The following is a 57,127-nucleotide window of genomic DNA, read 5'->3' as shown; positions in this document are numbered from 1 at the left end:
AATTTATCATAATATTGAGGGAAAATAGGTATATAATAAGAGGAGAAAGAGTATGATAAGGAGGTAGAATAGTGACAAAAGAGCGAATTTATCATCTCTTGCATCATTTCTATAATCTCTTAATAAATGATTTTCCACGAAATGGATTAATTACGAAAGGAATCTACGAAGTAGAGCAAGTCTACCAAACCTTAGAAGCCATTCCTCAGAGTCAGGAGTACTTGATCCGCTGTGAAATTCAACAGTTTTTAAAGGAGCTTGAACAAGTTCAAACAGGTTATCAGATCCGCTTTAATAAAGATGAAGTCTTAGTGTTAGATGATTTGAAGCAAGAAATCGCCAGTAAATAATGAAAGGTCGTTATTTTCTCAATTTATTACGAATTAATAAGTGAGGAGGAAATTATGTACGACATATCATTTATTGAACCATCTTTGCTTCCTAGGGAGCGCTTAGTTTCTGAAGGGGTGGATAAGCTAAGTCATCAGGAATTGTTATCCATTCTCTTACGGACAGGTAACAAGCAAAAAAGCGTTTATGAGATTGCACAAGGTCTTTTGAGCTCGGTAAATAGTTTAAAGGAGTTAGGGCAATTAACCCTAGAGGAGCTACAGGAAATCTCTGGCATTGGGCGAGTGAAGGCCATCGAACTTCAGGCTGTTATTGAGTTTGGACGAAGGATTCATAAAGATGAACTAATGAGTTCCGAACAAATCATGAGTAGTCAGAAATTGGCCCATAAAATTCAACAGGAAATTGGCCATAAAAAGCAGGAGCACCTGGTTGCCCTCTATTTGAATACACAGAATGAAATTATTCATCAGCAGACCATTTTTATTGGAACCGTGAATCGAAGTATTGCGGAGCCACGTGAAATCCTGCATTATGCACTGAAGCACATGGCAACCTCTATCATCTTGGCGCACAATCATCCATCTGGTGCCGTATTTCCAAGTAAAAATGATGATGAAGTAACGCATCGAGTCATAGAGGCCTGTGAAGTGATGGGCTTAACACTACTAGATCACTTGATTGTATCTGAGGAAAACTATTATAGTTACCGTGAAGAAACCGATTATTTGGTATAAAAAAGAGAGTGGGACAGAAATCGGTAATTCGTTAGAATTCGATTTCGTCGTCCCACCTCCGCACAGTTGACTAGGGCTGTAAAAGCTGTTAAAATCAGCGTAGTAGAGCCCACTCAATCACTGTGTCTTGCTCGACAATCCAAAAATAATTGAGAGGCTAGGACTTTTGTCCCAGCCTCTTTTCTTGTTAATGTATAAGTCTTTATTCTTCATTTTTACGCATGAAATAAAGGAGTGTTTGCAATTCACTAGTGAGATCGACATATTGGACAACAACGTCTTTAGGAACTGTCAGATGGACCGGAGAAAAGCTTAGAATTCCTTTGACACCGGCATCTACTAAAAGACTAGCAACTTCCTGCGCTTTAATACTTGGGACAGTTAAAATTGCTGTTTGAATGCCTTCTTTTTTGAGATTCTCTTTGATCGTAGAAATCCCATAAATGGGGATCCCATCCTTACTTTTGGTATTAATCAGTTCATGATCATCTACATCAAAAGCCATGACAATTTTCATCTTATTGCGTTCATGGAAGCGATAGTTGAGGAGCGCACTTCCCATATTTCCGATCCCCACAATAGCGACATTGGTAATGGCATTGTCATTTAAGAGATCGGCAAAGAAGTTCATCAGTTTTTTTACGTCATAACCAAATCCACGTCTTCCTAATTCACCAAAATATGAGAAATCTCGTCGAACAGTAGCAGAGTCAATCCCAATTGCATCAGCAATTTGCTTGGAATTGGCGCGCTCTATTTTTTCAGAGTTAAAGCGTTTAAAAATGCGGTAGTAGAGCGATAAGCGTTTTGCTGTTGCGCGTGGAATTGGAGTATTTTTATCATGTTTCACAATATCACAACCTTTCCCTCTTATTGTATAGGAAGATTGTGAAAAAATCAACTATCTAGAACGCTTTTTCAAAAATATTTTTGTCTAAAGAAAAAGCTGATGGCGATGGAAGAGTTCCATCAGCATCAGCTTAGTTTTCAGCTTGTTCTACCTTTTTCAGATAAGCATAGAGCCCATCGACTCGACCTGTATAGGGAAGCTTTTGTCCCTTATATTCAATGGAAACAATTGAGTAAGAGTCAGGCAAGGTTACACAGCCTGAAAAAGCAAGGATACAAGCCGCAAGGTCAGTATAAGTAGTAGTTCGTTCTACTTGATAAGCATCGATATAAGTTAGGGTTACCATATTAGACCTCTGTTTTGTTAAAAATTTCTCTTTCGACAAGACTATCCATTAGGAAATAAAATTTTTGTTGGATAATGTCATTTTCTGGATTTTTAAAGATATTAACCAGACGAAGCCCAGATTTGTCTGTAATATTGATTTTAAAACCTGTGAGGTCTTTGTTGAAGATAATTTTAAGCAAGAAGCCTTCACCGCTATTTGGAACAGCTTCAAGCAAACGATTTAATTCGTAATTTCCAACTTTTGTAACAGCAAATGTATTGTCACGTAAGGTATATTTTTTTACATTTGGGTGTAGACTATAGGTATATTTGCAGTCTTTCAATGAAACACTTGTTTCAAAAGCCATATTGTTCTCCTATGATAAAATTTCTTTTAGTGTTGCGAGGAAGTCTTGAACTTCCTCTACGGTATTGAGTTCTGAAAAACTAATTCTAAGGGATTCTTTTAGGCGTGAGCTATCTTTCCCATAGAGTGCCTTTAGGACATGGCTAGGTTGAACTGTACCAGCGGTACAAGCAGAACCTGTAGAGACAGAAATTCCAGCAAGATCGAGTCGCATCAATAATACATCATTTTGGACGCCTGGGAAGCCAAGATTCCAAACAAATGGGAGATGATCGTCATTCGCATTTACGTAGTAGTCGTAGTCTGTTAAACCATTAACTAGTTCTTGGCCAAGTTTTTGAACCTGGTTGAAATTTTCTTCTTGATGAAGTGTAGCTTGCTGAAGCGCGGTTGCCATCCCGACAATAGAAATGAGATTTTCCGTACTGGCTCTCATCTTACTTTCCTGATCCCCACCATGTAAAAGATTATCAAAATCTGGGGAGGTTGCATAAAGGAAACCGACGCCCTTTGGTCCATGGAATTTGTGGGCAGAAGCACTGAGAAAATCAATTCCCAACTCTTCAGGATAGACAGGGACCTTTCCGATTGCTTGGACAGCATCAACGTGAAAGGCAGCTGGATGATCTTTTAAGAGTTCTCCGATTTCTTTAATCGGAAGAAGATCGCCTGTCTCGTTATTGGCAAACATGGTAGAGACAAGAATGGTATCCGGTCTAAGAGCCGCCTTGATATCACTAGCCTTAATGCGTCCATCTCTTGGTTGGACGATCGTAACTTCAAATCCGAAACGTTCTACAAGATATTCGATGGGTTCAAGAACCGCATGGTGTTCCAAAGCGGTCGTAATGATGTGTTTGCCATCTGCTTGGTGTTTCAAGCAGTAGCCTTTTATAACGGTATTATTACTTTCTGATCCACCTGAAGTGAAGAAAATACGATTTGGAAGAGTATGGAGAGACTGAGCAATTTGCTCGCGAGATTCTCGGAGAAGTTTACTAGCCATCCGTCCATGAGCATGAAGGCTCGATGGATTTCCAAATGTGGTCTTCATAGTTTCAGACATTTTATCAATGACTTCAGGTAGAAGGGGAGTTGTTGCGGCATTATCAAAATATATCACATTAAGACCTTATTTCTTGTGGTAGGCAAATAGAGGACTAACAGGTTTTCTTTCTTGAATGCGAACAATAGCTTCAGCGATCAGTTCGCTAGCTGTCAGATAGTTAATATTTTTTGGAGTTGGTCCGTTTGGAGCGACAGAATCAGTTACTAAGATTTCTTTGATCGGAGCTTGGTCTAATAATTCAACAGCACCTTTTACAAATAAACCATGGCTTGATACAGCATAAATTTCAGTAGCACCTTCGCGTTCGACGATTTTCGCAGCTTCTGAGAATGTCTTACCAGTATTGAGGATATCGTCAATCAAGATCGCTTTCTTATCTTTGACATCCCCGATAATATAGCCATAATCACGGTTCGCATCATCTTGCTCGTAATCAATGATCGCAATCGGTGCATCAAGATATTCTGCTAAACTGCGAGCTCGTTTGACACCAGAGTTTTTAGGGCTGACGACTACGACATCAGGACCAGTTAGACCTTTGTTGATGTAGTGTTCTGCAAAAAGTGGAATGGTAAAGAGGTTATCCACGGCAATATCGAAGAAACCTTGGACTTGCACTGCATGGAGATCCAGTGTGACGACACGATCCACCCCAGCTTTGACCAACATATTTGCGACAAGCTTAGCAGTAATTGGTTCGCGAGGAGCAGCAGTCCGGTCTTGGCGGGCATAGCCGAAGTAAGGCATGACCACATTGACAGTATTTGCGCTGGCCCGTTGGCAAGCATCCACCATAATTAAGAGTTCCATCAAGTGATTGTTGACAGGGAAACTGGTTGATTGAATGATATAAATATCATATCCACGAACACTTTCCTCAATATTGACTTGGATTTCACCATCTGAGAATTGACGGGATGAAATTTTCCCAAGTGGAACCCTAGCATGATCCGCGATTTTTTGCGCAATCTCTGGATTTGAATTGAGAGAGAAGAGCTTCATATTTTTTTTATCTGACATGTGATTCCAACCTCATTTAGATTTTTGATCTTAGCACTATTTTAGCAAAAATTTGCGATAATTTCAGCTATTTTACAACCTTTCCGCCAATCTGGCGATTTTATTTTTTGCAGCTTTGTAGACGATTCCATGCTCTTTGATGAACTGATGGAAATTTTCTTCCTGTTCAGCAGTTTCGACCTCGATTTCCAACTCATAATCTTCAGTGTCTAGATAGAGACTGTGGTCTAGTGCTACCAAGCCTGCAGCTGTTTCTTTTTCGAAGCGTTCTGTTGTAAGGCTTCCCCAGACAGCGAGTTGCTCAACGGGGATTTCTTTAGAGATCAAGAGATTTTTGATTTCTCCGTCAGGAAACTGTTGGTGTTGAAGGATCGTCTCGGTTTCTTCTGTGCTGAGGTTTTGATTGTACTCGAAATGGCCAACTGCCTCAGGGACTTTGAGAGTCAACTCAGCTTGATCTGTGAAAGTACGCACCCGCAAGGCCATTTTTTCCTTACGGATGAGCTGGTCGGGGGTATCGATATAGTGATTGGTTTGGACAACCAATTCTGTATCATCAAAAAGTGGAAGGAGGGATTGGTATTCCTCCTTGTCTAGCAAGGTTTTGTATTCAATTTCTAAATGGTTCATTTTGTAGTCCTTTGCTTTTTTTCGAAAGCGATTCATGATATAATAAGAGATGTGTTTATTGTATACAAAAATGGTTCAGATTACAAGGTGGTAGGATGGCAATTGATTGGGAAAACTTCTTAGATCCATATATCCAAGCAGTTGGAGAATTGAAAATCAAACTGCGTGGGATTCGTAAGCAATATCGTAAGCAACAAAAGCATTCTCCAATTGAGTTTGTCACAGGACGGGTCAAACCGATTGAAAGTATCCGTGAGAAGATGATCCGAAGAAATATTTCTGAAGAAAATCTGGCTCAGGATATGCAAGATATTGCTGGTCTTCGCATCATGGTTCAGTTTGTGGACGATGTGGATGAGATCCTAGAGGTTCTGAGACAACGGCAGGATATGCGCGTGGTCCAAGAGCGAGACTATATCCGCCACAAGAAATCAAGTGGCTACCGGAGTTACCACGTCGTGGTCGAGTACCCGGTCGATACCATTGATGGAAATGAAACGATCTTAGCAGAGATTCAAATTCGGACCTTGTCCATGAATTTTTGGGCAACCATTGAACACTCGCTCAATTATAAATATAAAGGAGACTTTCCAGACGAGATCAAAAAACGCTTAGAGACGACAGCAAACCTGGCCTATCTCTTGGATGAAGAGATGGGGGCAATTCGGGATGCGATTCAGGAGGCTCAAGCCCTGTTTGATCCACTTCATCGTAAGTTAAATGATGGCGTTGGAAATAGTGATGACACAGATGAAGACTACAGGTAAAAAAGTATCCATTATTCGCAATCGCAAGCGTCAAAGCGAAGAGGTTTTTCAGCAATTGCGCTACAAACTTCGGAAAAATAATTTTATTTTGACGGAGAAGCACCCGGATATTGTGATTTCAATTGGTGGCGATGGGATGTTGCTATCGGCCTTTCACAAGTATGAACACCAGTTGGATCGGGTGCGATTTGTTGGCGTCCATACCGGACACTTAGGATTCTATACGGATTACTTAGACAGTGAAATCGATAAGCTGGTTGAGAACTTAAAATATGATACAGGCGCTAAGGTTTCCTACCCTATTTTGAATGTCAAGATTACTTTCGAAAATGGGGAAACCCGTACCATGAGAGCGTTGAACGAAGCAACGATTAAGAGAAGCGACCGGACCATGGTTGCCGATCTCACGATTAATGGAGTGGATTTTGAGCGCTTCAGAGGAGACGGGATTACCGTTTCGACTCCGACAGGAAGTACGGCATACAACAAATCCTTGGGAGGAGCAGTCCTTCACCCAACTATTGAGGCGCTGCAGATTGCTGAGATCGCCAGTCTCAACAACCGTGTTTATCGTACCTTGGGTTCTTCTGTCATTGTCCCTAAAAAGGATAAGATCGAGATTACACCGACGAGACCTGGCTTCCACATTATCTCTGTTGACAATTCAACCTATTCTTACCGTAATATTGCAAAGGTAGAATACCAGATTGACAACCATAAGATTAATTTTGTGGCAAGCTCCAGTCACACCAGCTTCTGGAATCGGGTCAAGGATGCCTTTATCGGAGATGATAGAGAATGAGATTTGAATTCATTGTCGATGAGCATGTCAAGGTCAAGACCTTCCTGAAAAAGCATGAGGTTTCTAAGGGTCTCTTAGCAAAGATTAAGTTTCGTGGTGGCCAGATCCTTGTCAATGGACGTCCGGAGAATGCGATTTATTTGTTGGATATTGGGGATCGCTTAGTCATTGATATTCCAGCAGAAGAAGGGTTCGAAACCCTAAAACCCATGGATCGGCCTTTGGATATTTTATTTGAAGATGATCATTTTTTGGTCTTAAACAAACCCTTTGGGATTGCTTCTATTCCAAGTGCGATTCATTCCAATACCTTAGCCAATTTTGTAAAAGGCTACTATGTGAAGCAGGGCTACGAGAACCAGCAGGTTCACATTGTCACTCGCCTGGACAAGGATACAAGTGGCGTTATGCTCTTTGCCAAACATGGCTATGCCCATGCCCGCTTGGATAAGCAATTGCAGTCTAAAACGATTCAGAAACGTTATTACGCCTTGGTCAAGGGATCTGGGGAGCTTGATCCTGTCGGAGAAATTATTGCTCCGATTGCGCGTGATGAAGATTCAATTATCACCCGAAAAGTAGCTAAAGGTGGCAAGTATGCTCATACTAGCTACCAGGTCGTTCAATCTTTTGGTGATATTCACCTAGTGGATATTCAGTTACACACAGGTCGGACTCATCAGATCCGCGTTCATTTTTCCCATATTGGTTTTCCGCTCTTGGGAGATGATCTTTATGGCGGGAGTTTAGAAGACGGCATTGAGCGTCAGGCCCTTCATTGTCATCGTCTATCCTATTATCATCCATTTCTAGAGGAAGAGTTGGTCATAGAAAGTCCACTACCTCCAGATTTCCAAGCTGTATTAACACAGCTTCAAACTAGTTATTAATTATTAAAAGGAGTAAAACTCATGGAAGTTTTCGAAAATCTCAAAGCCAACCTCGTTGGTAAGAATGCACGTATTGTATTACCAGAAGGTGAAGAACCTCGTATCCTCCAAGCGACAAAACGCATTGTGAACGAGACAGAAGTAACCCCTGTCTTGCTTGGTAATCCAGATAAAATTCGGATTTATCTTGAAATCGAAGGGGTTTTGGATGGATATGAAGTCATCGATCCTCATTCTTATCCAGGTTTTGAAGAAATGGTAGCTTCCTTGGTAGAACGTCGTAAGGGCAAAATGACTGAAGAAGAAGCGCGTCAAGTCTTGAAAGACGACGTTAACTATTTTGGTGTCATGTTGGTACACATGGGAATCGTTGATGGAATGGTATCTGGTGCGATTCACTCAACAGCTGCAACTGTTCGTCCAGCTCTTCAAATTATCAAAACTCGTCCAAATGTAAAACGGACTTCAGGAGCTTTCCTTATGGTTCGTGGATCTGAACGCTACTTGTTCGGGGACTGTGCCATCAACATTAATCCAGATGCTGAAGGATTAGCTGAAATTGCCATCAACTCAGCTATTACAGCCAAGATGTTTGGTATTGATCCAAAAATTGCTATGTTGAGCTATTCAACAAAAGGTTCTGGTTTCGGTGAAAGTGTTGATAAGGTTGTCGAAGCGACTAAGCTTGCCCATGAACTTCGTCCAGACCTTGAAATTGACGGGGAATTGCAATTTGACGCAGCCTTTGTCCCTGAAACTGCAGCCTTGAAGGCTCCAGGAAGTAAGGTGGCAGGACAAGCTAATGTCTTTATCTTCCCTGGTATTGAAGCAGGTAACATTGGATACAAGATGGCAGAACGTCTTGGTGGCTTTGCAGCAGTAGGTCCTGTCTTGCAAGGGTTGAATAAACCAGTCAACGACCTTTCTCGTGGATGTAATGCAGATGACGTGTACAAATTGACCTTGATCACAGCAGCTCAAGCTGTCGAACAATAAGAAATATATATAGGCTCAGGAAAATCCTGAGCCTTTTTCTTTATAAAATCAGAATTTCTAAACTCTAACTCATTCTATGGTATACTAGGAATATGTTAGATTTAAAAGATTACGGGATTACCATGTGGGAGGAGGAGAAAATTGCTTCCTTCCGAAAAAAGTTATTAGTCTGGTATGATGCCCATAAACGGGATCTTCCCTGGAGAAGGACCCAGGATCCTTATAAAATTTGGATCTCAGAAATTATGCTCCAGCAGACACGTGTCGATACGGTGATTCCTTATTATGAGCGTTTTTTAGACTGGTTTCCGACGGTCGCTGATTTGGCTCAAGCTCCTGAAGAAAAACTCTTAAAAGCTTGGGAAGGCTTGGGGTATTACTCACGTGTCCGCAATATGCAGAAAGCTGCCCAGCAGATAATGGAAAATCACGGAGGAGTGTTTCCATCAAGCTATGAGGAAATATCTAAACTCAAGGGAATTGGGCCTTATACAGCTGGTGCTATCGCTAGTATTGCCTTTGGATTACCAGAGCCAGCAGTAGATGGCAATGTCATGCGTGTTCTAGCCCGCTTGTTTGAGGTGGACTACGATATCGGAGTTCCAACTAATCGCAAGATTTTTCAAGCCATGATGGAAATCTTGATCGATCCGGCCCGTCCGGGTGATTTCAATCAGGCTTTGATGGATTTGGGGTCCGATATTGAATCGCCAGTCAATCCACGGCCGGAAGAGAGTCCTGTTAAGGAATTTAGCGCGGCCTACCAACATGGGACCATGGATCGTTATCCCATTAAGGCTCCTAAAAAGAAACCGGTACCTGTCTATCTAACAGCCTTTATTATCAAGGATAGTCAAGGACGCTACTTGCTGGAGAAAAATGAGCGAGAAGGACTCTTGTCAGGCTTCTGGCATTTCCCCTTGATCGAAGTGGATAGCCTATCTGAGAACCTAGGTCAATTATCTCTACTGGATGGGAAGGGGGATGCAGAGAGTAACCCAGAAATTCTTTCTTTTGAACAGGATTATGACTTGGCCATTGAATGGCAGGACAGATCGTATCCTATCGTCCAGCATATCTTTTCGCATCGCAAGTGGCAGGTTCAACTTCGTTACGGCCTAGTAAAAGAAGGAGAGCAACCAGCAAGTGAATCGACTGTTTGGTTAACACCAGAAGAATTTTCCAATTATCCTTTTGCTAAACCTCAGCAGAAGATCTGGACGACTTTTTCGGAAAATGAAAAATAGCTAGAGACTGATCTCTAGCTATTTTTTTTATAAATGAGCGAATGCTTTGATTTCTTCTTCAGACATAGATGAGTCGCAACGAACAGTGACTTCACCGGATTCGACATGTAAAAATCCTGGGACAGTTGGGATGCCGTAAGTTGAGCGGAAGGCTTGTAATGCGTCTAGCTGACTTGGTTCTTCACTATTGATAAAATAGATATGAGCTTTTGTTTCAGCTACGACAGTTGCTAATTTAGCAGCGAACTTCCGGCAGTAAGGGCAAGTCTTGCGTCCGATAAAGAAGGTCGCTGTTTCTTTTTGATTGATCGCTTCTTGCGCACGCTCGGCAGTTGTGACTTCAAGATCTTTAACATCTTCTAAAAATTGTTCCATGAGATTACCTCGCTTTCTTCTATGTCTAGTATGCCATATTTTCTATAAAATCGCTGGTATTTGCTACGAAAGAAAGAGAGAGTGGGACAGAAATCGGTTATTCGTTAGAATTCGATTTCGTCGTCTCACCTCCGCACAGTTGAGTAGGGCTGTAAAAGCTGATAAAATCAGCGTAGTAGAGTCCACTCAACCACTGCGTCTTGCTCGACAATCCAAAAATAATTGAGAGGCTAGGACTTTTGTCCCAGCCTCGTGTTTTAGCCTACAAAAGCATTGATTTCTGCTTCGATATTTGCAATTTTTTCTTTAGCATCTGCTTCAGATTCACCAACTGTAGCGATGTAGAATTTGATTTTTGGTTCTGTACCTGAAGGACGAACGGCAAACCATGAATCATCAGCCAAGATGTATTTAAGAACGTTGCTTGGAGGAGTTGTCAATTTTTCAACGCCGTCAGCAGTAGTTGCTGTTTGTTCCAAGAAGTCTTCTGTCTTAGCAATGTCTGTGTTGTTAAATTGTTTAGGAGCATTGCCACGGAATTTATCCATAATTTTCTTGATTTCAGCAGCCCCGTCCACACCTGAAAGGGTAACAGAGATGGTTTTTTCTGCGAAGTAACCGTATTGTTTGTAGATTTCTTCGATACCATCTGCCAAAGTCATACCACGTGAGCGGTAGTAAGCTGCGATTTCAGCAACGATAAGAACGGCTTGGATAGCGTCTTTGTCACGTACGAATGGTTTGATCAGGTAACCGAAGCTTTCTTCGAAACCAAGCATGTAAGTGTGGTTGTGTTGTGTTTCAAATTCATGGATTTTTTCACCGATAAATTTGAAACCAGTCAAGACGTTAAACATAGTTGCGCCGTAGCTTTCTGCAATCTTAGTCACCAACTCAGTTGATACGATTGATTTACAGAGGGCAGCATTGGCAGGAAGGGTACCAGCTGTTTTGTGAGCTTCAAGAATGTATTTAGCAATGATCGCTCCGATTTGGTTACCAGAAAGGTTGAGGTAAGAACCATCTGGTTGGCGGATTTCAACACCAAGGCGGTCAGCATCTGGGTCAGTTGCAACCAATACATCAGCGTCTACTTTGCGGCCAAGTTCTTCAGCAAGAGCAAAGGCAGCTTGGTTTTCAGGGTTTGGAGATTTAACAGTTGAGAAGTCAGCATCTGGAACGGCTTGAGCCTCAACAACTTGAACAGCTTCAAATCCAGCTTGGGCAAGAGCACGACGAGCCAACATTTCACCAGTACCATGAAGTGGAGTGTAGACAATCTTCATGTCGCGTCCGTATTCATTGATCAAGTCTTGGTTGATGTTAACGCCTTTCACTTCTTTCAAGTATTCAGCGTCGACGTTTTCACCGATAACTTCAATCAAGCCGTTAGCTTTGCTTTCTTCAAGGTCAGCCAATTTCACAGCGAATGGATTTTCGATAGCACGGATGTAATCTGTCAATGCATCAGCATCTGCAGGTGGCATTTGTCCACCGTCTTCACCATATACCTTGTATCCATTAAATGGAGCAGGGTTGTGGCTGGCTGTTACCATGATCCCAGCAAATGTGTGGAGGTGACGAACGGCAAATGACAATTCCGGTGTTGGACGTAGGCTTTCAAATACATAAGATTTGATACCGTGAGCAGCCAAAACTTGAGCAGATTCAAAAGCAAACTCAGGAGAGAAGTGACGGCTGTCGTAGGCGATCGCAACACCGCGTTTCTTCGCTTCCTCACCTTTTGAGTCGATCAATTGGGCCAACCCTTCAGTTGCTTGGCGAACAACATAGATATTAATACGGTTAGTACCAGCACCGATTAAGCCACGCATACCAGCTGTACCGAATTCAAGGTTGGTATAGAAGGCATCTTCTTTTGTTTTTTCATCCATTGCGACCAACTCATCACGAAGGTAAGCTGGTAATTCAGCAAAGTCGAGCCATTTTTGGTAGTTTTCTTGATAGGTCATGCAAGCGTCTCCTTTTTGCTTATAATTTAATCGCTTACATTATAGCAAATTTTTTCAGAAAATTCTAGCGATAATTGTAAATCTTTTCAAAAAAATAGAGCTAATTCACCATCAAAAAAAGCCAAGATAAATTGGTCTTGGCTTGAAAGGTTATTTTAATTTTTCAAGGGATGGAACAACTGCACTAGTAATGAGTACTGTCGCAATGACTTCGATGAGTGAGTTAGTAGAGACAATCAAGCCAAGGAAATTTTGAATTCCCCCTCCAAAACTGTTACCAAAGAAGAAGTAAATCCCGCTTAAAACGAAAACAGTATTGGTCATAGAACCGACAATTCCAGCGATCATAAGTCCTGTACGATTGCGAATCCAGCGATAGACGAAGTAAGGGGTTACCCCGATGAGAATCCGAGGGACTATGGCAATGATAAGGGAGTAGAGATTCCCGTGAGGGACAAAGGGACTAAAGAGATAGCTGGCTGGTGTTATAACCAGGGTATTCATGGTGAGGCTAAAGAGTCCCATGAGGAGTCCTAGAATTGCTCCAGTTCGAGGTCCGTAGATGATAGAAGCGATCACGACAGGAATATGAACCAAGGTTGGTTGAATTCCTGATGGAATAAATTGCAAAATGAAGGACGTCACAAAGTGAATGGTGATCATCACGGCAAAAAAGATGGCAATTCGTGAAATAGAGGCTGATTTTCTCATAAACAATTCTCCTTAACAGCTTGGATGATAGTGTCAACAGTGGCTAGAGCTCCAGAACCTTGATCTCCACAAGCGAGAGTGGCCTCACGAGGTTGAATTATCCGATAACCAAAATCTTTTAAAATCTCCAGATTTCGTTGGGTAGCAGGATGATCTAGCATTTTTGTATTCATAGCAGGGGCCAGTAATTTTTTTGAGGTCTGAGGCAAGGCTAGAGCTGTGCTAGTGACCATATTATCTGCAAGTCCCATAGCCAATTTAGCAATGGTATTGGCACTGGCTGGCGCGACAAGAAAGAGGTCAGTTTCTTTCCCAATGTCGATGTGCTCGATCCGCTGTGGATCGACTTCCATCATAACATCTAGCCCTACTTGGTTTTTTGAAAGAACTTGCAAGGTTAAAGGGGTGATGAATTTTCTGGCTGAAGGGGTCATGAGGACTTTCACTTCAAAGCCCAATTTGGTTAGTTGGCTGGTAATATCAGCCGCTTTATAGGCGGAAATACTACCGGTAACCGCTAAAGTAATGTGTGTCATATGTTCCTTTTTATTTGATATAATGTAGGATAGCCTCTGCGATTTCTGTTTTCGTAGAAGCTTCTAGGACCTGATCGTCTGTCACTAGATAGGCTTGATGCTGACCGTTCTGAATCTTGGTCAGATCATTGGCAACGATCATGATGGCATGATTTTTAACGAGGCTTTCACGCGCTACCTGGATCAACTCTTCAGAAGAAACATCGACTAATAGCTTAAAGCCGATCAGTTGAATAGCAGGGTTCCATTCTTTGACGAGCGAGATAATCTTGGGATTTTTCTTTAGAAAGAGCACTTGGTATTCTTCTTTGGAAGAGATTTTAGCTTCCTGATTTTCGCGATGGATAAAGGTATGAAGGTCTTGAGCCTTCTCAACTTCCTCAAGGCCTGTCATGTAAACAGGTGTGTAGTCTGAAACAGCCATAGCGTGAATCAAAACCTGATGATGAGGGACTTCCGCTTTCATTTGTGCGACTAGTTCTTCGACATTCTGGATCAATAGGAGACGAAGGTGTGGGTGAGGATCGGGTTTAAGCGCGGTAGGCGTTGTGATCAAGGTTACCTGATGTCCCTTTGCAAGAGCCATTTCTGCAAGGATTTTCCCTAGGCTCCCGGTGGAATGATTGGTGATCGCACGAACCCTATCAATGGCTTCGCTCGTCCCGCCTGATGTAATTAAAATATGCATATGCTTATTTTACAAAAAAAAGATACGTAAGTAAAGTTCTGAAGCTATTAGGATTAGCTATGTGTAGCCATAAAATTTAGATAAAAAACGAACGTTCGATTCAAAAGGTGGAAAAACCATGTTATTTTCGCGAATTTTAGGTATAATAGATCTATCAAATATAAAGGAGTCCCTTATGAAAACAGATATCGAAATTGCTCAAAGCATTGAACTCCAACCGATTGTGGACGTTGTTAAGAAGATTGGTTTGGTAGACGATGATCTTGAATTGTATGGAAAATACAAGGCGAAATTGAGCTTTGATAAGATTCGTGAAGTTGAGAAAAATCCAGTAGGAAAACTTATCTTAGTCACTGCGATCAACCCAACTCCAGCTGGAGAAGGGAAATCAACCATCACCATTGGTCTAGCAGATGCTTTGAATAAAATCGGTAAAAAAACCATGATTGCCATTCGCGAACCTTCTTTAGGTCCAGTTATGGGGATTAAAGGTGGTGCTGCTGGTGGTGGTTATGCCCAAGTTCTACCGATGGAAGACATCAACCTTCATTTCACAGGGGATATGCATGCGATCACAACGGCTAATAACGCTCTCTCAGCATTGATTGATAATCATTTGCACCAAGGAAATGAGCTAGGAATTGACCAACGTCGGATTATCTGGAAACGGGTAGTGGACTTGAATGACCGCGCTCTTCGTCATGTTTCTGTCGGTCTTGGCGGTCCTTTAAATGGGATTCCGCGTGAAGACGGTTTTGATATTACGGTTGCTTCTGAGATCATGGCCATCCTTTGCTTGGCGACAGATATTGAAGATTTGAAACGTCGTTTGGCCAACATTGTAATTGGTTACCGCTATGATCGTAGTCCAGTTTATGTCCGTGATTTGGAAGTAGAAGGGGCTCTTGCCTTGATCCTTAAAGATGCGATTAAGCCAAACTTGGTTCAAACCATCTATGGAACGCCTGCCTTTGTTCACGGTGGTCCATTTGCCAATATCGCCCATGGATGTAACTCTGTATTAGCAACGACGACAGCTCTTCATTTAGCAGATTATACGATTACAGAAGCAGGTTTTGGTGCTGACCTTGGCGCTGAAAAATTCCTCGATATTAAAACGCCGAACTTGCCTACTTCACCAGATGCAGTCGTGATCGTTGCGACTCTCCGTGCTCTTAAGATGAACGGTGGAGTGACCAAGGATGCTTTGACTGAAGAAAATGTAGAGGCTGTTCGTGCTGGTTTTGCCAACTTGAAACGTCACGTTGAAAATATCCGTAAGTTTGGCATTCCTGCAGTGGTTGCCATCAATGAATTTATCACCGATACAGAAGCAGAAATTGCTGCTTTGAAAGAATTGTGTGCTGAAATTGATGTGCCAGTTGAACTTGCGAGTGTATGGGCGAATGGTGCTGACGGTGGAGTTGAACTTGCTGAAACGCTGGTCAAGACTATTGAAACAAGTCCAGCTAACTACACACGCTTGTATGATAACAACCTTTCTGTTGAAGAAAAAATTGAAAAGATTGTTACAGAGATTTACCGCGGTACGAAGGTGAATTTTGAGAAGAAAGCCAAGACACAAATTGCCCAAATCGTGAAAAATGGATGGGATAAGTTGCCAATCTGTATGGCCAAAACACAATATAGTTTCTCTGATAATCCAAATGCCTTGGGAGCTCCTGAAAACTTTGAAATCACTATTCGTGAAGTTGTTCCAAAATTGGGTGCAGGCTTTATTGTCGCTTTGACTGGGGATGTGATGACCATGCCTGGTTTACCAAAACGTCCAGCTGCTTTGAATATGGATGTGGCCGCTGATGGAACAGCCATCGGTTTGTTCTAATAGCTAGATATCTAAAAACAACTTCTATTCAAATGAGCAGAAGTTGTTTTGGTCTTGTTAATCAATCATTATTCAGTAAGGAGTTGGTACCTGATTTTTCGATAGATTATGATGAGCTGTAGGGTCATGGGAATCCAGATAAGGGGTTCGCAGAGAATGACCCCCATGTAGCCGGTGTGAGGAATAATCCACAGAACAAAGAAAATTTTTCCAAACAATTCAATAAAACTGGATGTGAGTGGGGTTAATTTTTTACCCATTCCCTGTAGGGCATTTCTCAGGATGATGAGACTCGCCAAAATAGGATAAAAGCAAGAGCTGATCTGGAGATAAAGACTGGCATTTGCAATGAGATCAGGATTTGTCGAGCCGGAAATAAAGCTGGTTATAGACGGACTTGTGAAGAATAGAAGAGCAGCAACCAAGACAGACCAAACCCAAGAAAGAAGGTTGGCAATGGTAACGCCTTTTTTGATCCGCTGGAATTGCTCTGCGCCAAAATTCTGCGAGATAAAAGTTGTGATACTTGAGGCGATAGCTGTAATCGGTAAAACGGCAAAGGACATGATGCGACGGGCTGCGACCTGTGCACTGATAATGGTTGTTCCAAGCTGATTAATAGCGGATTGGAGGATAACCGTTCCAATCGAAACGATGGAAGTCATGAGGCCCATGGCAAGGCCCTGACTTAGCAGATCCTGATAAAGCTCCTTGTCCCAAACAAAATCCTTACGATGCGGGGGCAGAAAAGGGACCTTCTTACGAATATAGAGAAGACAAAGAAGGGCCGAAATACCCTGGGCGATGATGGTAGCAATCCCAGCGGATTGGACTCCGAGATGGAGTTGGGTAATAAAATATAGATCGAGAAGAATATTGAGAATGGCAGCGATAATTAGGAAGTAGAGTGCCGCTAAGCTATCGCCAACCGCTCTAAGAAGTCCAGCGCAAAGATTATAGGCAAAGGTCACAGCCACACCATTAACAATAGTAGCGATATAGAGATAAGACTGAGACACAATGGCTGATGGAGTCCCTAAAAACTGGAGCAGGGGAAAAAGTCCAACAGCACCAATGAAGACCACGAAAAGACTGAGGATACCTCCAATAATAGCAGTTGCGGCGACTGATTTTCGTAATTGGTCTTCGTTTTTGGCTCCATAATTTCTCGCGATAATAATCCCCATCCCATTGCCAACACCGACGGCAAATCCAACGATCAAATCAAATATAGCAGAGGTTGCTCCAACGGCAGCCAATGACTTTTGACCTAAAAAACGCCCTACAATCATAACATCCGAGGTATTGTAGAGTTGTTGGAAGATATTGGACAAAAGAATAGGAAAGGCAAAACTCAAAAGAGCGGGTAAAATAGGACCATTTATGAGATCTACACGTTGAATCTTTTCATAGTGTCATTATACCAACTTCAGTAACCAGCGACAAGCATCGGTAGTTGAATCCCCTTACATTTTTTGGTATAATCAGGGCAGAAAAGGAGGCTTTTATGAGCTTAACCAGCCAATTAATCACGGAAACGTTCCCAGATCTGGACAAGGTCGAGAGGCTGAATATCGAGGCATTTCCAGAAGAAGAGCGAGTTCCTTTGTCGGAATACCTGCGTTATACGGACAATGACGATGCTAATTTTTTTGCTTTTTATAACGAAGAAGAATTTGTAGGATTTGCTTTTTCTATCTATAATCAGAAAGTTTTTTATGTTAGCTTCTTTGCCATTATGCCCCACCTACGTAGCCACGGTTATGGTCAAGAAATCATTGAAAAATTGGTAGAATTTTACCAAAGAACCATGATTCTTGAAGTGGAACGTTTGGATGAAGAATGTGACAATCTAGAGCAACGTCAGTCTCGGATGGATTTCTATAAGCGAAATGGATTTAAAACTGCCAATGCCTTTTTAGAATACGAAGGACTTAGCTTTGAAATTCTCTATCGGGGTGACCACTTTGACGAAGAGGCTTATCGCGATATTTTCCGTAAACTGCAGGAAGAAAATTATTTCGATTTCCGCATTAAATATAGACGCTTTAGTGACCACTAGACAAGAAAGAGGCTGGGACAAAAGTCCTAGCCTCTCAATTATTTTTGGATTGTCGAGCAAGACGCAGTGGTTGAGTGGGCTCTACTACGCTGATTTCATCAGCTTTTACAGCCCTACTCAACTGTGCGGAGGTGGGACGACGAAATCGAATTCTAACGAATTACCGATTTCTGTCCCACTCTCTTTTAGTTTAGATATTTAATGAAGAACTCAATCAGTTTCATGATTTGTGTAAAGAACCAAGGCAGAAATAGAAGAGCTAGGAAGGTAACATGCCATTTCCAATAAAGTGAAACCAAGCCAACGGTTTCTCGAATCCAAGCGGATGGGAGATAGTAAAAAGCTGTTCTTGAACCGATACTTCGACCAGGTATTTTCAATCGTCTCATAAAGACACCTGCACGGAGCGCGTGAAATGAATTGGTTACTACAAGGACTCGCTTGCCAAGCCCCTCTTCTTCAAGGAGACGCTTGCTAAAGGTCAGGTTTTCAAAAGTAGTACGAGAGCGATTCTCGATGAGAATGGCGTCTTCTGGAACCCCGTGTTCCATCAAGTATCCGGCCATAGCTTCTGCCTCAGCGATCAGCTCATCTGACCCTTGACCACCAGAAACAATCAGCTTTGGTCGTCCCTCGAACTGCTCATAGATGGCCTTTCCCTTCTCAAGACGCTGGGCCAAGAGTGGGGGAACCTTGTCTCCGATCAAACCTGAGCCAAGGATGATGATGGCGTCTGGCTCTTTGCGAACTGGAAAGAGATTGCAAAAAGTCCCATAGGATACATAAGAGAGGTAGAGAAAGGTCATGTAAAATAGGGCAAAGTCAGTCAGATAAATGAGGATGTCATTCCCTGGGAAATAGGGTAGAAAATGTAGTGCCAAAGCTCCGATAATAAACAGTCCATAGAGCAGCGATAGGAGGTTGGCCAGTCTTTTTCCTTCAAAAAGCATCATTTGACGGCCGTTAAAGAGAAGAAAAAGAGAGGAGAAAATAATGCTGAGAAAAACGAGGATGGAAATCACCACAAAGACAATCATTGCAATTTGTTGATTAAACCATAGCTCAGTTCGAACGACTAGTAAAAATGCAGAAATCAGTAGAAGAAGCCCTAGGTTTATCGAAAATAGATAAGCATTGAACAGTCTTCTGCGATCACTCATAAAGAACAATAAAAAGATAAGAGCTGGAAATAACCAGAATAGATATAGATACATGTTTTGCACCTCGTAAAATCTTACATCCATTGTACCATAATGACTGATAGAACTAGCGGATTGTTCATGCAAATAAGTTGCTTTCTTCAAATGAATTTGATAAAGTTAAGATTATCGTTTTTTTAAGGAGATAGTATGTTACGAAAAGGTTCCCTGACAGGCTTATTACTGTTCGGTATTTTTTTTGGTGCTGGAAACCTGATTTTCCCACCGGCTCTTGGTGCTTTATCGGGTAATCAATTTTGGCCAGCTATTGCTGGGTTTGTCCTTTCAGGCGTGGGAATTGCCATTGTGACCTTGATTATCGGGACACTTAATCCCAAAGGATATATTCATGAGATTTCTCGTAAGATTTCACCTGTTTTCGCGATTGTATACTTAGTTGCGCTGTATCTTTCGATTGGTCCTTTCTTTGCCATTCCAAGAACGGCGACGGTATCTTTCGAAGTGGGGATAGCCCCCTTATTAGGTGGAATGAATGCCAGTTTAGCACTTTTCATTTTTACCCTGGTCTATTTTTTGCTAGCCTTTCTGATTGCTTTGAATCCATCTAAGATTCTAGATCGGATTGGTCGTATATTGACCCCGATCTTTGCGATTCTCATTTTGATCTTGGTCGTTCTTGGGGCTCTGAAATACAGTGGACATGCTCCAATGGTGGCCACAAAAGCCTATCAGGCATCTGCCTTTGGGCAAGGATTTTTAGAGGGGTACAATACCTTGGATGCCTTGGCATCTGTTGCCTTTAGTGTGATCGCAGTGACTACCTTGAATCAACTTGGATTTTCAAGTAAGAAAGAATATATCAAGACCATTTGGTTGGTTGGAATTGTTGTAGCCCTTGGTTTTAGTGTGCTGTATATCGGTTTAGGATATCTGGGGAATCATTTTCCAATTCCGGCTTCCGTTATGGCATCTGATAGCAATAAAGGGGTTTATGTATTATCAGAAGCGACCAAAGCGATCTTTGGTCCGACTGCTCAGATTTTCCTAGCAGGAATGGTGACGGTAACTTGCTTTACCACAACCGCTGGTTTAATCGTCTCTACTAGTGAATTCTTCCATAGCACCTTCCCTAAGGTTTCTTACAAGGTCTATGCAAGTGTCTTCACTCTGATTGGTTTTGCGATTGCAAACCTTGGCTTGAATACCATTATTGCTTTCTCATTGCCGGTCTTGATGATTCTTTACCCAATCACCATTACCATTGTATTGATTGTGATAGTGAATAAATTTGTGGCTCTTTCAAAACCAGGAATGCAATTGACTATTTTCTTGGCTAGCTTGGTCTCTGTTGCAAGTGTTCTGGCAAGTACCTTTAAAATTTCTCTAGTAGAAAAGGGGATTGCTTTGCTTCCATTTGCGGCTCAATCTCTTCCATGGTTAGTGCCAGTAGTCATCGGGATTCTTTTATCGCTCGTATTACCAAATAAACAAACAGCAGAAAAATAAGTTATATTAGAAACTCTAAAGTTTTGTGCTTTAGAAATAGATTGAAGATAATATCCTCTTAGAAACTTTCCTTAGGTGAGTACGGACGTCAGCGAACTTCATAGAAGTTCCATGACTTAGTTTTGAATCTAAGGTTTCAAAACTCCCGAGTGCTAGAAACATCACTGTTTCTAGCACTTTTCTCACGGCGGAAAGTTTCAATGTATACTTGAATGTGCCTTATATATTCTTTTAGTTTTTCACCACAACTTAGACTCTAAAGTTATTGGCTTTAGGGTCTTTCTTTTGAAACTAGTACCCAAATCCAAACTTTAGTAAAAAAACGTAGCAGAAATTTTTCTTTTTTGTCAGTCAATGCTATACTGAATGTAGCATATCAATATACGGAGTGAACTATGAATCCAATCATTTTTTCATTGACAGTTTTTCTTGCGGGTATTCTGTCTTTCTTTTCTCCCTGTGTCTTTCCTTTGCTACCGGTTTATATTGGAATCTTGCTAGGAAGTGATCAGGAAAAGGCTATCCGATTGTTCGGGAAAAAAATTCGCTGGCATGGCTTGTTGAAAACCCTTTGTTTTATTGCCGGTATTTCTGTTATTTTCCTCCTCATTGGTTTTGGAGCGGGTTTGCTAGGAAAGATCATGTACACCAATTGGTTCCGTTATCTGATGGGAGCCCTCATCATTATCCTTGGTCTTCATCAAATGGAAGTCTTTCATTTTCATTTCCTTGAAAAGCAAAAATCAGTAGATTTTGGAGCCAACAAACAGAAGAATGAATTGTTTTCAGCTTTTCTCCTTGGTCTTGGCTTTAGTTTTGGTTGGACGCCTTGTATTGGTCCGGTATTAGGATCAGTTCTTGCTTTAGCAGCATCAGATGGACAAGATGCTCTTATGGGAGCTATTTATCTCCTTGTTTATACCTTGGGAATGGCTCTTCCGTTTTTACTGTTGGCCTTAGCATCTAGTCTGGTCCTACCTTACTTTAATCGTCTCAAACCCCATTTGTTATTGCTGAAGAAAATCGGCGGAGCCATCATTATTCTGATGGGAATTCTCTTACTTTTGGGACAATTGAACAGTTTGTCATCTATCTTTTCATAAAATAATCCGGAGGTTTAACGCATGATGAAAGGTTTTAAATACGCTTGTTTCTCAGTAATTTCTCTAGCTTTGCTGTCAGCTTGTTCCATGAATCAATCCAGTGAGAGTGGTATGGACAATCAGCCAACAATGAATACAACAACGAATAAGAATCCTTTGGTGGGAAAAGACGCCAGTGACTTTGAACTAAAGGATATGAAGGGGAATACGGTCAAACTTTCAGACTACAAAGGGAAAAAGGTTTATTTGAAATTTTGGGCAACCTGGTGTGGTCCTTGCCGGCAAAGTATGCCCGAATTAGAGAAATTGGTCAAGGATACAGATAGAGACTTTGAAATTCTGACCATTATGGCACCAGGACTCCAAGGTGAAAAAACAGAAGAAGAATTCGTCAAATGGTTTGATCAACAAGATTACAAGTCAGTACCGGTCTTGTACAATCCAGATGGTTCTGCATTTGCAGATTATCAGGTTCGCTCTATTCCTACAGAAGTCTTTATAGACAGTCATGGGAAAATTGGACATGTCCAATTAGGGGCTATTTCAAACGAAGATGCTAAGAAGATCATCAAGGAGTTACAATAAAAAAATGAAGCACGAAGCTTCATTTTTTTCTAGTTTCTTAGTTGCTTGCACCAGAAGTGGCATCGGCATCTCCGTGCCCTCCGTCACCATGTCCTCCAGCATCAGAAGCACCAGAAGTTGCATCTGCACTACCGTGTCCACCAGCAGGAGCAAATGGACCGCTTCCGCCAACTAGACGTTGACCTGTTGTTTGCAGGTACCAGTCCAACCATGGTTTGAAGTTGAAGACAATCTCATTGATACCAGCGTAAGAACCATCTTCATAGTACATAGCTTGGTAGTTGTGAGTGTTGATCACGCCTTCAGGAGATCCTGGAACAATGGTCCGAACATAGTCTTGGTTACCGTTACGAAGGGTACCAATCACCCATTCCACGTTTTTCATACGTGCTGGTGGTAGGGAGCCGTGAACGGTTGACATCCGGCTTCCTGATTGAGGTGGCACGCGTTTAGCAAACATGGTATCTGGATCTTGATGGGCATTGTTGTAGTAGAGGAATTGGTTGTTATCATCGGCATAAGTCAATTCAAATGGCATAGCCTTTAAGAACATATCAATTTGGTTAACGGTTAGGATACCGTGGTCGAGTTTGACATAGGTATCGCCAGAAACGGCACCAGTGATTTCAGCTACTTTTTCTACCCAATCTGGATCGTCAGGATCGACTTCAGTAACAGTTGTAGCGATTGGATGATTACAATCCAAGTCTTCTGGTTCAATTGGTTTTGGTTTTTTCAATTTAGATACAACCTCAACGTATTTCATAAAATTATCCAAGCAGGTTTCAAGGAATTTGACGGTTCCCTCGTTGATGATATTGCCGTTTTCGTCAAAAGCTTCTTTCGCTTTTCCAAGAAGGAATTCATTTCCTGGAAGGGTATAAGCATTGACACCTGGGGCATCGAGGATCTTACGGAGGTGAACTTGCGCACGTGAAGTCCCTTGATCATAGTAAGAAGCACCGACGATCATAACCGGTTTGTTTTCAAATGGATGCACCTCGAAAGAGAGCCATTCAAGAACAGACTTGAGAGCAGCAGAGATCGTATGGTTGTGCTCTGGAGTGGCAATGATAACACCATCTGCACGAGTGATTTTGTTATATAAAAGACGCAATTGGAAACTTTCGTCCCATTTTTCATCTTGGTTAAACATTGGAACTTCGTCGATTTCAAGAACTTCCAATTCAAATTTGATTTTAAATTGGCGGCGAATGAATTCCAAAAGTTTACGGTTATATGATTGATCGTAGTTTGAGCCTACAAGTCCAACAAATTTCATTCTTTTCTGTCTCCTATCTTACAAGTTTTCCCAGTCAAATTCTTCAGCATCTTTGCGAAGCAATTCTTGGGCGTTGCGCAATTTGTCTGTGATTTTCACAAACACACGGAAATCATCAAAGATGGCATCTAATTTTTGAATGACATCTAAATCCACCAAGTCTCCATTTTGATCAAAGGCTTGCAATGAATGAGAGAGCAAGAATTCATCTGGCAAAACAGTCGCTTTAATTTCTGGAGCATTTAAGATTTGGCGAAGTTGGAGTTGGGCGCGTGAAGATCCCAACGTACCGTACGAAGCCCCAGTAATCATGACTGGTTTATTCAACAATGGGAAGACTCCGTATGAGAGCCAAGCGAGTGCACTCATCAAGACTGCTGGAATAGAGTGGTCGTATTCTGGAGTCCCAATAATGACCCCATCAGACTCCTCAATTTTTGCAACAATATCCAAGACAGCTTCAGGTACTTGTTTGTCGGCTGGTTTGTTAAAGACAGGGATATCTTTAATTTCGACCAATTCGATCTCAGCCTTATCAGCAAAATGTTTTTGCATGTATTGAAGCAGTTGACGGTTTGTAGAACGTTTGGAGTTTGTCCCCACAATCGCAATAAGTTTTATCATGGAAAATTCCTTTCTGATAGGAGAATTATAAATAAGATTGAAGCCCACTTGTATAGGCGATCTTGCCTGATTGAGAAACCAATAAGGTATCTATACCAGGAAGTGATTCAACAGTGTAGAGGATAGAAGCAGGAGATTCCCCGAACAAGCGGGTAGTCCATATCTCCCCGTCTACGGATCGATCAGATATGATGGTGATACTGGCTAAGTCTGTCTCGACCGGATAGCCCGTCGCGCTATCAAAGATGTGATGAAACGACTGGCCGTCAACTTCTAAATGACGCTCGTAGATGCCAGAGGTGACAATAGATTTATCCTTGACAGAGAGGACCAGTAGGTGCTGACCTCTTTTTTCGACTGGATTTTGAATGCCAATCCGCCAAGGCTGTTGTTTGATGGGGTGTTGACCGACAGTGAGGATATTTCCTCCAAGATCGATCAAGGCATCTGTTACTCCCTGGCTCTTTAAAAAGGTAGCAATGCAGTCTGCACTATAACCCTTAGCCAAGGCTCCTAAATCAATCTTCATTCCAGGACGCATCAGAAAGACTGTATGGTTTTCTGGGTCGAGCTGGATTTGGTGAGGATCGATCTTGGCCAGGGCTTGATCAATTTCCCCTTGCTGGGGACGTCTAGCATCTGAAAATCCAATTCGCCAGGTCTGTACAAGAGGACCAATGGCGATGTTTAAATGGCTGTTTTGAGCTTGACTATGCAAGGTACCTAATGCAATCAGATCAAAAAGATCTGGATGAACTTGGACAGGAACAATACCAGCTTGGTGATTGACCTCCATGAGTTCAGAACTTGCATCATTAGCACTGAAGCGATGTTCGTAGGAGCGAAGAAGTTCAAAGCAGCGGGCTAAGAGTTCATTCGCTTGTGGGTGATAGATCGAAACAGTGATGGTCGTTCCCATCAACCGTTCGGATCGACTACTTAGGTCCACTAAAAATCTATCCTTTCCTATTTTCACTTACTTACAGTATATCAAAAAGATATCGTTTTCACAATCCTTTCAAGCATATTGTTTGACATTTTTTGAAACATGTGAAATGTGATTTTCTGGAAAATTGAAAAAAAGATCACAAATTCTGAGCAAAATAATTGTAACCGATATCATTTTTATGATATACTCAAGAAGTAAATTAAATTAAAGGTAGGATTTATTCTATGAGTAAAATCGTTGTTGTAGGGGCTAACCATGCCGGAACAGCTTGTATCAACACTATGTTAGATAATTTCGGAAATGAAAATGAAATTGTGGTTTTTGACCAAAACTCAAACATTTCATTCCTTGGATGTGGGATGGCACTTTGGATCGGTGAACAAATCGATGGTCCTGAAGGTCTTTTCTACTCTGACAAAGAAAAATTGGAAGCAAAAGGTGCAAAAGTCTACATGAACTCTCCTGTTCTTTCAATTGACTATGACAACAAAGTGGTGACTGCAGAAGTTGATGGAAAAGAACACAAAGAATCTTACGAAAAATTGATCTTTGCGACTGGATCAACACCAATCATTCCTCCAATTAAAGGAGTTGAAATCGTTCCTGGTAACCGCGAATTCAAAGCAACTCTTGAAAATCTTCAATTCGTTAAATTGTACCAAAACGCTGAAGAAGTGATCGAAAAATTGAAAGACAACAGCAAACACTTGAACCGTATCGCCGTCGTTGGTGGTGGTTACATCGGTGTTGAACTTGCTGAAGCTTTCGAACGTCTTGGTAAAGACGTTGTCTTGGTGGATATCGTGGACACTGTCTTGAATGGTTACTACGACAAAGACTTCACTGACATCATGGCGAAAAACTTGGAAGACCACAACATCCGTTTGGCACTTGGACAAACGGTTCAAGCGGTTGAAGGAGATGGTAAGGTAGAACGCCTTGTAACCGATAAAGAAACCTTCGATGTAGATATGGTTATCTTGGCTGTTGGTTTCCGTCCTAATACAGCTCTTGCTGATGGTAAGATTGAACTCTTCCGCAACGGTGCTTTCCTTGTTGATAAGAAACAAGAAACTTCACTTCCAGGTGTATACGCAGTTGGTGACTGTGCGACTATCTTTGATAACGCTCGTAACGAAATGAGCTACATCGCTCTTGCGTCTAATGCGGTTCGTTCAGGTATTGTTGGTGCCTACAATGCGACTGGTCATGAATTGGAAGGAATCGGTGTTCAAGGTTCTAACGGTATCTCTATCTACGGCCTTCACATGGTTTCAACTGGTTTGACTCTTGAAAAAGCGAAAGCTGCAGGCTTCAATGCCACTGAAACTGGCTTCAACGACCTTCAAAAACCTGAATTTATCAAACACGATAACTACGAAGTTGGTATCAAGATCGTCTATGATAAAGATACTCGTCAAATCCTTGGAGCTCAAATGGTATCACGTGATAGCGCCATCTCAATGGCTATCCACATGTTCTCACTTGCGATTCAAGAACACGTAACGATTGATAAATTGGCTTTGACAGACTTGTTCTTCTTGCCACACTTCAACAAACCTTACAACTACATTACAATGGCAGCTTTAACTGCTGAATAATAGCTAAAGTTCTATTAAAAACTTTCCTTAGGTGAGTACGGACGTCAGCGAACTTCATAGAAGTTCCATGACTAATTATTGAGCCTAAGGTCTCAATAATTCCGAGTGCCTGAAACAATACAGTTTCAGGCACTTTTCTCACAGCGGAAAGTTTTGATTTTTCTTTATTCGTTCCATTTATATTTCTTTGTAGAAATTCTTAACTTATTTTTATTAGATAAAATGGTTTGTCTACATTCTAAACAAAACTAACAAGGGTAGTTTTGTTTTTTTCTGTCTTTACATGTATTCAGAGGCAGTGAAATAAGGTATAATGAATAGGATAAGAGTTTGAAGGAGTTAGGGAATGTCTGAAAAAGAAGAAGCCTTAAAAAAGGAATTTCATTTTGCCTCTAGTTCGATTGTGGCCCATATTGTCAGAGGTGTTCTGGTTGGGATTGTTGTAGGCTGCATCGTCTCGAGTTTTCGTTTTTTGATCGAACATATTTTTCATTTTGTTCAAGGCGTTTACAAGGAGATGTCTGGTCAACCACTTTATTTACTTGCTATGCTATTGGGTTATGGGGTGATCGTATTGATTGCTGGTCGCCTTATTCGCACCAATCGGGATATCAAGGGATCAGGAATTCCGCAAGTCGAAGCAGAACTCAAGGGGCTCTTGGCGGTGAGTTGGTGGGATACCCTGTGGAAGAAGTATATTTTAGGTGTCTTGGCCATCGGAAGTGGCTTGATGCTTGGTCGTGAAGGTCCTAGTATTCAATTAGGAGCAATGGGGGGAAAAGGAGTGGCCCATCATTTGAAGGTCAGCCCGGTTGAGGAGCGATCTTTGATTGCAAGTGGGGCTGCTGCTGGCCTTGCTGCTGCCTTTAATGCACCTATAGCGGGGCTCTTATTTGTGGTTGAAGAGGTCTACCATCATTTTTCACGTTTCTTTTGGATTTCGACCTTGGCTGCTAGTTTGACTGCTAATTTTATTTCACTCAATGTCTTTGGTCAAACACCAGTGCTTCATATGCCACAAAATATTCCACCGCTCCATCTGTCTCAGTACTGGATTTATCTTTTTCTTGGAGTCTTTTTAGGGGCAGCAGGGTATGTCTACGAAATAGTGGTTCTCAATATCGGTCGATTGTATCGCTTACTTGAGAAGATTTTCCATGTTCCTTCTCATTATTCTTCTTTATTTGCCTTTGTCTTGATTCTTCCAATCGGCTATTTTCTTCCCCAAATTCTTGGTGGTGGGAATCAATTGGTCTTGGATTTAGCTCGAGTACCGTATCCAGTGCTGACCATCCTTCTTTATTTTGCGATCCGTTTCATCTGGAGTATGTTGAGCTATGGTAGTGGCTTACCAGGTGGCATCTTCCTGCCTATACTAGCATTAGGATCACTTTTAGGGGCCATCGTTGGAACCTTCCTCCAAAACATTGGCTTTATCTCTCAAAATCAGCTGCCTCTCTTCATTATTTTAGGCATGAGTGGGTATTTTGGGGCTATTTCAAAAGCGCCATTAACGGCTATGATCTTAGTGACAGAGATGGTCGGTGATATTCGCAGTTTAATGCCCCTAGGCATGGTGACCTTGCTAGCATATATGATCATGGATCTCTTCCATGGAGCGCCAGTCTATGAAGCCATGCTCGAGCAATTGTTGCCGGATAAGGCGCAAGAAGAAGGAGAGTTGACTTTAATTGAGATCCCTGTATCAGAAAAGATTGCAGGAAAACAAGTTCATGAACTGCACCTCCCTCAAGATATCTTGATCACCACGCAAATGCGAAGTGGTAAGAGCTATACGGTCAATGGTGCAACCCGCTTGTATCTAGGGGATAGTATCTTTGTGGTGGTTAAAGAATCTGAAATCGGACGGGTCAAAGATATTCTTTTGTAAAAGACTGATTCTCAGAAAATTTTTTCTATTATTAAATTTTCAGACAATTATTGAAAAATGAGAAAATATCTGGTAAAATAAGGGCAAGAACAAATGAGGAGAAGTCTTTCATGAAAAAATATAGTCTACTCTTATTGAGTGTTGCTCTTTTAGCAGGGTGTGCAAATTCTACTAGCAAACATTCGAGCCAAAAGACGCAAACCAGCTCAACGGTGCAGTTGTCAAAGGCTGACCAGAAGACCTTGGACAATGCGACAGCTGAATACAAAGACTTTGTTGAAATGCAAATTGACCAATTGCTCAAAGATACAGAAGGATTCCGAGCTACCCTAAAAGATGGTAATTTGGAAGAAGCTAAAAAGCAATATCCCTTGATTCGTATGGCCTATGAACGGTCTGAGCCGATTGCTGAAACCTTTGGAGAATCGGATGTCAAAATCGACTACCGCTTGGTGGATTATGTAGATGAAAATAAATCAGAAGATGGCTGGTCAGGTTTCCACCGGATTGAGCGTATCCTTTGGGAAAACAATACTACAGATGGAACAGACAAATACGCTGACCAACTGGTGAACGATATCAAGGAGTTGAAAGCTAAAATTGCTACAGTAGAAGTCACACCGGATATCATGTTGACCGGAGCTGTCGATCTGCTCAATGAAGTGGCAACGCAAAAGATTACGGGTGAAGAAGAAGTCTTCTCTCATACAGATCTTTACGACTTCCGTGCCAATATTGAAGGGGCTGAAAAGATCTTCTCTCTCTTTAAACCCTTGATTGAGAAAAAAGATGCTAAATTGGTTAAAACCTTGGAAGCAGAATTCAAGAATGTAAATGCTTTATTGGACAAACACATGACAGATGATTCAAACTATAAGTCTTACACAGATTTATCCAAGGAAGATACCAAGGAATTGGCAGAAGCTGTGACCAAACTTGGTGAACCGTTGTCTCAAATGGGTGTGATTTTAGATGGGAAATAAGAAAAATGGCTGACGAAAAATTTTTAGATAAAAAAATGGACCGTCGTGAATTTCTTAAAAAAGCAGGTATTGGAGGGGCTGGTCTAGCGCTGGGTCTCTCTGGTGCATCTGCTTTTTTCGCTAATCAAGACAGTTCCAGCAAAAAAGTTTATGATGGAGATGAAGACATCTCCTTTTATGGCAAGCACCAAGCAGGGATTACGACACCTATGCAGAAGGCTTGCTACTTGGTTGTGTTAGATCTTCATACGACAGACAAAAAAGAAGTCATCCAGCTCTTTAAAGACTGGACCGATTACAGTAGTAAATTAGTCGAAGGAGAGTTAGTTAAAAGAGATGGTTCCAATGCCCTCTTGCCACCAACAGATACAGGTGAAACAGTGGGACTCAACCCCTATCGTTTGAGTCTGACTTTTGGGGTATCGGCTTCCTTTCTAAAGAAACTGGGCTTGGAGTCCAAACGTCCGAAACTCTTTCGTGATTTGCCTCCATTTCCAAAGGAGCAGTTGCAGGACAAATACACTAGTGGCGATATCGTCATTCAGGCCTGTGCAGACGATGAGCAAGTAGCCTTTCATGCGGTGCGAAATCTGATTCGTAAGGGTCGCAATACCATTACCATGAAGTGGAGCAAATCAGGATTTGCAGCTATTGGTGACCGAAAAGAAACACCGCGCAACCTCTTTGGTTTCAAGGATGGAACAGCAAATGTCACGACTGAGAAGGATTTTGACAAGGTCGTCTGGACTGATAGCAAGGATTGGATGAAGGGTGGTTCCTATATGGCTCTTCGCCTAGTGCAAATGCACCTGGAAACTTGGGACCGGACCAATTTGCAAGAGCAAGAAAACACCTTTGGTCGCTACAAGGAGTCTGGCGCTCCCTTTGGTAAAACCAACGAATTTGATGAAGTAGATTTATCTAAACTACCAGTAGATTCACATGTCCGTTTGGCCAAAGAAGTGGATCGGCCGATTTTACGGCGGTCATATTCCTATTCGGATGGCATCAATGAACAGACTGGGCAATTTGATGCCGGCTTGATCTTTATCGCCTTTCAAAAGGATCCGAACAGCTTTGTCAAAATCCAAACCAACTTGGGCGCGGTGGACAAAATGAACGAGTACATCACCCATATCGGAAGTGGACTCTTTGCTTGCTTTGCAGGCGTCGAGAAAGGAGGGTATCTTGGTCAAGCACTCTTTGAATAAACTCTTGATCTTGTTAGGCCTTCTTGCCTTGTTTTGGACTCATCCGGTAGCTGCGGAATCTTATAGCGATCTCTTTATCAAGATCACAGATGCAACAACCGCTGTACAAAATAAGGACCAGGATAAGGCCAAGGAATTGATCGCTGAGATTCAGGCTGATTTTGAATCCAAAGACCACCATGATTCCAAGGCAGGGAAAAAAGTTAGCCAAGCCCTGGCTATAAAAGGAGAGGTAAGCAAAGACGATCTCACCAAGATCTCATCTGCCTTGCTCGCTTTTGAAAAAGAGCAAAATCCGGTCGATTTAGAGGCGGAAAAAGACAAACTCGTGAGTCGCCTCGCACCTTATTTTAAGAACCTACAAGAGGCTATTACAGCTAAGGATCTGGATAAAACCCGTCAAACCTATGCAGATCTCAATAACACATGGACGCGAAACGAAGCGGTGGTAAGAGATCACAGCACAGCCTACTATGGCAAAATCGAGACGGCCATTTCGCTCTTACGCAGTAGTATTGAAACAGAGCCTACCGATTTCACCAACATCCAGTCCTCTTATGATGACCTCAAAAATGGGATTGATGCTTTTGTAAAAGGAGAAGCCATTAGCAGTGCCAGTACGGATTTGACGCTGAACGATGGGATCAAGCTTTTGGAGAAGGCGCAAAGCCAATTCCAATCCGGCGACGATAAGTCTGCTGCAGCGACTATGAAGCAGTTCATCACGATCTGGCCAACCATCGAGGGAGATGTTAGCACGACCAATCCAAGTCTCTACACGCGCGTAGAGAGTGAATCCCCGGTTATAATGGTCAAGGGGAAAGAAAAGGCCTATCAAGAGAAATTACAAGCCTTGATCCGAGACTTGTCTGCGATCGATACGACAGCTTCTTACAACGCTTTTGATGCCATGTTGATTCTTCTGCGTGAAGGAGTAGAAGCCCTTCTGATTGTCATGGCGCTTGTGACGACCCTTAAGGCCGCTAAGATGAGGAAAGGTCTCAAATGGGTTTACGGTGGAGCTATCGCTGGTGTTCTTGCCAGTGCAGCAATCGCTCTTGTTTTGCAAGTAGCTTTTCCAGCCGTTACTTCGGGGTCTAACCGAGAAATCATTGAAGGTGGCGTTGGGATTTTCGCTGTGGTCATGATGATCCTCATCGGAATTTGGCTCCACAGCAAGTCCTCTGTCAAACAGTGGAATGCCTTTATGGACCGTCAAATGAGGACCGTGACGGCTACAGGAAGCTTTGTCTCGATGTTTGCCCTCAGTTTCTTAGCAGTCTTTCGTGAAGGGGCTGAGACTATTCTCTTCTATGTCGGGATCATTCCGCGGATTACAACCGCGAATTTCTTACTGGGAATAGGGTTTGCCATAGCCGTTCTCATCATCATTGCAGTGGCCATGACCAAGGCCAGTCAAGCTATCCAACCTCATCGAATCTTTTTCATTCTGACGTGGTTGATTTACGCTTTGGCCTTCAAGATGCTCGGTGTCAGCATTCACGCCCTGCAGTTGACCAATATCCTACCTAGCCATTTGGTCAATGGACTTCCAACCATCGATTGGGCGGGGATCTATCCAAGCTGGGAAGTTCTTCTTCCTCAAGGTATCTTTGTGGCCTTGATCGCACTCGTTACGGTGAGACAACATGGCAAAGAGTAGAGCAGATGAAATGACTATTGTTGAACATTTGGTCGAATTTCGAAAACGATTGATCGCAGTGGTCTTGTGCTATATTATCGTCTTCATCCTAGCATTTGTATTTGGAGGAGAAATCTATCAAGCCTTGACGGCTAGCCTGCATCAAAAACTGCTGGTACTGGGACCGAATGATATCCTCTGGATCTATGTATCGCTGGCTAATCTCACATCCTTTAGCCTGACCTTGCCCTTTATTGTCTACCAGATTTGGCAATTTGTAAGGCCGGCTTTGAGGGAGAAGGAGGCGCGTGCAGTCTTTGCCTACATCCCAGCTAGCTTTATTTGCTTTGTACTGGGGCTTGCATTTGGTTATTTCTTTGTCAGTCCAGCTATTTTAGAGGTCCTGATGCGATTGGGAGAAGGGCTGTTTGATACCCAATTAACAGCACAAAATTATCTAACCTTCTTATGGCACACTACCTTGCCTTTAGGGGTCTTGTTCGAGTTACCAGTTTTGGTCGCTTTTCTGACCTCGATTGGACTTTTGACACCACAGTTTTTAATAACCTACCGACGTTATGCTTACTTTGTTCTGCTGGTCTTAGCCGTCGTGCTAACCCCTGCAGACTTTATCAGTGACTTGGCCATGACACTCCCTTTGATCCTCTTATTTGAAGTCAGTGTCGCCTTCAGTAAAGTCATCTATTCAAGAAAAAGGAGAAACTAATGGGAATTTTACGTGATATTGGAGCACCAGGTTTGATCATCATCATCCTGGGCGCCCTCTTGATTTTTGGACCAAAACGCCTGCCTGAGTTGGGCCAGTCCATCGGCAAAATGTTTGCTGAATTTAAGACAGCTGTCAATAAAGGCAGTGAAGAAGCAGATCAAGACGCCAAAGAAGCTAAAGAAGAAAAAGAATAATCAGACAATTTTCAAAATTCTATTGAGTTCGATTGCATAAAAAGGTATAATAAGACAAGTACTTGCAATCGACGAAGGAGGAAACCATGATTATTACGATTTTGTCACTCATTTTCTATTTTAGCTATATCGGATTCTTATGCTGGTTGGTCGTAAAAATTGTCGAAAAATTGTTCAATTTCTTGTTGAACCGTTAATGAAGAAACAATCCATTTCACCCCGAGTGAGTGGATTTTTTGTGTCCAATTCAGTTAGAAAGATTCAAACAAAGAGGTTTTAACGGTCTCAGATTGAAGATAAAGTCATATAAAAAACTTTCCTTAAGTGAGTACGGACGTCAGCGAACTTATTAGAAGTTCCATGACTAAATCAAAATACAAAGGGCGTCTGCGGATAAAGTCAAAAGAGGAAATTAGAAAGCAAGTGAAACAACACAACAAAACCATCGTTTTACTGACTGTTTTGTTTATTGCTATGCTTTCCATTTAAATGTTTTTATATCTTTCAACTTCTAGTATTTCTTGTTACTAGTGATGGACTATATCGTTTGTTTTTCTTATTTATTTTATAAGAATGTTAAGCTTAATAGAAATACAGTAATTACAAGATTGTAATATATTCTGTTATAGCTTTATGTGGCATGGGTATAAATTGATATGACTTTTATTATCTATGGTATAATGAGATAAATTTGGAGTTGTAGAGGCGAGCATTTGGAAGAACATAGACCTGATTTTAGAGATATAAAATCATTTGAAGAATTTAACAGATACTACTGGTATCGAGAAGAGCTTTCACAAATTTGTAAGTACCTTGGATTAGAATACAGATGTACAAAAAAAGAATTAAATCATATTATAGAACAATATTTTAGGGGAAATAGAGTAGAAAAAGTTTTGAGGAAAAGAAACAAAAATCAAACCGAAATAATAACCCTAAATACATCATTACTTGAATGTGGGTTTTCCTTTAATCAGAAATTTCGTGATTATTTTTCAGCTGTAACAGGTGTTAATCCGTTTAAGTTTAATGCTGATATGGCAACTGCTTGGAGAAAAGTAAAACGGGACAACAACATAAATTTTACAATCCAAGATATGATTAAAATATACTATGGAGAGTCAGACTACGCCAAGTATGATAATTCAGCTTGCCAATGGAATCAATTTCTAAAAGACTTTTGTGCCGATGAATTTAGCAATCATTACTCCAACAAGTTAAAAGTTGCGGCTATCCTTTGGAATGAAGTTAGAGATTCAAAAAATAAAAAAATTTATTCACGGGGACTTCTAAAAGAATATAGCTACAAAATAGAGGAGTACTGTAAGTAAACAACTTCAAGTTTGTCGAACGGAATATAAAGTATTAAAGACGATAGCACTCTGTTTTTGCAGAGTGCTTTTTTGTTTTATAGAATATAAGAGAATGTGGGATACTTGCTTTCTCTGCTAGATGATCGAGCAGAGAAAGATTTATTAGATATGACATCAGTCAGCTAAACCCTTTTAGCTGGCTTTTTTGTTAGCGACTCGGTCATTAACTTGCTTGTCAAAATATAATTCGGTATCATAGATATATAATGTTTGGTAAGTAAGTCCTATTGTCAGTTCGGAACAAGTAGATAGGAGAAGGGGAGAAAAAACTAGTGAATAAAGACCAATTGATAGAGAAACCAGAAATAAATATTGTTGGGGTTATTGCAAATCATCAGTTTAACTGGTATATTTGTTCAAACGAAATGTGGGCAATGGATATCGATAAATATATTCAGGCATACCAGGAAGCAGGTCTGGATGTTGATTTCTCCTATTTACCTGAGATTCAGCAGAATCTTCATGTGATTACAAAAAGCAATCTTGAGAGCTACTTAGAAATGTATAAAGATGATTGGCTGAAGGTGACGGTTGAAGAATTGATCTCAATGATCAAACGTTCAATGGAAGAGGAGAACTTGAATTCAGAGATTATTCTGGAAGGAAATGCCTTGCTTCCGGATCTTTTCATCGATTTTGATAAAGAAGAATTTTATTCAAACCATCTGGGGATGAAAAACTACGAAAGATATGTGCCAAACGGATGGAAGTTTTTTTCAGGACGTTTTGATCATTTGATCCCCAAAGAGGAGCAATATTGGATTGAAGAGACCAAGAAAACTGAAGGAACTAGTCTTCTATTCATATAAAAATAATACAGTTTAAAAGTATTTCATGAGACTGTGAAATGCTTTAAAATTTCGCCACATTTCAAATCTTTATATTCCGTTTCGTTAGGAATAGCGATGGAAAGCCAACCAAATATGCTATACTGAAGTAGATAGAAGGAGGAGCGACTGATGAGCAGAAAGTGGGTAAAGATCATTGCTATTTTAATTTTCATCCTATCCGGTAGTTACTTTGTCTACAATAAACTAACGAAGCCGAATCTTGGACCGAAAACAACAAAGCTCTATAAGCATGGTTTTCTTTTGCTAGAAGAACAAATCGGAACCTACATCAAAGAACACTATACTGGGATTGAGAAGATTGAGTTCTCCCCAATCTACGTTACTGAAGAAGGGTCAACATTCTCAAATGCCTATGTGCGTCCGACGATCTATGACAAGTATGGAAATAAAGCTACTCTGGGAGATAAAATAAAGAAATTTATTCCATTAAGTTATGGATTGATTTCAGACATTGTTCTTGATTTTGATGGAGGTGGCAATGAAGTCATTGAGTTACTGGACTCAAATGGCAAACCTGTAGACGTTTCAAATGAGGAGCATTTGCCTAAGAGAGCTATACTCACAGAGGCAAGTAGTACAGATGAAAATATTGAATTATTAGTAGAAGATGGTCAGTTAATAGGAGTCGTAAAGGATGATAAAGGAAGCCCTGGTGCAGAAATTGTTTATAATACGGAACTCCATAAAGGAGACGCGAGAGAGTAGCGCTAACCAATGAAATAGAATGAAAAAGAAAGGACAAAACACATGCAGTATTATTTTATCGGTGGCCTAGGTGGTAATAGCTACCATCTGGCTCCACTAATGGATGAGCTAGGCTTTCCTGTGACCTTTCTAGATCCCTATAGGGAAATGATTCAGACAGAAAACGATCTTCGTGATTGGTTCCAAGGTCGGGTTGGCCAGGCTGAAGAGATCTGCTTATTTGGGCATTCCTTGGGTGGAGATTTGGCTCGTTATCTGGCTACTGAGTTTCCTCAGATCCAGGCTTTGATTCTCCTGGATGGTGGCTATCTGGATATGGAAAAGATCTTATCTCTTGAAGAAGAACTAAATGACACATCATCCTTCATGCAGCAGCAAGTCTTTGCAACTTTAGAAGAAGCTGTGTTATCCGAACATGGTGATAGAGCAGATCCGACGCCTATAGCGCGAAAAGCGGTAGAGGCTAGCTATCGTTGGAATCCAGTGAGTGAACAATATGAATTAAATCTGGATCTCGAAAAGGTCATGGCTTTATTGCGTCTACGGCGTCAGATCAAGACTTATCAGATTCCACTGGCAGACCTGCCTGTCCTCTTTATCGGGCCTCGATACCAAGAAGAACCTGAATGGAGAAAAGATGCTCTGAAGCAACTAGATCCTCAGATCAAGCAAATCTTGCTAAAAGGTTTAGGGCACGAACTGTATACAGAGGCGCCTGAAATTGTAGCTAGAGAAGTGAACAATTGGCTCCAAAATGTTCATAAATAAAACCTGTTTCTCTGTTTGAAACGGGTTTTTGTCTTGTAATTTCCGAACGTTATTTCCTATAAAATCATTCCCATTGCATTAGGTCCGTATCTTTGGTATAATCTATCAAGGAAACGTCAAGAGACGTAGCGATGCGCTTGCGCATAGGTAGGTCAGTTTTTAGAAAAGAGATTTTTCAATCTATGTTAAATGAATTTCCTATTTTCGACTATGAAGATATTCAGTTGATTCCCAACAAATGTATCATCAATAGCCGGTCAGAAGCAGACACAACCGTCCAATTTGGAAACCATACCTTCAAGCTTCCAGTTGTTCCTGCCAATATGCAGACAATCTTGGATGAGAATGTGGCAGAGCAGTTGGCGCGTGGTGGTTATTTCTACATCATGCACCGTTTTGATGAAGCGGGTCGGATTCCTTTTGTCAAACGCATGCATGAGCAAGGTTTGATCGCTTCCATTTCGGTTGGTGTTAAGGAATACGAATACGACTTTGTGAGTCAATTAAAGGCAGATGCGCCTGAGTACATCACTATTGATATCGCACACGGTCATGCGGATAGTGTCATTCGGATGATTCAACACATCAAGAAAGAATTACCAGATACCTTTGTCATTGCTGGAAATGTTGGAACACCTGAAGCTGTTCGTGAATTGGAAAATGCGGGAGCTGATGCGACTAAGGTCGGAATCGGCCCTGGTAAGGTTTGTATCACCAAAGTGAAGACTGGATTTGGTACAGGTGGTTGGCAATTGGCTGCGCTTCGCTGGTGCTCAAAAGCAGCGCGTAAGCCAATCATTGCGGACGGTGGTATTCGGACCCATGGCGATATTGCCAAATCGATTCGTTTCGGGGCGTCTATGGTCATGATCGGTTCGCTTTTTGCAGGACATATTGAAAGTCCTGGTAAAACAGTAGAGATTGATGGAGAGTCTTTCAAAGAGTACTATGGATCTGCTTCCGAGTACCAAAAAGGCGCTTATAAGAACGTCGAAGGTAAGAAGATTTTATTGCCTGCTAAGGGTCATTTGCAAGACACCTTAACGGAAATGGAACAAGATTTGCAAAGTTCGATCTCGTATGCTGGAGGCCGGAAATTAGCAGATTTGAAACATGTTGACTATGTGATCGTTAAGAATTCTATCTGGAATGGCGATGCACACTAATTGAATTACTTATTTATTTCACGAATGGGCGTGATGTTTCTACAAGGTGCCGGAACACCTAACAATAAGTAAGTCGAGATAAATCCTTTTGCTAGAGGATGTTCAAGGCTTGCTTAGCAGGCCTTTTTGTGTTTTGTGAATAAGTAAGGGATTTTTTAGAAAGTAGGAGGAAGTATGAAATTACTGGAAGAACGCATCTTAAAAGATGGCAACGTTTTAGGTGAAAATATCCTCAAGGTGGACTCCTTTTTGACCCACCAAGTGGATTTCAAATTGATGAAAGAAATTGGTCAGACTTTTGCAGACCGGTTCAAAGATGCTGGTGTGACGAAAGTCGTAACCATTGAAGCATCTGGGATTGCACCAGCCCTTTATGTAGCTGAAGCCTTGGATGTTCCCATGATCTTTGCTAAGAAAGCAAAAAACATCACCATGAACGAAGGGATCTTGACGGCTGAGGTTTATTCCTTTACCAAGCAAGTGACCAGTACGGTTTCCATTGCTGGTAAATTCTTGGATCCAGCAGATAAGGTTTTGATCATTGATGATTTCCTTGCCAATGGTCAAGCAGCTAAGGGCTTGATTCAGATCATCGAACAAGCTGGTGCTAAAGTGGAAGCTATTGGAATTGTGATTGAGAAATCTTTCCAAGATGGTCGGGGATTGTTAGAAGAGTTGGGATATCCTGTGGTATCTCTTGCGCGTTTGGATCGTTTTGAAAACGGTCAGGTTGTATTTAAGGAGGCAGACATCTAATGCAAAAACAAGAAAGCCATTCACAGGCAGCCGTTTTAGGCTTGCAACATTTATTGGCCATGTATTCGGGATCTATTTTGGTACCGATCATGATCGCGGGGGCTTTGGGCTATAACGCTCATCAGCTGACCTACCTCATCTCTACAGATATCTTCATGTGTGGGGTAGCGACCTTCCTTCAAGTTCAGCTCAATAAGTACTTTGGGATTGGTCTTCCGGTGGTCCTTGGGGTTGCCTTCCAGTCGGTGGCACCTCTCAGCATGATTGGTGCTAGCCATGGTAGTGGGGCCATGTTTGGTGCCTTGATTGTCTCAGGGATTTATGTCATCCTTGTTTCTGGCTTCTTCTCTAAGATCGCCAATCTCTTCCCATCCATCGTAACGGGATCTGTTATTACGACCATCGGTTTGACCTTGATTCCGGTAGCGATTGGGAATATGGGGAATAACGCAGCCAAACCAACGGTGCAAAGTCTGATTTTAGCCGTGATCACCATTCTCATCATTCTGGTGGTCAACATCTATACGACTGGCTTTATCAAGTCTATCTCTATCTTGATTGGATTGATTGTAGGAACTGCTATTGCGGCTTCTATGGGCTTGGTAGATTTCACACCTGTATCGCAAGCACCAGTGGTTCACGTTCCAACACCATTCTTCTTTGGAGCTCCTAAGTTTGAAATCACTTCAATCTTAATGATGTGTATCATCGCGACGGTTTCCATGGTCGAATCAACTGGTGTTTATCTTGCACTTTCAGATATTACCAAAGATCCGATTGATAGCACGCGCCTCCGTAATGGCTATCGTGCTGAAGGGTTGGCCGTTCTACTCGGTGGTATCTTCAATACCTTCCCTTACACTGGATTCTCACAAAACGTTGGTTTAGTGAAATTGTCTGGTATCAAGACTCGTCTTCCAATCTATTATGCGGCTGGTTTCCTTGTTCTACTCGGTCTCCTTCCTAAGTTTGGAGCTTTAGCACAAATTATCCCAAGCCCTGTTCTTGGTGGAGCGATGCTAGTCATGTTTGGTTTTGTATCGATTCAAGGGATGCAGATTCTTGCGCGTGTTGATTTTGAACATAATGAGCACAACTTCTTGATCGCTGCTGTATCGATTGCTGCAGGGGTTGGTTTGAACAACAGCACTCTCTTCAACGGCCTTCCAACAGGATTCCAAATGTTCTTTGCGAACGGAATTGTCGTTGCCAGTGTCTTGGCGATCGTTCTCAATGCTATTTTAAACCGTAACAAACACTAATCTCACATGAACCGGAGGTCCTTGGATCTTCGGTTTTTTTGACTTTTAAAGAAACATATAGTAGAGTGGAAGAGGAGAAAATCTTATTTGATGAGAAGAGAGTTAGAATCATGTATGTAACCTATCACTTTAAAGAGCGCTTACGCTTGTTTTTGAGTCTATTTTTGCCGATTTTGATCTATCAATTGGCCAATTATTCGGCCAGCTTTGTCGATACAGCCATGACTGGTCAGTACCGGACCCTTGATTTGGCTGGTGTTTCTACAGCTACCAGTCTGTGGAATCCATTTTTTACTTTCCTGACAGGGATTGTCTCTGCGCTGACGCCGATTGTTGGGCATCATTTAGGCAAGGGAAATAAAGAACGGATTGCTGGTGATTTTTACCAATTCCTCTATATGTCATTTGGTATGGCCATTCTCTTAATAGGCTTTGTTTGGGGGATTGCACCCATGATTCTCAAGCAGATCGGCTTAGAAAATGTTGTTGCCCAAATAGCCATTCGCTATTTATATTTCCTTTCTTTGGGAATCTTACCTTTGTTGCTCTTTAGTATCGTGCGGACTTTTCTCGATACCTTGGGAATGACGCGTCTATCCATGTACTTGATGCTCTTGCTTTTGCCTCTCAATGCTTGTTTTAACTATATCCTGATCTATGGGGCATTTGGTTTTCCTGAGATGGGAGGAGCAGGAGCAGGACTTGGAACCTCTCTGGCCTACTGGGTCTTGCTGGCTATTGCAGTTTTGATCTTGTGCAAGCACCCTAAGGTAGCACCTTTCCAATTATGGAAGCCGCAGCCTTATGATTTTAAAGGGATGAAAGAAGTATTGCGACTTGGGCTTCCAATCGGTGGAATTGTCTTTGCAGAAGTTATCATCTTCTCGCTGGTTGGTTTGTTAATGGCAAAATTCCCATCACTCACCATCGCGAGTCACCAATCGGCCATGAATTTTTCTACCCTGATGTATGCTTTCCCGGTTAGTATCTCCAGTACCATGGCGATTATCGTATCTTACGAACTGGGAGCAGGAAGACCAGAAGTGGTCAAACAATATTGCCGTTTGGGACGACTGACAGCCTTTGGGTTTGCGATTGTCACCCTCGTCTTTCTCTATACATTCCGCTTCCAACTGGCAGGGCTGTATGGCAAGGATCCCGTCTTTGTGCAACAAACAGCTATTTTCATGACCTATAGTCTCTTTTTCCAAGTAGCCGATACCTTCGCAGCACCCCTACAAGGGATTTTGCGGGGCTATAAGGATACAACCGTTCCATTCTTATTAGGCGTTTTTAGTTATTGGTGTATCTCTATTCCACTAGGGATTTTCCTTGACCATGTGACCAACCTCGGTCCCTATGCTTATTGGATCGGCCTTATTTCTAGCCTTGTCGTGAGTGGAATTTGTTACCAACTTCGGCTCTGGCAGATCGAAAAAAAGCAAACAAACTAAAATGAAGTCTGGGAAACCAGGCTTTTTATGTACCGTGAATATTATAAATTTTCTGAAAGTTCTTGACAATTGATGTCAAAGTGGTAAGATTAGGAGGTAGAAATGAAGAACTAGAAGGAGAACAAGATGAGAAGTGATATGATCAAATTGGGGATCGACCGAGCACCAGCGCGTGGTCTCCTTTATGCAACAGGGCAAGTAAAATCAGCAAAGGATATGCAAAAGCCCTTTATTGCCATTTGTAACTCCTATATTGATATCGTTCCGGGCCATGTTCACCTGCGTGAATTAGCGGATGTTGCCAAGGAAGCTATCCGCGAGGCTGGTGGGATTCCTTTTGAATTTAATACCATCGGTGTCGATGATGGGATTGCGATGGGCCATATCGGGATGCGATACAGTTTGCCATCTCGCGAGTTGATCGCAGATGCTGCTGAAACGGTCATCAATGCCCACTGGTTTGATGGTGTTTTCTATATTCCCAACTGTGATAAGATTACACCAGGAATGATTTTAGCCGCCATGCGAACCAATGTGCCAGCCGTATTTTGTTCAGGTGGACCCATGAAGGGTGGAGTTGACATGACGGGGCATCAAGCGACGCTCTCAAGTTTGTTTGAAGCTGTCGGTACTTATCAAGCTGGTGATATGGGCATGGATGAGCTGGATTTCTTGGAAAAAAATGCCTGCCCAACTTGTGGCTCTTGCTCTGGTATGTTTACTGCCAATTCCATGAACTGTTTGATGGAAGTATTAGGTCTTGCTCTTCCTGGAAATGGTACCATCCTAGCTGTTTCAGATGAAAGACGGGAATTGGTTCGCCAAGCGGCCAAACAATTGGTAGAGAATATTAAAAAAGGTATCCGCCCACGGGATATTGTGACTAAAGAAGCCATCGACGATGCATTTGCGCTCGATATGGCCATGGGTGGTTCAACCAATACTGTGCTTCATACGCTCGCTATTGTGCGTGAGGCTGGTATTGACTATGACCTTAAGGACATTAACGAAATTGCCAAGAAAACACCTTATCTCTCTAAAATTGCACCTTCAAGTGTTTACACTATGCATGATGTACATGAAGCTGGTGGTGTACCAGCCATTATCAATCAGTTGATCAAAAAAGGTGCCATTAAGGGTGACCGTATTACAGTTACTGGTAAAACCTTGAAAGAAAACGTAGCTGGTGCTGAAATCAAAAATGAAGAAATTATCCACCCAATCGAACATCCGATTTCACCTGTAGGTGGTTTGTCGATCCTTTACGGAAATATCGCTCAGGATGGGGCTGTAATCAAGGTCGGTGGGGTTGATCCATCTGTGACCACTTTCCGTGGTAAAGCTATTTGTTGTGATTCACAAGATCAAGCCCTTGAGTTGATTGACAATGGAACAGTCAAGAAGGGACATGTCGTTGTCATTCGTTACGAGGGTCCTCAGGGTGGACCTGGTATGCCGGAGATGCTAGCGCCAACTTCTAAGATTGTCGGACGCGGTCTTGGTAAGGATGTGGCACTGATTACGGATGGTCGTTTCTCCGGAGCTACTCGTGGGATTGCGATTGGTCACGTTTCTCCAGAAGCGGCAGAAGGTGGTAATATCGCCCTAATCGAAGATGGGGACGAAATCGTGATTGACCTTCCAAATCGTACGCTTGATCTACTTGTCGATGATGCAACCCTTGCAGAACGTCGCAAACACTTGAAACAATTCAAATCAAAAATCTCCAGCGGTTGGTTGCGTCGCTATACAGCCTTTGCTAAATCAGCTAATGTCGGCGGAACCTTGATGAGTGACGAAGAATTCGAAGAACGGAAAGCAGAACGTCAAGCCCAAGAAAAATAAGAAAAAACCTTTCCTGCTATGTGATATCACAAGCAAGAAAGGTTTTTTAGTGGAGCCATTATTTGGTGCGCATTTCACCTTGAGGGAAGTAGGTTCCTTCAGGCATATCGTTAATGATGACGTGAACAGCTGACTGAGGAGCGCCAGTATTGCGGACAACAGCTTCGGTTACTTCCTTGGCCAAGGCTTTCTTTTGTTCCAAGGTGCGTCCTTCAAATAGGTCAATTCGTACAAATGGCATATGGCCACCTCCTAAATTTTATATAGGACTATTTTATCACATTTTGGGATACAAAGCTTAGCAAAATTATGGTAAAATGATAATGAAACACATTTTAGAGAGAACAGAAGGAAAATGGCACAATTATATTATAAATATGGGACCATGAACTCGGGGAAAACCATTGAGATTTTGAAGGTGGCCCATAATTATGAAGAGCAAGGCAAGAGCGTCGTTATCATGACCTCAGCAATCGACACCAGAGATGGAGTAGGAGTGGTTTCTAGCCGGATCGGTATGAAACGCGAAGCCGTTGCGATCGAAGAAGAAACCGATATCTTTGGCTTTATTAAAAACCAAACAATCAAACCCTACTGTGTCTTGATCGATGAAGCTCAGTTTTTGAAACGACACCATGTCTATGATCTGGCAAGAGTCGTGGATGAACTAGATGTGCCGGTCATGGCTTTTGGCCTCAAAAATGATTTCCGAAATGAACTCTTTGAAGGTTCCAAACACCTCCTCTTGTTAGCGGACAAGATCGAGGAGATCAAAACCATCTGCCAATACTGTTCCCGCAAGGCGACCATGGTCTTGCGTACCCAAGCGGGTAAACCTGTCTATGATGGAGAGCAGATCCAGATCGGTGGACACGAGACCTATATCTCGGTTTGCCGCAAACATTATTTTAATCCAGACATACCAACTGAAAGCGTCTAGAACGTTTTAGAGAGGATAATAATGTCTATTTGTTTAAAAGATATTACAATAGAGAATTATTTCGACGTTTTAAATCTAGAAGTTCATCCAAACCAAAGGAATTTTATTGCATCCAATTCCATTAGTTTAGCTGAAGCCTATGTATATGATAAAAATGGTGATTTTATAGCTCCCTTAGCAGTTTATGATAAGGAAGTATTAGTTGGTTTTGTGATGATTGCCTATGACCAGAAAATTGGGATCAGCAAGGGGAACTACTTGTTATTTCGTTTTATGATCGATAAACGATTTCAAGGTTTAGGCTATTTTAAGCCGACTATGGATGCAGTTATTGACTTTGTTCGAACAGAGCCAGCTGGAAAAGCAACAAGTCTTTGGTTATCTTATGAACCGGAAAATCATCAAGCGAGATCTTGCTATCTCCATTATGGATTTAAAGAAACTGGCGAAGTCATAGAAGACGAAATTGTAGCAATCTATGATCTAACAATCAAGAATTAAGGAGCAAACATGAATATCTATGATCAACTACAAGCTGTAGAAGACCGATACGAAGAGTTAGGAGAATTACTGAGTGACCCAGATGTGGTCTCTGATACCAAACGCTTTATGGAGCTTTCAAAAGAAGAAGCTTCCACGCGTGATACGGTGACAGCCTACCGTGAGTACAAGCAAGTCCTTCAAAACATTGTTGACGCTGAGGAAATGATTAAGGAAGCAGGCGGAGATGCGGATTTGGAAGAAATGGCCAAGCAAGAGCTAAAAGATGCTAAGGCTGAAAAAGAAGAGTACGAAGAAAAATTGAAGATCTTACTTCTTCCTAAAGATCCAAACGATGACAAGAACATTATCTTGGAAATCCGTGGGGCAGCTGGAGGAGACGAAGCCCAATTGTTTGCTGGTGACCTCTTGCAGATGTACCAAAAATACGCGGAAAGCCAAGGTTGGCGCTTTGAGGTCATGGAAGCTTCCTACAATGGCGTTGGTGGGATCAAAGAAGTAGTGGCCATGGTTTCTGGTCAATCAGTCTACTCGAAACTCAAGTATGAATCTGGTGCCCACCGGGTACAACGGGTCCCTGTGACTGAAAGCCAAGGTCGTGTCCATACCTCTACAGCAACCGTTCTGGTCATGCCAGAAATTGAAGAAGTTGAGTACGACATTGATCCAAAAGACCTTCGGATTGACATCTACCACGCTTCTGGTGCGGGTGGACAGAACGTCAATAAGGTTGCGACAGCTGTTCGTATTGTCCACTTGCCAACCAATATCAAGGTAGAGATGCAGGAAGAACGGACCCAACAGAAGAACCGTGAAAAAGCCATGAAGATCATTCGTGCGCGTGTGGCTGACCACTTCGCTCAGATTGCCCAAGACGAGCAGGACGCTGAGCGGAAGTCAACTATCGGGACTGGTGACCGTTCAGAGCGGATCCGGACTTACAACTTCCCTCAAAACCGTGTGACCGATCACCGGATTGGCTTGACCCTTCAAAAACTGGATACTATCTTATCTGGTAAATTAGATGAAGTGGTCGATGCTTTGGTCTTGTATGATCAAACACAAAAACTAGAAGAGTTGAATAAATAATGTTGTTGGGATCATTATTAGCCCAGTATGAAGAAGAATTAATAGCCGTTGGAGAGGAAGCAGAAAGCCTCTCCTTCGCGTATCGTGCTTTAAAAAACTGGACCTTTACAGACTTTGTCCTTGCTTTGCAAAAAGAAGTGGAAGTAGAGGATCAGGCCTTGCTTCTATCCATCTTTGAGCAGTTGAAACATCACATCCCTGCCCAATATATTATTGGCAGCGCAGAATTTTGTGGCCATGTTTTTACAGTTGATGAGCGCGTGCTGATTCCACGCCCAGAGACTGAGGAGTTGGTCGCTCTCATACTTGAGGAAAACGATGGGGAAGCCTTACGAGTTCTGGATATTGGAACAGGAAGTGGTGCCATTGCTATTAGCATAGCCCTTGCTAGACCTAACTGGCAGATTCAAGCTAGTGATGTCTCAGAGGAGGCCTTAGCCCTTGCTCATGAAAATGCCCAGCAGTTAGAAGCAGTCGTTTCCTTTAAGTCTTCAGATGTACTAGATGATCTAGAAGGTCCATACGACCTGATTGTTTCCAATCCACCCTATATCTCGCGTGATGATGTAGAAGAAGTTGGAGCCAATGTATTAGCCTCTGAACCTCACTTAGCTCTCTTTGCAGACCGTGATGGATATGCTATCTACGAAAAGATTGCCCGGCAAGCACCAAGTGTTTTAACACCAGAAGCGAAGGTCTATCTAGAGATCGGCTATAAGCAAGGTAACAAAGTAAAAGAGCTCTTTCAAAAGGCATTTCCCGACAAACAAGTTCGAGTTTTGAAAGACCAATTTGGACAAGATAGAATGGTAGTAGTAGACAATGGATCACATTGAGAAAGAATTAGAAGCAGGACGTGCGGTTATTCTGCCAACTGAAACAGTCTATGGTATTTTCGCTAAAGCTTTGGATCAAGAGGCAGTTGATTATATTTACGAATTAAAACGTAGATCTAGAGAGAAAGCCCTGAACTTGAATGTAGCAAATGAAGAAGGTGTTCGAATTTATTCGAAAAATCAACCTAGCTATTTAACAAAACTGATTGATTCATTTTTACCTGGGCCTTTAACTATTATTCTTCAAGCAAATGAAAAGGTGCCTGACTGGATTCATTCAGGGATGTCTACGGTTGGCTTTCGGATGCCAGCCCATCCAAAGACCTTGGAATTAATTCGTAAATATGGTCCTTTAGTTGGTCCTTCTGCAAATCTATCTGGACACGCTAGCGGAACAAAGTATGAAGCTATTATAAAAGAATTTGATCAGGTAATTCCTGGCTTTGAGGATGATGCTTTCCTTACTGGCCAAGATTCGACTATCCTAGATATTTCTGGGGCCAAAGCGAGGATTTTACGACAAGGTTCTATTACGAAAGCTGACTTGCTTGCACAAGTGCCCGAGCTTTCTTTTGAGGAAGATAACCTTCCTCTGTCATAATGTATATAAAAAATTATTTAATAAGGAGTAGACCTATGATTTTTGATAAAGAAGATTACAAAGCCTATGATGCAGACCTATGGAATGCTATTTCCAAAGAAGAGGAACGCCAACAAAACAATATCGAGTTGATTGCTTCTGAAAATGTTGTCTCTAAGGCGGTTATGGCAGCGCAAGGGTCTATCCTGACCAATAAATATGCAGAAGGTTATCCAGGTCGTCGTTACTACGGTGGGACTGATGTCGTAGACGTCGTCGAAAGTCTGGCCATCGAACGCGCTAAGGAAATTTTTGGGGCTAAATTTGCTAACGTTCAACCGCATTCAGGAAGTCAGGCTAACTGTGCTGCCTATATGGCCTTGATTGAAGCTGGCGACACTGTCATGGGGATGGATCTGGCTGCCGGTGGGCATTTGACGCACGGAGCTTCTGTGAGCTTCTCTGGTCAAACTTATAACTTTGTGTCCTATAGTGTAGATCCGGAAACAGAACTCTTGGATTTTGACGCCATCTTAAAACAAGCCCAAGAAGTCAAACCAAAACTCATTGTTGCTGGTGCCTCAGCCTACTCTCACATTATTGATTTCTCAAAGTTCCGTGAAATTGCAGATGCAGTAGGAGCTAAGCTCATGGTTGATATGGCCCATATTGCTGGTCTAGTTGCAGCAGGTCTTCATCCAAGTCCAGTTCCTTATGCCCATATCACGACAACAACCACTCACAAGACCCTTCGTGGTCCACGTGGTGGCTTGATCTTGACCAATGACGAGGAGTTGGCTAAGAAGATCAATTCTGCCATCTTCCCTGGTATCCAAGGAGGACCTTTGGAGCATGTCGTTGCTGCTAAAGCAGTCGCTTTCAAAGAAGCACTGGATCCTGCCTTTAAAGAGTATGCAGCTAATGTGATTAAGAACAGTCAGGCTATGGCTGATGTCTTCTTGCAAGATCCTGATTTCCGTGTCATTTCAGGCGGAACTGATAACCACCTTTTCCTTGTCGATGTGACTAAAGTCGTTGAAAATGGGAAAGTGGCGCAAAACTTGTTGGATGAAGTCAACATTACCCTAAATAAGAACTCTATTCCTTATGAAACCTTGTCTCCATTTAAGACCAGTGGGATTCGGATTGGTGCAGCAGCCATCACTGCTCGCGGTTTTGGTGAAAAAGAAAGTCGCACCGTTGCTGAACTCATGATCAAAGCACTGAAGAATGCAGATAAAGAAGCAGTATTAGAAGAGGTGCGTGCTCAAGTCAAAGCCTTGACAGATGCCTTCCCACTTTACGAGGACTAAATCATCTTATGGATATTTACGTAAAGAAAGCCATCATTCATCAATTTAGCCCAGATGATACCGATCTCTATCTGGCAGATAAATTCCTCAATATCACGCCTAAAATTGAGGAATACTTGCGCAAGAAGATTGAGCGAGTTTATTCCGATGAAGCCAGGACCGGTATTTTCGAAGAGGACAATCCTTTTCTTGAGATGATTTCAGATGATCTGTTAGAAACATCTGTCGCAGTAGCGAATCGCTGGAAGGAAGAATTTGTCGTCTCTGAGAATCAAAAGACCAATGATTTGGTATTCGTCCAATTCTCGAAAGAAGGAGTGGAGCATTTTGCCTTTCTTAGAATCGCTTTACGAGAAACCTTGACCCATCTTGGCGGTGAAGTGGACAATCCGATTAAGCTGACGCAAAACAATCTACCTGGTTTTGGGACTGGTGCTGATGAAGCCTTGGTCATTAATCTTCAAAGCCGCAAATACCACTTGATTGAAAAACGGATCAAGTATAACGGGACCTTCTTGAATTATTTTTCTGAGAATCTCTTGCAGGCGCAACCCAAGATTTCTCCTAAAAAATCGATCAAGGCTCTAGAAAAAACAGCCCAGAAGATTGCGGAAAGCTTTAATACAGATGATTTTCAATTTCAATCAAAGGTTAAATCAGCTATTTTCAATCATATCGAGGAAGAAAATAAACTCTCTCCAGAGAAATTAGCAGATGATCTCTTTGACGATAATTTGACAGCTCGCCTCAGTTTTATTGACCAAGTCAAAGAAGCGGTACCTGAACCTGTCACTTTTGAAGAAATTGATGCATCTCGCCAGTTGAAGAAGTTCGAAAATCAGAAATTGTCATTGTCAAATGGAATTGAACTGATCGTTCCGAATAATGTCTATGAAGATGCAGAATCTGTTGAATTTATTCTAAACGAGAACGGGACCTATTCTATTCTGATCAAAAACATTGAGGATATACAGAGTAAATAATGATTAAACGCATAGTGAAGATCTTCTTATTCATCTTACTTATATTTGGAATCTACAAGGGGATCCAGATCCACCATGATGTCAAACAAGTCATGCAGTATCGCTCTCTGGTTAGAGAAGTCCTTGCTGAGGAGGATACCACAGCCAATGAAAACCTCATTCTGGCTATGATCTATACAGAGACCAAAGGTCGAGAGGACGATGTCATGCAGGCTAGCGAGAGTGCAAGTGGTGAGACCAATACCATTAGTGATAATAAGGCCAGCATTCGCCAAGGTATTCAAACTCTTTCAGATGAGTTAAAAGAAGCCAAGAAAAAAGGGGTTGATAGCTGGACAGCCGTTCAAGCCTATAATTTCGGGAAAGATTACATTGATTATGTAGCTAAACACGGTGGAACAAATTCCCTAGAGTTGGCCCGAGCTTATTCGCGGGATGTAGTAGCGCCAAGCCTTGGCAATGTAACCGGTGAAACTTATCTTTACCTCCACCCTATTTCCCTATTAAATGGGATGGAACTCTACATCAATGGCGGAAATATTTATTATTCTCGTTTAGTAGAAACCAATATGACAATTATGAAGTTATTTTCATGGTTTTAATCAATCAAGTTAGAGAGAGTTGGACAGAAATCGGTCATTCGTTAGAATTCGATTTCGTCGTCCCACCTCCGCACAGTTGAGTAGGGCTGTAAAAGCTAATGAAATCAGCGTAGTAGAGCCTACTCAACCGCTGCAACAATCCAAAAACAATTGAGAGGCTGGGACTTTTGTCCCAGCCTCTCTTATAATCTATAAATCTTTTTGTGTATTCTGACTTTTGATTCTTAGTATTTTGAAATCATTGAATAGCTATGATAAAATACTAGTTAGTTTTAAATTATCTTGAGGTGTTTCTATTGAACAAAAAATCAATCTACGGGCTATTTCTTGGGCTGATTCTCCTATGTATCGCTTTTTTGGGGAAGTCACAACAAAAAACGCAGCTGGACCACACTAATTACCTACAAAATACTCGTCCTACCTTATTTTTTCATGGTTATGGCTCGAGTGCCAATGCAGAAAAACACATGACAGATGCGGCAAAAAAGGCAGGGGTTACTGAGACCGTCATTACTGCAAACGTGTCTACCGATGGACAAGTAAAGCTGACAGGGACCATTCCCAAAGGTGCGGTCAATCCAATTATCAAAGTGGAATACCAAAACAATCGCACGCCCGATCCAAAAGTCATCAGCCATTATGCCTATCAGGTAGTTAAAAAACTTCAAGATACCTACCATTTTAAAGAGATGAACGTCGTCGCTCATTCTATGGGAAATATGTCCGTCTTATATTATCTTCTGGAACATGGAAGTGATGAGAATCTGCCAAAAATTGTCAAGCAGGTCGCCATTGCCAACCATGTCGCTGGACTCGAAGGGATGAATTTACCACAAGGTTTGGTTCTAGATACGCAAACTGGTAAACCCTCCGCAATGAATGAGCAGTACCAACAGCTTTTAGGTCTTCGGGAAGTCTATCCAGAAAATCAGATCGATGTACTGAATATCTATGGAGATATCGGTGGAGAAACTGATGGATCGGTTCTCAATGTTTCTTCAAAAGCCCTTCGTTACCTAGTAGCAGAACGTGCAAAAAGCTACCGTGAAGAACAGATTGATGGCAAAGGTGCTCAGCACAGCCAACTTCATGAAAATCCAATAGTAGATAAGTTGTTGATCCAGTTTCTTTGGGGAAAATAAATATGTCATCCTTTCTTAAAAGAAATGTAAGCTTCTTTTAAGAAAGAAACGATATAATAAACATTGAAGTGAATAACTCTTTTATTGGCTTCTTTTTTTCAGCTCTAGTCAGGTGAAATAGTCGATAAAATCTACTCAGCGTGGATATGAGATAGAAAGAAGAGAGAAATGAAATTAAGAAAAATTGCTTTATTTGTGGCGTCGACAGTTGCCCTCTTTAGTGGAATTCCACATGTTTCTGCAGATAGCAATGTCCAGAAAGTCATTGATGAAACTTATGTCAAACCAGACTATGTTTTGGGGTATTCTCTAGACCAAATGCAGATTGAGCAAACCTTGAATTTGCTGAACTATGATAGTTCAAAAGACAAAGAAGAGTGGAAGACTATGACACCAGAGGTCTACTCTTCGATTATGAACGTTGCGAACGATGATAGTCTAGAGCTCTATTCCTCTGTTAAAATTCAAAAATTAGGTAAGAACAAGCCTCTAGAAGTGAATATTGTGACGCCTCAAAACATCACCAAGGTTACTGCAGATATGTATCGGAATGCGGCCGTTACACTTGGTTTGGAGCATGCTCAAATTACAGTCGCATCTCCTGTCCAAGTAACTGGTGAAAGTGCCTTGGCTGGTATCTATTACTCGCTTGAGAAAAATGGTGCCAAAGTTTCTCAAGAAAGCAAAGATCTGGCTCAAGAAGAATTAAAGACTCTATCCGGGATCAATGAAGAAAATGCCGGAAAGAAAAACTTCGATGCTGATAAATTGAACGTGGCATTGACCGACATAAAAACGGCAGTAGCCAATGCCAAACAGAACAATCAGGATTTAAGCAAGGATGATATTCGAAAGATTGTCGAAGAAACCCTGAAAAATTATAAGTTAGATACAACGGTGACAGGCAACCAGATTAATTTGATCGTGAATTTCGCAGTGAATCTTTCAAAGAGTAGCGTCATCAGCAGCAAAAGCTTTACTAAAACCTTGTCGGATCTAAAAGATAGTATCGTAGACAAGGCAGGTGATACCTTTAACAATATCAATCTCAATTTTGATACAAATGCCATTTTAAAAGATAGTGGAAACTTCTTCACAAATGCGTGGAATGCCATTGCTGGCTTCTTCGGAGCCATCTGGAATGCCATTGTCAAATTCTTTAGTAGTTTGGTTGGATAAACATAGCACAAAAGCACTGCTGACAAGAAGTCAGAGTGCTTTTTGCGTTTGATTACCTATTTTTAGAACTGCTAAATTCTTATTTTAAGCTAGTTAATCAAGGTCCCACGGACCTTAAACTTGCTCTATTATTTTATGCTCATGAAAAAAGGTCCCACGGACCTTTTTTTTATTCCCACTCTACAGTTGCAGGTGGTTTACTTGTGATATCATAGACGATGCGGTTAACGTGGTCAACTTCGTTTACGATACGGACTGAGATTTTTTGGAGAACTTCCCAAGGAATTTTAGCGAAGTCAGCTGTCATTCCATCGATAGAAGTGATAGCGCGGATAGCGATAGTGTAGTCGTAAGTACGGCCGTCTCCCATAACACCTACTGAACGAACGCCAGTGTTAACAGTGAAGTATTGCCAGATATCGCGGTCAAGACCAGCTTTAGCGATTTCTTCACGAAGGATAGCGTCTGATTCACGGACTGTTTCGAGTTTTTCTTCAGTGATTTCCCCCATGACACGGATGGCAAGACCTGGTCCTGGGAATGGTTGGCGCCATACGATGTGATCTGGCATGCCAAGCTCGGTACCAAGGGCACGAACTTCATCTTTGTAAAGAGTGTTGAGTGGCTCGATCAGTTCAAACTGCATGTCTTCAGGAAGTCCACCAACGTTGTGGTGAGATTTGATGGTTTGAGCAGTATCTGTACCAGATTCGATCACATCAGTGTAAAGAGTTCCTTGTGCCAAGAATTTCACATCTTTTAGTTTGCTTGCTTCATCGTCAAAGACATAGACAAATTCGTTCCCAATGATCTTGCGTTTTTGTTCGGGATCAGACACACCAGCCAATTTATCAAGGAAACGTTTAGCAGCGTCTGCTTTAACAATGTTCAAACCAAACTTGCCACCAAGCATCTCCATAACTTGATCAGCTTCCCCTTTACGAAGAAGACCGTGGTCTACAAAGATACAGATCAATTGATCTCCGATAGCTTTTTGGAGAAGAACCCCAACAACGGAAGAGTCAACACCACCTGAAAGGCCAAGAAGGACACGTTTGTCTCCGACGGTTTCACGGATTTTTTTGATCTGCATGTCAATGAAGTTGTCCATGGTCCAGTCACCTTTAGCCCCACAGATGTTCAAGGCAAAGTTACGCAAGATATCATAACCGTGAACAGAGTGACGAACCTCAGGGTGGAATTGGATTCCGTAGATTTTCTTGTCTGGATTTTCAATGGATGCAAATGGACAGTCAGCAGAAGTACCAGTGCGGATAAAGTCAGCCGGAATTTCTGTAACAGCATCTCCGTGACTCATCAAGACCAATTGTTTGTCTGGTGTGCCAGCAAAAAGAGCGGAAGATTCTGTCAAAGTCAGTTCAGATTGACCATATTCACGGTTACCAGCGTCACCTGCTGGAACGACCTTCCCACCCAATTTATGGGTCAACAATTGCATTCCGTAACAGATTCCAAGGATTGGAATACCGAGTTCAAAAATTTCAGGATCGATATCAAAAGACCCTTCCTCGTATACTGAGTTTGGTCCGCCTGAAAGAACGATCCCAACTGGATTGATTGCACGAACTTCATCAGCAGAAATCTTATGGCTCTTCAATTCTGAGAAGACACCAATTTCACGAATTCGACGTGAAATAAGCTGATTGTATTGGCTACCGTAGTCAAGCACAATGATTTTTTCAACATCATGCAAATCAGTTGATAGGTTTGTCATCTTATCCCCTTCTTATAGAAATTTACTTTCCTCTATTCTAACACAAATGCCTTGTCTTTACCAATCTCTGATTGAAGAATTAGGAATTTTACGCTACAATAGAAGTAACACAGAGAAAGAGCAATGTTATGATTCCAGCTTACATTCAAATTCATGATCAGATTAAATCTGAGATTGATCAAAAAATATGGAAAATTGGAGAGCGGCTCCCCAGTGAACGCGATCTAGCTGAAAAATTCCAGGTGAGTCGGATGACTCTTAGGCAGGCCATTACCCTTCTGGTCGAAGAAGGAGTACTTGAAAGACGGGTAGGAAGTGGTACCTTTATCACTAGCACGCGCGTCCAAGAAAAAATGCGCGGAACAACCAGTTTTACTGAGATTATGAAATCGCAAGGCAAGGAACCTTCTAGTCAAGTGATTTCTTACCGTAAAACCATTCCTAGCCTCCAAGAAGTGGATAAATTAGGCATCGATAAGACAGACACCATCATTCGGATGGAGCGGGTCCGGTACGCGGATGGGATCCCTGTCGTTTATGAAGTGGCTTCCATTCCAGAGAAATTTATTAAGAATTTCAATCGCGAAGAGGTCACCAGTCATTTCTTCCAAACCTTGGAGCGTCATGGTTATAAGATCGGAAAGTCGCATCAGACCATCTATGCGCGATTAGCCAAAGATAAGATTGCGGACTATTTGCAGATTTCAAAAGGACAGGCTATTTTAGGATTGACACAGGTTTCCTATTTTGAAGACGGGACGGCTTTTGAGTATGTGAAAAGCCAGTATGTCGGCGAACGGTTCGAATTTTATTTGGAAAACAATTAAGCGAACAATGAACAGAAATAGAAAACTCTTCAAATGTCCGAGGCATATTACCAGGGCATTTGGGAGCTTTTTTAGTGAGAACTCATTCTTTCTAAATAGTGATAGTATGGTCATAAATAAAAGATTTGAAAAAAATTTTAAAAAATTTTTTTTTTTCTTCAATTTTTGATTTTTTTTACGAATTAATAGATAGAAGCTAGTTTTAGATCTAAAAAAAGATATAAGGCAGGAAAAAAATGAAAAAAATTAAAATTGATGTGGTAGCTGTTCCCTTGAGTGGGCATCTGTACCCGACTTTAAATCTCGTCAAACCCTTATTGGATGATCCAACCATGGAAATCCGGGTTTTCACAGGTCCTCAGAAAAAAGCGGTCGTAGAAAGTCTGGGCTTCACGGTCGTTCCAATTCTAGAGGACAAAGTAGAAGAATTTGAACGTGCGGCTAATAACGATAAAAAACACAATCTATTTTCAGCCTATCGGCAATTATCTAAGAGTCTCGATTTGATTAATCATGTATCGGATCAATTGCTAGAGGAGTGGCGTGTCAATCGTCCAGATATTGTGATTGCTGATTTTATCACTCTATCAGCTGGTTTTGTGGCAGAACAGTTAGAAATTCCTTGGATTACCACAATGGCAACTCAATTTGCGATCGAAACACCTTATGGTCCCCCTTGCTTCTTCGGAGGGATGGGAATTGCGCGAACCAAGAAGGAAGAAAAGATACAAGCCCTATGCCGTAAACTCACGCGTATTGGGAAATACTGTGGGGCTTTCCTCTTACGCAAACGCTTAAAACGTTACAATTTCAAGGTGTACAATCAAAATGGAGTGGAGACTATTTACTCTCCTTATGCCATCTTTGGAATTGGGATGATGGAGCTGGAGTTGAAAACACATTTCCCTCATCAATATGCTTGGCTTGGCCCTTTGGGGACTTCTCTTGAAAAAGCAGAAGATTATCCTTTGGATCTCAGCCCTTATGAAGACAAAAAGAAGGTTCTCGTGACTTGTGGGACTCAGTTACCGTGGGCAAAAGAAAATTTGCTCCATCAAACCAAGCAGTTAGCCAAAGAGCATCCAGAATGCCACTTTTTTGTCACACTAGGAGACGGAGCAAAAGAATTTTCTGAAGAAGAAGTGGCTTCAAATGTGACTCTCGTAACTTATCTCCCTTACAAAGAATACATACCGCAAATGGACTATGTGATTCACCATGGAGGGGCTGGAATCTTTTATCAGTGCATCGAATTTAAGAAACCAGCCTTGATCTTGCCGCATGATTATGACCAATTTGACTATGCCATTCGAGGAGTAGAAGCAGGGATTGCTTTTCAAGCTCATCGCAATCGCACCGAAGAGATTCAAGCAGGTTTCAATGCCTTATTAGAAAAAGAATCTTGGGAAAAGTTAGAGAGACTAAACAAACTTTCAAAAACCTACAAGCCGTTGGATACCTTGGAGTTTGAGATTCAACGATTATTAAGACGTGGAACGGATGGGAAACTATGAA

Annotated in this window: 59 protein-coding genes and 1 riboswitch (1 of these 60 running past the window's edge); of the genes, 41 read left to right on the top strand and 18 right to left on the bottom strand. The window is 41.7% G+C overall.

Going from position 1 to position 57,127, the window contains the following annotated elements; translation table 11 throughout:
• Nucleotides 1-71: 71 nt before the first annotated feature.
• Together ABVF55_RS06380 and radC are read left to right on the top strand one after the other, a co-directional pair.
• Complete coding sequence (locus ABVF55_RS06380; protein WP_021153142.1) at nt 72-350, top strand: hypothetical protein; 279 nt, start codon at nt 72-74, stop codon at nt 348-350.
• Between the two features lie 54 nt (nt 351-404).
• A complete protein-coding gene (gene radC / locus ABVF55_RS06375; protein ID WP_445285058.1) occupies nt 405-1,088 on the top strand; it encodes a RadC family protein in 684 nt (227 codons plus the stop codon).
• A gap of 202 nt (nt 1,089-1,290) precedes the next feature.
• Here the strand turns inward: radC and ABVF55_RS06370 are convergent, their stop codons facing one another.
• The 6 genes from ABVF55_RS06370 to ABVF55_RS06345 form a co-directional block, all read right to left on the bottom strand.
• The gene (locus ABVF55_RS06370; protein WP_049474902.1) at nt 1,291-1,938 is read right to left on the bottom strand and encodes a redox-sensing transcriptional repressor Rex; all 648 of its coding nucleotides are present in this window, start codon (nt 1,936-1,938) and stop codon (nt 1,291-1,293) included.
• A 130-nt stretch (nt 1,939-2,068) separates the two neighbouring features.
• Nucleotides 2,069-2,284, bottom strand: coding sequence for a DUF4649 family protein (locus tag ABVF55_RS06365; RefSeq protein ID WP_023918032.1), 216 nt, complete (start codon nt 2,282-2,284; stop codon nt 2,069-2,071).
• A gap of 1 nt (nt 2,285) precedes the next feature.
• Nucleotides 2,286-2,633, bottom strand: a complete 348-nt coding sequence (locus tag ABVF55_RS06360; RefSeq protein WP_003015156.1) for a DUF1831 domain-containing protein — start codon at nt 2,631-2,633, stop codon at nt 2,286-2,288.
• Between the two features lie 9 nt (nt 2,634-2,642).
• Entirely contained in the window at nt 2,643-3,755 is a 1,113-nt protein-coding gene (locus tag ABVF55_RS06355; RefSeq protein WP_445285057.1) for a cysteine desulfurase family protein, read from the bottom strand.
• A gap of 9 nt (nt 3,756-3,764) precedes the next feature.
• On the bottom strand, nt 3,765-4,721 hold the full coding sequence (locus ABVF55_RS06350; protein ID WP_320909207.1) for a ribose-phosphate diphosphokinase: 957 nt from the start codon (nt 4,719-4,721) through the stop codon (nt 3,765-3,767).
• A gap of 72 nt (nt 4,722-4,793) precedes the next feature.
• Nucleotides 4,794-5,351 carry a CYTH domain-containing protein gene (locus ABVF55_RS06345; RefSeq protein WP_320909206.1) on the bottom strand — a complete coding sequence of 186 codons (558 nt, stop codon included), beginning with the start codon at nt 5,349-5,351 and terminating at the stop codon, nt 4,794-4,796.
• Between the two features lie 95 nt (nt 5,352-5,446).
• On the opposite strand from ABVF55_RS06345, the gene ABVF55_RS06340 reads away from it, so the two are divergent.
• From ABVF55_RS06340 to mutY, 5 genes are all read left to right on the top strand, one after another.
• A complete protein-coding gene (locus tag ABVF55_RS06340) occupies nt 5,447-6,118 on the top strand; it encodes a GTP pyrophosphokinase (protein ID WP_003003504.1) in 672 nt (223 codons plus the stop codon).
• Entirely contained in the window at nt 6,102-6,920 is an 819-nt protein-coding gene (locus ABVF55_RS06335) for an NAD kinase (RefSeq protein ID WP_282188909.1), read from the top strand. Before ABVF55_RS06340 ends, ABVF55_RS06335 begins: the two co-directional genes overlap by 17 nt.
• Complete coding sequence (locus tag ABVF55_RS06330; protein ID WP_320909205.1) at nt 6,917-7,810, top strand: RluA family pseudouridine synthase; 894 nt, start codon at nt 6,917-6,919, stop codon at nt 7,808-7,810. The genes ABVF55_RS06335 and ABVF55_RS06330 overlap by 4 nt, the downstream gene beginning before the upstream one ends.
• 21 nt (nt 7,811-7,831) lie before the next feature.
• The gene (gene pta, locus ABVF55_RS06325; protein ID WP_320909204.1) at nt 7,832-8,806 is read left to right on the top strand and encodes a phosphate acetyltransferase; all 975 of its coding nucleotides are present in this window, start codon (nt 7,832-7,834) and stop codon (nt 8,804-8,806) included.
• Between the two features lie 92 nt (nt 8,807-8,898).
• On the top strand, nt 8,899-10,053 hold the full coding sequence (mutY, locus tag ABVF55_RS06320) for an A/G-specific adenine glycosylase (RefSeq protein ID WP_257738670.1): 1,155 nt from the start codon (nt 8,899-8,901) through the stop codon (nt 10,051-10,053).
• 27 nt (nt 10,054-10,080) lie between these two features.
• Here the strand turns inward: mutY and ABVF55_RS06315 are convergent, their stop codons facing one another.
• From ABVF55_RS06315 to ABVF55_RS06295, 5 genes are all read right to left on the bottom strand, one after another.
• On the bottom strand, nt 10,081-10,428 hold the full coding sequence (locus ABVF55_RS06315; protein WP_049472489.1) for a thiol reductase thioredoxin: 348 nt from the start codon (nt 10,426-10,428) through the stop codon (nt 10,081-10,083).
• A 257-nt stretch (nt 10,429-10,685) separates the two neighbouring features.
• Nucleotides 10,686-12,401, bottom strand: a complete 1,716-nt coding sequence (locus ABVF55_RS06310; RefSeq protein WP_049471707.1) for a phospho-sugar mutase — start codon at nt 12,399-12,401, stop codon at nt 10,686-10,688.
• Nucleotides 12,402-12,551: 150 nt separating this feature from the next.
• Nucleotides 12,552-13,112, bottom strand: a complete 561-nt coding sequence (locus ABVF55_RS06305) for an ECF transporter S component (RefSeq protein ID WP_445285056.1) — start codon at nt 13,110-13,112, stop codon at nt 12,552-12,554.
• Nucleotides 13,109-13,648: a phosphopantothenoylcysteine decarboxylase gene (gene coaC / locus ABVF55_RS06300; RefSeq protein WP_445285055.1), complete on the bottom strand. Its 540-nt coding sequence runs from the start codon at nt 13,646-13,648 to the stop codon at nt 13,109-13,111. The genes ABVF55_RS06305 and coaC overlap by 4 nt, the downstream gene beginning before the upstream one ends.
• Before the next feature lie 10 nt (nt 13,649-13,658).
• On the bottom strand, nt 13,659-14,336 hold the full coding sequence (locus tag ABVF55_RS06295; protein WP_195311696.1) for a phosphopantothenate--cysteine ligase: 678 nt from the start codon (nt 14,334-14,336) through the stop codon (nt 13,659-13,661).
• Nucleotides 14,337-14,511: 175 nt separating this feature from the next.
• Between ABVF55_RS06295 and ABVF55_RS06290 the strand changes: the two genes are divergently transcribed.
• Entirely contained in the window at nt 14,512-16,182 is a 1,671-nt protein-coding gene (locus ABVF55_RS06290) for a formate--tetrahydrofolate ligase (protein ID WP_070674055.1), read from the top strand.
• A 68-nt stretch (nt 16,183-16,250) separates the two neighbouring features.
• On the opposite strand, the gene ABVF55_RS06285 is transcribed toward ABVF55_RS06290, so the two are convergent.
• Nucleotides 16,251-17,474, bottom strand: coding sequence for an MATE family efflux transporter (locus ABVF55_RS06285; RefSeq protein WP_445285054.1), 1,224 nt, complete (start codon nt 17,472-17,474; stop codon nt 16,251-16,253).
• A gap of 215 nt (nt 17,475-17,689) precedes the next feature.
• Between ABVF55_RS06285 and ABVF55_RS06280 the strand changes: the two genes are divergently transcribed.
• Nucleotides 17,690-18,244: a GNAT family N-acetyltransferase gene (locus ABVF55_RS06280; protein ID WP_003011957.1), complete on the top strand. Its 555-nt coding sequence runs from the start codon at nt 17,690-17,692 to the stop codon at nt 18,242-18,244.
• Nucleotides 18,245-18,429: 185 nt separating this feature from the next.
• Here the strand turns inward: ABVF55_RS06280 and ABVF55_RS06275 are convergent, their stop codons facing one another.
• Complete coding sequence (locus tag ABVF55_RS06275) at nt 18,430-19,458, bottom strand: YdcF family protein (protein WP_320909199.1); 1,029 nt, start codon at nt 19,456-19,458, stop codon at nt 18,430-18,432.
• Between the two features lie 135 nt (nt 19,459-19,593).
• On the opposite strand from ABVF55_RS06275, the gene brnQ reads away from it, so the two are divergent.
• The 3 genes from brnQ to ABVF55_RS06260 all read left to right on the top strand — a co-directional run bounded on the left by brnQ (nt 19,594) and on the right by ABVF55_RS06260 (nt 22,598).
• Complete coding sequence (gene brnQ, locus ABVF55_RS06270; RefSeq protein WP_070665849.1) at nt 19,594-20,910, top strand: branched-chain amino acid transport system II carrier protein; 1,317 nt, start codon at nt 19,594-19,596, stop codon at nt 20,908-20,910.
• A 395-nt stretch (nt 20,911-21,305) separates the two neighbouring features.
• Nucleotides 21,306-22,013 (top strand): thiol-disulfide oxidoreductase-associated membrane protein CcdA2, encoded by a 708-nt coding sequence (gene ccdA2 / locus ABVF55_RS06265; protein WP_003007221.1) that lies wholly within the window; start codon nt 21,306-21,308, stop codon nt 22,011-22,013.
• A gap of 21 nt (nt 22,014-22,034) precedes the next feature.
• Nucleotides 22,035-22,598: a TlpA family protein disulfide reductase gene (locus tag ABVF55_RS06260; RefSeq protein WP_083312671.1), complete on the top strand. Its 564-nt coding sequence runs from the start codon at nt 22,035-22,037 to the stop codon at nt 22,596-22,598.
• Between the two features lie 37 nt (nt 22,599-22,635).
• Here ABVF55_RS06260 and ABVF55_RS06255 read toward each other — a convergent pair whose 3' ends face one another.
• The 3 genes from ABVF55_RS06255 to ABVF55_RS06245 are packed head-to-tail and all read right to left on the bottom strand — an operon-like array spanning nt 22,636 to nt 25,453.
• Entirely contained in the window at nt 22,636-23,880 is a 1,245-nt protein-coding gene (locus ABVF55_RS06255; RefSeq protein ID WP_049507732.1) for an NAD(P)H-dependent oxidoreductase, read from the bottom strand.
• A gap of 18 nt (nt 23,881-23,898) precedes the next feature.
• Complete coding sequence (locus tag ABVF55_RS06250; RefSeq protein ID WP_320909198.1) at nt 23,899-24,504, bottom strand: NADPH-dependent FMN reductase; 606 nt, start codon at nt 24,502-24,504, stop codon at nt 23,899-23,901.
• Nucleotides 24,505-24,529: 25 nt separating this feature from the next.
• Entirely contained in the window at nt 24,530-25,453 is a 924-nt protein-coding gene (locus ABVF55_RS06245) for an FAD:protein FMN transferase (RefSeq protein WP_320909197.1), read from the bottom strand.
• 224 nt (nt 25,454-25,677) lie between these two features.
• Between ABVF55_RS06245 and nox the strand changes: the two genes are divergently transcribed.
• From nox to ilvD, 16 genes are all read left to right on the top strand, one after another.
• Nucleotides 25,678-27,054: a H2O-forming NADH oxidase gene (gene nox, locus ABVF55_RS06240; protein ID WP_003001563.1), complete on the top strand. Its 1,377-nt coding sequence runs from the start codon at nt 25,678-25,680 to the stop codon at nt 27,052-27,054.
• A gap of 346 nt (nt 27,055-27,400) precedes the next feature.
• A complete protein-coding gene (locus ABVF55_RS06235) occupies nt 27,401-28,945 on the top strand; it encodes a ClC family H(+)/Cl(-) exchange transporter (protein ID WP_320909195.1) in 1,545 nt (514 codons plus the stop codon).
• A 110-nt stretch (nt 28,946-29,055) separates the two neighbouring features.
• Nucleotides 29,056-29,928 carry an iron uptake system protein EfeO gene (efeO, locus tag ABVF55_RS06230; protein ID WP_320909194.1) on the top strand — a complete coding sequence of 291 codons (873 nt, stop codon included), beginning with the start codon at nt 29,056-29,058 and terminating at the stop codon, nt 29,926-29,928.
• A 5-nt stretch (nt 29,929-29,933) separates the two neighbouring features.
• Nucleotides 29,934-31,139: an iron uptake transporter deferrochelatase/peroxidase subunit gene (efeB, locus tag ABVF55_RS06225; RefSeq protein ID WP_320909193.1), complete on the top strand. Its 1,206-nt coding sequence runs from the start codon at nt 29,934-29,936 to the stop codon at nt 31,137-31,139.
• Nucleotides 31,117-32,802 (top strand): FTR1 family iron permease, encoded by a 1,686-nt coding sequence (locus ABVF55_RS06220; protein WP_445285053.1) that lies wholly within the window; start codon nt 31,117-31,119, stop codon nt 32,800-32,802. Before efeB ends, ABVF55_RS06220 begins: the two co-directional genes overlap by 23 nt.
• Complete coding sequence (gene tatC, locus ABVF55_RS06215; RefSeq protein WP_223141909.1) at nt 32,789-33,508, top strand: twin-arginine translocase subunit TatC; 720 nt, start codon at nt 32,789-32,791, stop codon at nt 33,506-33,508. The genes ABVF55_RS06220 and tatC overlap by 14 nt, the downstream gene beginning before the upstream one ends.
• On the top strand, nt 33,508-33,705 hold the full coding sequence (locus ABVF55_RS06210; RefSeq protein ID WP_023918087.1) for a Sec-independent protein translocase subunit TatA/TatB: 198 nt from the start codon (nt 33,508-33,510) through the stop codon (nt 33,703-33,705). The genes tatC and ABVF55_RS06210 overlap by 1 nt, the downstream gene beginning before the upstream one ends.
• 713 nt (nt 33,706-34,418) lie before the next feature.
• On the top strand, nt 34,419-35,036 hold the full coding sequence (locus ABVF55_RS06205) for an SAP domain-containing protein (RefSeq protein ID WP_023918090.1): 618 nt from the start codon (nt 34,419-34,421) through the stop codon (nt 35,034-35,036).
• Between the two features lie 314 nt (nt 35,037-35,350).
• Entirely contained in the window at nt 35,351-35,887 is a 537-nt protein-coding gene (locus ABVF55_RS06200; RefSeq protein WP_445285052.1) for a hypothetical protein, read from the top strand.
• 150 nt (nt 35,888-36,037) lie between these two features.
• Nucleotides 36,038-36,634 (top strand): hypothetical protein, encoded by a 597-nt coding sequence (locus tag ABVF55_RS06195; protein ID WP_023918094.1) that lies wholly within the window; start codon nt 36,038-36,040, stop codon nt 36,632-36,634.
• A 42-nt stretch (nt 36,635-36,676) separates the two neighbouring features.
• Nucleotides 36,677-37,402, top strand: a complete 726-nt coding sequence (locus tag ABVF55_RS06190) for an alpha/beta fold hydrolase (RefSeq protein WP_445285051.1) — start codon at nt 36,677-36,679, stop codon at nt 37,400-37,402.
• 182 nt (nt 37,403-37,584) lie between these two features.
• Nucleotides 37,585-38,568: a GMP reductase gene (gene guaC / locus ABVF55_RS06185; RefSeq protein ID WP_037615292.1), complete on the top strand. Its 984-nt coding sequence runs from the start codon at nt 37,585-37,587 to the stop codon at nt 38,566-38,568.
• A riboswitch (purine riboswitch) is annotated at nt 38,558-38,653 on the top strand. It overlaps the preceding gene by 11 nt.
• Before the next feature lie 89 nt (nt 38,654-38,742).
• Nucleotides 38,743-39,324, top strand: a complete 582-nt coding sequence (locus ABVF55_RS06180; protein WP_445285050.1) for a xanthine phosphoribosyltransferase — start codon at nt 38,743-38,745, stop codon at nt 39,322-39,324.
• The gene (locus ABVF55_RS06175; RefSeq protein ID WP_445285049.1) at nt 39,324-40,586 is read left to right on the top strand and encodes a nucleobase:cation symporter-2 family protein; all 1,263 of its coding nucleotides are present in this window, start codon (nt 39,324-39,326) and stop codon (nt 40,584-40,586) included. Before ABVF55_RS06180 ends, ABVF55_RS06175 begins: the two co-directional genes overlap by 1 nt.
• Before the next feature lie 110 nt (nt 40,587-40,696).
• Nucleotides 40,697-42,040, top strand: coding sequence for an MATE family efflux transporter (locus ABVF55_RS06170; protein WP_070661306.1), 1,344 nt, complete (start codon nt 40,697-40,699; stop codon nt 42,038-42,040).
• A gap of 126 nt (nt 42,041-42,166) precedes the next feature.
• Entirely contained in the window at nt 42,167-43,885 is a 1,719-nt protein-coding gene (gene ilvD / locus ABVF55_RS06165; RefSeq protein ID WP_445285048.1) for a dihydroxy-acid dehydratase, read from the top strand.
• A gap of 58 nt (nt 43,886-43,943) precedes the next feature.
• Here the strand turns inward: ilvD and ABVF55_RS06160 are convergent, their stop codons facing one another.
• Nucleotides 43,944-44,126: a 4-oxalocrotonate tautomerase gene (locus tag ABVF55_RS06160; protein ID WP_001117401.1), complete on the bottom strand. Its 183-nt coding sequence runs from the start codon at nt 44,124-44,126 to the stop codon at nt 43,944-43,946.
• Nucleotides 44,127-44,240: 114 nt separating this feature from the next.
• On the opposite strand from ABVF55_RS06160, the gene ABVF55_RS06155 reads away from it, so the two are divergent.
• The 10 genes from ABVF55_RS06155 (at nt 44,241) to ABVF55_RS06110 (ending at nt 53,050) form a co-directional block, all read left to right on the top strand.
• Nucleotides 44,241-44,825, top strand: coding sequence for a thymidine kinase (locus ABVF55_RS06155; RefSeq protein ID WP_023918101.1), 585 nt, complete (start codon nt 44,241-44,243; stop codon nt 44,823-44,825).
• A gap of 21 nt (nt 44,826-44,846) precedes the next feature.
• On the top strand, nt 44,847-45,326 hold the full coding sequence (locus tag ABVF55_RS06150; protein WP_445285047.1) for a GNAT family N-acetyltransferase: 480 nt from the start codon (nt 44,847-44,849) through the stop codon (nt 45,324-45,326).
• Between the two features lie 9 nt (nt 45,327-45,335).
• Nucleotides 45,336-46,415 carry a peptide chain release factor 1 gene (gene prfA / locus ABVF55_RS06145; protein ID WP_003007273.1) on the top strand — a complete coding sequence of 360 codons (1,080 nt, stop codon included), beginning with the start codon at nt 45,336-45,338 and terminating at the stop codon, nt 46,413-46,415.
• On the top strand, nt 46,415-47,251 hold the full coding sequence (gene prmC, locus ABVF55_RS06140) for a peptide chain release factor N(5)-glutamine methyltransferase (protein ID WP_272106704.1): 837 nt from the start codon (nt 46,415-46,417) through the stop codon (nt 47,249-47,251). The genes prfA and prmC overlap by 1 nt, the downstream gene beginning before the upstream one ends.
• Complete coding sequence (locus ABVF55_RS06135) at nt 47,238-47,852, top strand: L-threonylcarbamoyladenylate synthase (protein ID WP_155167745.1); 615 nt, start codon at nt 47,238-47,240, stop codon at nt 47,850-47,852. The genes prmC and ABVF55_RS06135 overlap by 14 nt, the downstream gene beginning before the upstream one ends.
• Nucleotides 47,853-47,887: 35 nt before the next feature.
• Nucleotides 47,888-49,144: a serine hydroxymethyltransferase gene (gene glyA / locus ABVF55_RS06130; protein WP_195487219.1), complete on the top strand. Its 1,257-nt coding sequence runs from the start codon at nt 47,888-47,890 to the stop codon at nt 49,142-49,144.
• An 8-nt stretch (nt 49,145-49,152) separates the two neighbouring features.
• On the top strand, nt 49,153-50,127 hold the full coding sequence (locus ABVF55_RS06125) for a nucleoid-associated protein (protein WP_195487220.1): 975 nt from the start codon (nt 49,153-49,155) through the stop codon (nt 50,125-50,127).
• Nucleotides 50,127-50,729: a lysozyme family protein gene (locus ABVF55_RS06120; protein WP_003007284.1), complete on the top strand. Its 603-nt coding sequence runs from the start codon at nt 50,127-50,129 to the stop codon at nt 50,727-50,729. Before ABVF55_RS06125 ends, ABVF55_RS06120 begins: the two co-directional genes overlap by 1 nt.
• 296 nt (nt 50,730-51,025) lie before the next feature.
• On the top strand, nt 51,026-51,871 hold the full coding sequence (locus ABVF55_RS06115; RefSeq protein ID WP_195487609.1) for an alpha/beta hydrolase: 846 nt from the start codon (nt 51,026-51,028) through the stop codon (nt 51,869-51,871).
• A gap of 168 nt (nt 51,872-52,039) precedes the next feature.
• Nucleotides 52,040-53,050 carry a DUF1002 domain-containing protein gene (locus ABVF55_RS06110; RefSeq protein WP_195487608.1) on the top strand — a complete coding sequence of 337 codons (1,011 nt, stop codon included), beginning with the start codon at nt 52,040-52,042 and terminating at the stop codon, nt 53,048-53,050.
• A 169-nt stretch (nt 53,051-53,219) separates the two neighbouring features.
• Here ABVF55_RS06110 and guaA read toward each other — a convergent pair whose 3' ends face one another.
• Nucleotides 53,220-54,785: a glutamine-hydrolyzing GMP synthase gene (gene guaA, locus ABVF55_RS06105; protein WP_061591075.1), complete on the bottom strand. Its 1,566-nt coding sequence runs from the start codon at nt 54,783-54,785 to the stop codon at nt 53,220-53,222.
• 128 nt (nt 54,786-54,913) lie between these two features.
• Between guaA and ABVF55_RS06100 the strand changes: the two genes are divergently transcribed.
• The 3 genes from ABVF55_RS06100 to ABVF55_RS06090 form a co-directional block, all read left to right on the top strand.
• Complete coding sequence (locus tag ABVF55_RS06100) at nt 54,914-55,612, top strand: GntR family transcriptional regulator (RefSeq protein WP_049514367.1); 699 nt, start codon at nt 54,914-54,916, stop codon at nt 55,610-55,612.
• Between the two features lie 236 nt (nt 55,613-55,848).
• Nucleotides 55,849-57,126: a glycosyltransferase gene (locus ABVF55_RS06095; RefSeq protein WP_445285046.1), complete on the top strand. Its 1,278-nt coding sequence runs from the start codon at nt 55,849-55,851 to the stop codon at nt 57,124-57,126.
• Nucleotides 57,123-57,127: the beginning of an NAD-dependent epimerase/dehydratase family protein gene (locus tag ABVF55_RS06090; RefSeq protein ID WP_272106708.1), read on the top strand. The gene runs 973 nt beyond the window's last position; 5 of the gene's 978 nt are visible here — the first part of the coding sequence; the start codon lies at nt 57,123-57,125; the stop codon falls past the right edge of the window. The genes ABVF55_RS06095 and ABVF55_RS06090 overlap by 4 nt, the downstream gene beginning before the upstream one ends.

It is taken from the genome of Streptococcus sp. KHUD_012 (assembly GCF_052588255.1).
The sequence above is the reverse complement of the archived record's forward strand: the minus strand, read 5'-3'. Positions and strand labels throughout refer to the sequence as shown.

What these genes read in the sequence shown, in the direction of transcription:
- radC (WP_445285058.1), top strand. Translation starts at nt 405, where the DNA reads ATGTACGACATATCATTTATTGAACCATCTTTGCTTCCTAGGGAGCGC.
- ABVF55_RS06365 (WP_023918032.1), bottom strand. Translation starts at nt 2,284, where the DNA reads ATGGTAACCCTAACTTATATCGATGCTTATCAAGTAGAACGAACTACT.
- ABVF55_RS06360 (WP_003015156.1), bottom strand. Translation starts at nt 2,633, where the DNA reads ATGGCTTTTGAAACAAGTGTTTCATTGAAAGACTGCAAATATACCTAT.
- ABVF55_RS06350 (WP_320909207.1), bottom strand. Translation starts at nt 4,721, where the DNA reads ATGTCAGATAAAAAAAATATGAAGCTCTTCTCTCTCAATTCAAATCCA.
- ABVF55_RS06345 (WP_320909206.1), bottom strand. Translation starts at nt 5,351, where the DNA reads ATGAACCATTTAGAAATTGAATACAAAACCTTGCTAGACAAGGAGGAA.
- ABVF55_RS06340 (WP_003003504.1), top strand. Translation starts at nt 5,447, where the DNA reads ATGGCAATTGATTGGGAAAACTTCTTAGATCCATATATCCAAGCAGTT.
- ABVF55_RS06335 (WP_282188909.1), top strand. Translation starts at nt 6,102, where the DNA reads ATGAAGACTACAGGTAAAAAAGTATCCATTATTCGCAATCGCAAGCGT.
- ABVF55_RS06330 (WP_320909205.1), top strand. Translation starts at nt 6,917, where the DNA reads ATGAGATTTGAATTCATTGTCGATGAGCATGTCAAGGTCAAGACCTTC.
- pta (WP_320909204.1), top strand. Translation starts at nt 7,832, where the DNA reads ATGGAAGTTTTCGAAAATCTCAAAGCCAACCTCGTTGGTAAGAATGCA.
- mutY (WP_257738670.1), top strand. Translation starts at nt 8,899, where the DNA reads ATGTTAGATTTAAAAGATTACGGGATTACCATGTGGGAGGAGGAGAAA.
- ABVF55_RS06315 (WP_049472489.1), bottom strand. Translation starts at nt 10,428, where the DNA reads ATGGAACAATTTTTAGAAGATGTTAAAGATCTTGAAGTCACAACTGCC.
- ABVF55_RS06310 (WP_049471707.1), bottom strand. Translation starts at nt 12,401, where the DNA reads ATGACCTATCAAGAAAACTACCAAAAATGGCTCGACTTTGCTGAATTA.
- ABVF55_RS06305 (WP_445285056.1), bottom strand. Translation starts at nt 13,112, where the DNA reads ATGAGAAAATCAGCCTCTATTTCACGAATTGCCATCTTTTTTGCCGTG.
- coaC (WP_445285055.1), bottom strand. Translation starts at nt 13,648, where the DNA reads ATGACACACATTACTTTAGCGGTTACCGGTAGTATTTCCGCCTATAAA.
- ABVF55_RS06295 (WP_195311696.1), bottom strand. Translation starts at nt 14,336, where the DNA reads ATGCATATTTTAATTACATCAGGCGGGACGAGCGAAGCCATTGATAGG.
- ABVF55_RS06290 (WP_070674055.1), top strand. Translation starts at nt 14,512, where the DNA reads ATGAAAACAGATATCGAAATTGCTCAAAGCATTGAACTCCAACCGATT.
- ABVF55_RS06285 (WP_445285054.1), bottom strand. Translation starts at nt 17,474, where the DNA reads ATGATTGTAGGGCGTTTTTTAGGTCAAAAGTCATTGGCTGCCGTTGGA.
- ABVF55_RS06280 (WP_003011957.1), top strand. Translation starts at nt 17,690, where the DNA reads ATGAGCTTAACCAGCCAATTAATCACGGAAACGTTCCCAGATCTGGAC.
- ABVF55_RS06275 (WP_320909199.1), bottom strand. Translation starts at nt 19,458, where the DNA reads ATGTATCTATATCTATTCTGGTTATTTCCAGCTCTTATCTTTTTATTG.
- brnQ (WP_070665849.1), top strand. Translation starts at nt 19,594, where the DNA reads ATGTTACGAAAAGGTTCCCTGACAGGCTTATTACTGTTCGGTATTTTT.
- ccdA2 (WP_003007221.1), top strand. Translation starts at nt 21,306, where the DNA reads ATGAATCCAATCATTTTTTCATTGACAGTTTTTCTTGCGGGTATTCTG.
- ABVF55_RS06260 (WP_083312671.1), top strand. Translation starts at nt 22,035, where the DNA reads ATGATGAAAGGTTTTAAATACGCTTGTTTCTCAGTAATTTCTCTAGCT.
- ABVF55_RS06255 (WP_049507732.1), bottom strand. Translation starts at nt 23,880, where the DNA reads ATGAAATTTGTTGGACTTGTAGGCTCAAACTACGATCAATCATATAAC.
- ABVF55_RS06250 (WP_320909198.1), bottom strand. Translation starts at nt 24,504, where the DNA reads ATGATAAAACTTATTGCGATTGTGGGGACAAACTCCAAACGTTCTACA.
- nox (WP_003001563.1), top strand. Translation starts at nt 25,678, where the DNA reads ATGAGTAAAATCGTTGTTGTAGGGGCTAACCATGCCGGAACAGCTTGT.
- ABVF55_RS06235 (WP_320909195.1), top strand. Translation starts at nt 27,401, where the DNA reads ATGTCTGAAAAAGAAGAAGCCTTAAAAAAGGAATTTCATTTTGCCTCT.
- efeO (WP_320909194.1), top strand. Translation starts at nt 29,056, where the DNA reads ATGAAAAAATATAGTCTACTCTTATTGAGTGTTGCTCTTTTAGCAGGG.
- efeB (WP_320909193.1), top strand. Translation starts at nt 29,934, where the DNA reads ATGGCTGACGAAAAATTTTTAGATAAAAAAATGGACCGTCGTGAATTT.
- tatC (WP_223141909.1), top strand. Translation starts at nt 32,789, where the DNA reads ATGGCAAAGAGTAGAGCAGATGAAATGACTATTGTTGAACATTTGGTC.
- ABVF55_RS06210 (WP_023918087.1), top strand. Translation starts at nt 33,508, where the DNA reads ATGGGAATTTTACGTGATATTGGAGCACCAGGTTTGATCATCATCATC.
- ABVF55_RS06195 (WP_023918094.1), top strand. Translation starts at nt 36,038, where the DNA reads ATGAGCAGAAAGTGGGTAAAGATCATTGCTATTTTAATTTTCATCCTA.
- ABVF55_RS06190 (WP_445285051.1), top strand. Translation starts at nt 36,677, where the DNA reads ATGCAGTATTATTTTATCGGTGGCCTAGGTGGTAATAGCTACCATCTG.
- guaC (WP_037615292.1), top strand. Translation starts at nt 37,585, where the DNA reads ATGTTAAATGAATTTCCTATTTTCGACTATGAAGATATTCAGTTGATT.
- ABVF55_RS06180 (WP_445285050.1), top strand. Translation starts at nt 38,743, where the DNA reads ATGAAATTACTGGAAGAACGCATCTTAAAAGATGGCAACGTTTTAGGT.
- ABVF55_RS06175 (WP_445285049.1), top strand. Translation starts at nt 39,324, where the DNA reads ATGCAAAAACAAGAAAGCCATTCACAGGCAGCCGTTTTAGGCTTGCAA.
- ABVF55_RS06170 (WP_070661306.1), top strand. Translation starts at nt 40,697, where the DNA reads ATGTATGTAACCTATCACTTTAAAGAGCGCTTACGCTTGTTTTTGAGT.
- ilvD (WP_445285048.1), top strand. Translation starts at nt 42,167, where the DNA reads ATGAGAAGTGATATGATCAAATTGGGGATCGACCGAGCACCAGCGCGT.
- ABVF55_RS06160 (WP_001117401.1), bottom strand. Translation starts at nt 44,126, where the DNA reads ATGCCATTTGTACGAATTGACCTATTTGAAGGACGCACCTTGGAACAA.
- ABVF55_RS06155 (WP_023918101.1), top strand. Translation starts at nt 44,241, where the DNA reads ATGGCACAATTATATTATAAATATGGGACCATGAACTCGGGGAAAACC.
- ABVF55_RS06150 (WP_445285047.1), top strand. Translation starts at nt 44,847, where the DNA reads ATGTCTATTTGTTTAAAAGATATTACAATAGAGAATTATTTCGACGTT.
- prfA (WP_003007273.1), top strand. Translation starts at nt 45,336, where the DNA reads ATGAATATCTATGATCAACTACAAGCTGTAGAAGACCGATACGAAGAG.
- prmC (WP_272106704.1), top strand. Translation starts at nt 46,415, where the DNA reads ATGTTGTTGGGATCATTATTAGCCCAGTATGAAGAAGAATTAATAGCC.
- ABVF55_RS06135 (WP_155167745.1), top strand. Translation starts at nt 47,238, where the DNA reads ATGGATCACATTGAGAAAGAATTAGAAGCAGGACGTGCGGTTATTCTG.
- glyA (WP_195487219.1), top strand. Translation starts at nt 47,888, where the DNA reads ATGATTTTTGATAAAGAAGATTACAAAGCCTATGATGCAGACCTATGG.
- ABVF55_RS06125 (WP_195487220.1), top strand. Translation starts at nt 49,153, where the DNA reads ATGGATATTTACGTAAAGAAAGCCATCATTCATCAATTTAGCCCAGAT.
- ABVF55_RS06120 (WP_003007284.1), top strand. Translation starts at nt 50,127, where the DNA reads ATGATTAAACGCATAGTGAAGATCTTCTTATTCATCTTACTTATATTT.
- ABVF55_RS06110 (WP_195487608.1), top strand. Translation starts at nt 52,040, where the DNA reads ATGAAATTAAGAAAAATTGCTTTATTTGTGGCGTCGACAGTTGCCCTC.
- guaA (WP_061591075.1), bottom strand. Translation starts at nt 54,785, where the DNA reads ATGACAAACCTATCAACTGATTTGCATGATGTTGAAAAAATCATTGTG.
- ABVF55_RS06100 (WP_049514367.1), top strand. Translation starts at nt 54,914, where the DNA reads ATGATTCCAGCTTACATTCAAATTCATGATCAGATTAAATCTGAGATT.
- ABVF55_RS06095 (WP_445285046.1), top strand. Translation starts at nt 55,849, where the DNA reads ATGAAAAAAATTAAAATTGATGTGGTAGCTGTTCCCTTGAGTGGGCAT.